We start from the raw sequence: 56,659 nt of genomic DNA on the forward strand, positions 1-56,659 counted from the left end.
CAAATACATACATCTTTTGATAGTCACCAAGGTAATAATCAGGATGCGAGACAGGAATATATTGATTTTAAAGCAAAGTATAATAAGAAGCAGTAATATTAAGAAGGGCATTTGCACGTAAAGATAATAGTGACATAAGTGTGATAAATCTTTCATAAATATTTCTATTTGTAGCGGAAAGAATTTGAGAATAAACAGGTAGCCTCAATTGCTGGAGTAGATGCAACAATTGGGGCGTTTATCTGTCTAAATTTAGTTTGAATGCATACCATTTTTTAGTTAGAGTCCTCGCTCCTCAAGTAGTTTCTTCATAACAACGGTGTGAAGTTTTTGTGTAATCGGCTTTTATTGCTAAGTTACAAATATTTCCTCTTATAAAGTATTGCTTATTATCGATACATCGTCCACATCCCGATATCTTTAAATCCTAGTCGTTTATAAATTCGTCCAGCAGCTGGATTGTTATAAAATAAACAAAGTGTTCGGCCTTCTTTCGTAAAGTCTTGGATCATTTTTTGTAATATGAGTGAAGCGTAACCATTTCCGCGATAATTCGGGTGTGTACATACACCAACTACCATAGCGGATAATGAATTTTCAGCGGAAGTAGAGGCGGATGCGATGATAGCACCGTCTTTTTCAATATAATATGTGCGTCCTGTATTTGTTTTGAGAGCTTGTCTTAATATTTTCTCTGATTCATTAACAACTGGAAATTCAGCAATGTTACCTCGCAATTGCATAATTCGCTCTACATCATCTAGTGAGGCAAGTTTAATTGTTTCATGGATTGGTGTGCTAGGTAAGTTGTTGTCATTTAGACATTCACAAAAATACATTTCATTTTTAGTACCTAGTTGTATATTTGAAGCAGTTTCAAATTGTTCTACGATAGTTGACTTACCAGAGAGTTTAAGTGGCTTATATGCGGAAAGAAGTGCCTCATAATCAGTGGTAATAAATTCTTCTTTACTATAGGGTATAAATGAATCGTGGAATCGGAGTAGAATTGATTTTAATGTTCCATTCTCTTTAAATACTCCCCATAATTCTTGAAAATCTGTTTCATAACCGAAAGCTTCAATATCTCCAATAATAAACAAGTTAAGGGCTGCTTCTTCTTTTAGATAAGCGAATACTTGTTCATGATCTTTCTTTGTTAATTTTCGCATCATAACGAATCGACCTCTTTTTTTATTTTTCTAAATATTACAACTTAAGTTTTTTGAAATCAATATAAAATTTTATGTTTAGTTCACAAACTTTCGGAAAAACTAGGAAAGATATGACAAAGGAGGTTATGAACGGTGGATCATCCAATTCAAGGGTTAATGAAAGCAGCAATGGAAAATTTAAAAGAAATGGTTGATGTAAATACGATTGTTGGAGAGCCTGTTCAAACGGCTGACGGTGGTGTGGTGTTAACGGTTTCTAAAGTAGCGTTCGGTTTTGGAGCAGGAGGTTCTGATTTCCAAACGAATGATGGACAAAGAGCGAACGGTAACCCTGCATTTGGTGGCGGTAGCGCGGGTGGTGTTTCGATTACACCAGTAGCATTTCTTGTGGTGAATAAAGATGGAGTAAATATTCTGCATCTACAAAATGCGACACATTTAGCAGAAAAAATGATTGAATTAGCTCCACAAACAATTGATAAAATTCAATCGATGTTCCAAAAAGAAGAAAAGAAAGAGGGAAATCATCATCCTCAAAACCCTGATGAAATCCTTTAAAAACGCCTGCTTATGAGCAGGCGTTTTTTCTTGTAATCACTATGTAATAAAACACATGAAATTGTAAATAGTTTTTGAAGTTTTTTCTATGTTTCTAAAATTTTTCATGTTAAAATATGCTATAGAATTGAAACATATAAAACGAAGGTGGCTAGGTGCTTTGTCTGGAGGATCTGACCAAGTAAAGAATATGATATATATTAATGGTAATCGTCGAGGTCATTGTTTTATTACATCAGGAATTACGTTTAAAGAGTTTGCGAGTAACATCCCTTCACCGCTTCATCAAGTGTTGCTTTTAAAGCACAACTTTGAATGGACGGATTTTCATTATCATACTTTATTTGAATATGTTGAGGAAGAAAATATACATAAGTTAATTCAAGCAGAGGTTGATGAATTTGATGAATTTTGTTGGGTAGATTTTGATGATGCAAGCGATTTAGATGAATTAGAGCCGAAAGAAATTGCAGAATTATTATATTTGGCTCACAAAAAAGAACCACTTGCAAGAACATTCTTTCCGCTGTTGAAAAATAGATTTGTTTATTTTTCACATGATGACGGATGGTACAACAAAGTGTATTATCGTAGAATTGCTGATTTTGTAGGAATGTTAAGTAAAGTCATTCCGTATAAACTCGGTGCTTTCGGTAAGAAACGTTTTTCTTTCTTCCAAAAATCAAAAATTTTCCCAGCGATTTCAAAAGAATTGATTATGGGACTTATTCCACTAATGGAAGATGGTCTTTACATAGATCTAGCAGGGAAGATTGAGTCAAGAAGAGGTCTTGAAATTCCGGTATATGTAGTTGGTTCGTATGAAAGTACGGATGAGGTGTTAGATAATATCGATGAATTGAAAGAGGAAGCAACAGAAACAGGTTGGCTCATTTTTGATAAGAAAGAACAAGAGTGGCAATGGGTTGTTGACTAAGAAAACTTGGCGTATGAAGTCAAGTTTTCTTGTCATTTGAAAGGAGTACAAATGAAGAAATATTATACAATTGTGGGTATTATAAGTATTATTCTCGTGGCAATATTACTTATAACTTGTCCGAAAGAATCAGATTTTAAAGTGTATGTACAGGATAAGTATGCGTTGAATTGTAATGAGAGTAGTTTTGAATGCACGCAAAATGTAGATGGTAAAAAAGAAAAACTACAATTTGAAAGTACAGATGCACGAAATGGTGTATTCTTTATGACTGTAAAGCAAACATTTAAAACAGAAGCTGGTGTTTCAAAAGAATATAGCGGAGTAGGAATGTTTGGTACATTTCTTTTTGTTTCAGAGAAGACTTTCTAGTAATAGAAGGTCTTTTTTTTATGCTTATGTTCATATAGATGAAGTAAGACAAGCATAGGAGGGGTATTGATGAAGAACACATGTATTGTTTGTGGCGGTGAGGAGTTTTTTTCCTCAACGTTATATGCACGTACGAAACAAGATTGGGCATATGCACCAAACATGTATCGATTTGAAAAAGTATTTATTGAGCATCGAGATGAAGAAAATTATCCAGTGTTTCAAGAAATTACAGCGAAACATTGTTGTGGATGCGGCCATATTATGTTGTATCATGAATGAACACACCAAGTATGACTTGGTGTGTTTTTTTAAAACGCTGACAAAGCAAGCGGATAAAATAAAGTAAATAAAACAGAAAAACTACCAAAACCAATGGCTGTATATCCAAGTGTTCTTGCTCCGAAATTGACAGCTAATAGGCCAACTAAAATTGCTAGGGAGCCGAGCGTAACTGGATAAAAAGCAATGGAGAATAACGAAAGAAATAAAGCGACATAGCCTACCATTGCACCGGTATTTGTACCTTCTATCTCATTTGCAATTTCTTTACGCTTATGTCTAATTGGAATGCCAGCTGGTGATATTTCAGCTGCATACTCTTCGTTTTTTTCACCACTTTTAAAATGATGATTTCTCTTTCTTCGCATGTACATCCCTCTCTTTCAATTGGGTGTACCTATAGTATCTTTCATAAAGAGAAGAACATGAGTATGAGTTAAACCCAAGTAAAGCAAAAAATGGAGAATAAAGATTCCTTCATTAGCATGTATATCTCCTTATGAAGATAAAACAGGAATTTTGGAAAATGACGTAGAATGAAATGAGTGATAAAGCGTGAAGGTAGGGGAATGTATGACGAAATTTAATTGGCATGAATCAGCAGAGAAGAAATGGGATAGTAGCGCAGAGTTTTGGAATCAAAATAGTCAAGAGATGTGGGACAGTGGTAGCAGAAGTACAATTATTCCGTTTTTTGAACAATACGTGAAGAAAGAAGCACAAGTGCTCGATGTTGGTTGTGGTGATGGGTACGGTACATATAAATTAAGTAGCGCAGGCTATAAAGCAGTGGGAGTAGATTTATCGGAAGTGATGATTCAAAAAGGTAAGGAGCGCGGAGAAGGACCGAATTTATCTTTTATAAAAGGAGATCTTTCTGCATTACCATTTGAAAATGAGCAATTTGAATCAATTATGGCAATTAATTCTTTAGAATGGACGGAAGAGCCATTACGAGCGTTAAATGAAATAAAGCGTGTGTTAAAGAAAGATGGATATGCATGTATTGCAATTTTAGGGCCGACAGCAAAGCCACGAGAGAACAGTTATCCTCGCTTGTATGGAAAAGACGTTGTTTGTAATACGATGATGCCTTGGGAATTTGAACAGTTAGCGAAAGAACAAGGTTTTAAAGTTATAGATGGCATCGGCGTATATAAGCGCGGAGTAAATGAGAAGATGTTAGGTCAACTACCTACAGAGTTACAACAATCGTTAACATTCTTATGGGTATTTATGTTAAAAAACGTATAAAGAAATGAAAGAATTTTTAGGAGGTAAATAAGTGCAGAAAATACAAAAAACTGATACAATATCATCAGAACCAATTAAAGGGGGACTAGGGTATATGACAACTACTACAACAGTGAAATCCGATATTGAAATCGCACAAGAAGCGAGTATGAAGAAGATTCAAGAAATTGCAGCTGATTTAAATATTTTAGAAGATGAATTAGAGCCATACGGGCATTATAAAGGTAAGTTATCTCTTGATATTTTTAAGCGCTTACAAGATGTGGAAGACGGTAAAGTTGTTTTAGTAACAGCGATTAACCCAACTCCAGCTGGAGAAGGTAAATCAACAGTAACAGTTGGTTTAGGTCAAGCTTTTAACAAAATTGGTAAGAAAACAGTAATTGCACTTCGCGAACCATCTCTTGGACCAACGATGGGATTAAAAGGCGGAGCAGCAGGTGGCGGTTTTTCACAAGTCGTACCAATGGAAGACATTAACCTTCACTTTACTGGAGATATCCATGCGATCACAACTGCCAATAACGCATTAGCAGCGTTTATTGATAATCATATCCAACAAGGAAACACACTTGGAATTGATACGCGTAAAATCGTTTGGAAACGCTGTGTTGACTTAAATGATCGTGCCCTTCGTAACGTAGTAATTGGTCTTGGTGGACCTGTACAAGGTGTACCACGTGAAGACGGTTTTGACATTACAGTAGCATCTGAAATTATGGCTGTGTTCTGCCTTGCAACAGATATTCAAGACTTAAAAGCGCGTCTATCTCGCATCGTAGTTGCTTATAACTTTGCAAATCAACCTGTAACGGTTAAAGACTTAGGTGTAGAAGGTGCTTTAACACTATTATTAAAAGACGCATTAAAGCCGAACTTAGTACAAACGTTAGAAAATACACCAGCTATTATTCATGGCGGACCATTTGCGAATATTGCTCACGGTTGTAACAGTGTTATCGCTACAACAATGGCAGCAAAATTAGGTGATTATGTTATTACAGAAGCTGGATTCGGTGCTGATTTAGGCGCTGAGAAGTTTTTAGATATTAAAGCTCGTGCAGCTGGCATTAAACCAGAAGCAGTTGTTATTGTTGCGACGATTCGTGCGCTTAAAATGCATGGCGGCGTTGCAAAAGATCAATTAAAAGAAGAAAATGTAGATGCATTAGCAAAAGGTATGGAAAACTTACAGAAGCATGTTGAAACAATTCAAAGCTTCGGTGTGCCTTTCGTAATTGCAATTAATAAATTCATTACAGATACAGATGCAGAAGTTACATACTTACAAGAGTGGTGTAATGAGCGTGGCTATGCAGTATCCTTAACAGAAGTTTGGGAGAAAGGTGGCCAAGGGGGAGTTGACCTTGCTGAAAAAGTACTAAAAGAAATCGAAAAAGGTGAAAACAACTACGCACCACTTTATGAATTAGAATTACCATTAGAAGAAAAAATTCGTACAATTGCTCAAAAAGTATATGGCGCAAAAGATATTGAATTTGCTCCGAAAGCACGTAAGCAATTAGCTCAATATGAAGGAGAAGGTTGGAGTAATCTACCAGTTTGTATGGCGAAAACACAATACTCTCTTTCTGATGATGCAACAAAATTAGGTCGTCCATCTGACTTTATCGTTACAATTCGTGAGCTAAAACCATCGATCGGTGCAGGCTTTATCGTTGCGTTAACAGGTACAATGTTAACAATGCCAGGTCTTCCAAAACAACCAGCAGCACTTCAAATGGATGTAAATGAAGATGGAAAAGCAGTAGGTTTATTCTAAAAGGTTGTAATTCATCTCGTTTATCTGTAAACTATATATACATCATGTGGCGCCTTTCCATCGAAAGGCGCCTGTTTTTTGGAGGAAATTATGTTTGATCCAACTGCTTTTGACAATTTAAAAGTAATCGTAGAAGGTGCTGTGTATGATTTTGATCTACATGGAGATATTCTTGTAACAGATCGAAAAGATATGATGGATCTTGCTTCATTAAGTCGTATATATCATATCTCATTTCAATTAACAGAACCGTTTGAACCATTAGTAGAAGCAACATTTTCATTATCTGTGGATGCAAAGAACTTGTCTGGTGAAATACTAGAAGTGCCTCAGTTTACACCAGGTTGTGAAATGAAGCTAGCATTTTCATTCCCGTTAGAACAACCAGAAGTAAAATGCGAAGAAATTGAAACATTAATGCGTTCTATATGGGGAAAAGAAAGAATGATTATGCAGAAAGTTTCATACGAATATAATAAGCAAGCGATTTCATATCATAATAAGGTAGAGGTTCTATTTCAAAAAGCGATTACAGAAGACCATGTTGATGATTTAATAGCTGTTATTTCACACATGATAGAAACGGTGCGAACAATACAGCATTTTCTTCAAAAATAGAGATAAAGGAGAAAAACAAATGATAAAAGATATGCAACCATTTTTACAACAAGCTTGGGAGAAGGCTTGTTTTAAAGAGTTAACTGAAATTCAAAAACAAGCGATTCCAACTATTTTAGAAGGACAAGACGTTATAGCTGAATCTCCAACTGGAACAGGAAAAACATTAGCGTACTTATTACCCCTTTTACATAAAATTAATCCTGAAGTAAAACAGCCACAAGTTGTTGTTTTAGCGCCAACACGTGAACTTGTAATGCAAATTCATGAAGAGGTTCAAAAGTTTACAGCAGGAACTGAAATTTCAGGTGCATCTTTAATTGGTGGTGCAGATATTAAGCGCCAAGTAGAAAAATTAAAGAAACACCCAAGAGTAATTGTCGGTTCACCAGGTCGTATTTTAGAATTAATTCGTATGAAAAAGCTAAAAATGCATGAAGTGAAAACAATTGTATTTGATGAGTTTGATCAAATTGTAAAACAAAAGATGATGGGCGCTGTGCAAGATGTAATTAAATCTACGATGCGTGATCGTCAATTAGTATTCTTCTCAGCGACAATGACAAAAGCAGCAGAAGATGCGGCGCGTGATTTAGCAGTTGAGCCACATTTAGTACGTGTAACACGTGCAGAGTCAAAAAGCTTAGTTGAGCATACGTATATCATTTGTGAGCGACGTGAGAAAAATGATTACGTAAGAAGAATTATGCATATGGGCGATGTAAAAGCAGTTGCTTTCTTAAACGACCCATTCCGTTTAGATGAAATTACTGAGAAATTGAAATTCCGTAAAATGAAAGCAGCAGCTCTTCATGCAGAAGCAAGTAAACAAGAGCGTGAAGCAACAATGCGTGCATTCCGCGGCGGGAAATTAGAAATTTTACTTGCTACTGATATTGCAGCACGCGGTATCGATATTGACGATTTAACACACGTAATTCATTTAGAGTTACCAGACACAGTAGACCAATATATTCACCGCTCAGGACGTACTGGACGTATGGGTAAAGAAGGAACTGTCGTGTCTCTTGTAACACCACAAGAAGAGCGTAAATTACTGCAATTTGCGAAAAAACTAGGCATCGTATTTACGAAGCAAGAAATGTTCAAAGGATCATTTGTAGAAACGAAACCGAAAGCACCAAAGAAAAAGAAACCAGCATTTACTGGGAAGAAAAAGCCTAGATAAATGATAGGGAAGGCGTAACTATTTGTAGTTACGTCTTTTTTGTTTGTAAACAAGCGATAATGGGAATTGTATTAGTGTTTTTAATGTGCCTATCATATATATGCTTCTACTGGGAGTATCGAAAAAAGGGTAGTTTATTTATTTGGTTTATACGAGGAAATAATATAAAAAAAGTCGAATATTAAACTGACACGAAATAATAAAAAGAAGGTACACATATGGATAGGAAATTAGGAATGTTTTTAAATACGAAACATATTGAAGTAAACGAAGGAATACAAAAAGCAAGGGAATGGGATTTAGAATATATTCAATTATATGCTATGAATAAAAACTTTAACTTAGCTAATATCTCAATGGTAGAATGGAATGCTTTAAAGAAAAGCTTATCTTTTAATGGAATAAAGATTCCATCATTAGCAATTAGTTTTGGAGAAAATGGAATTATGGGAATAGAAGCTGAGAGTGCAATAGATCAATTTAAATATATTACTGACAGAGGTTTGGGGCTTGGGGCAAAGATCATAACAGCTCATATTGGAAAAGTTCCAGATGATGAAAAAAGTGCCTACTATGATAAAATGCTACGTGTTTGTAATGAAATAGGGGACTTAGCGTTCAGATTTGGAGGATTCTTCGCCATTGAGACGGGATCTGAAAAAGCAATAGTATTAAAACGATTTTTAGAAACTGCAAACTCGAAAGGACTAGCTGTTAACTTTGACCCAGCAAATTTAATAAGTGATGTAAATGAAAATCCGGGAGAAGGTTTGTTACTACTAAAAGATTATATAGTACAAACTCATATTAAAGATTGTACAAAGGTGAAAAGCGATAGTTCAAGTAAGTATATTGAAGTCGCAGCAGGGAATGGTGAAGTAGATTTCGATATATTCTTCAAAGTATTAGATAAAATTGGATTCGATGGATATAACATGATTGAAAGAAATGATTATTTTGATGAACTGGATGGGATGAGTCAGTCGATAAATTTTGCAAAGAAGTACATACCAACTCAAAAGGAATAACGATAGTATATGTAGAAAGCTACATAGAATATAAAAACCATTAGGGGGAAATGTAATGATCCATAAAGTAGGACAAATTATGTTATATGTAAATAATCAAGATGAGGCAGTAAATTTTTGGACGGAGAAGGTAGGGTTTCATGTAGTAGCAGAGGAAGATAACAAGCAAGGAATGAGATGGATTGAAATTGCTCCGACTAACGGTGCAGAAACGAGCATTATATTACATAATAAAGAAGTTATTTCTAAAATGAGCCCAGAATTGAATCTTGGTACACCGTCCTTAATGTTCTTCTCAGAAAATCTTGATCAATTATATACAGATTTAACAAATAAAAATGTTACTGTTGGAGAAATGGTAACTATGCCTTCTGGTAAAGTGTTTAACTTTGCTGATAGCGAAGGGAATTATTTTGCGGTTATGGAGAAGAACCAATAATAATATTGCTATGTGAAAATCCCCCTCAAATATATTTGAGGGGGATTAAATTTTTGAAGTGGATTTTTCATTAGAGAGTTGTTTAATAAAAAATACTCCTTTTTCAATCGCTGTCTCAATATAGCCAACGATTTGGTCAAACGTAAATACCTGTAAGTCTTCATGCAAATGTTGCTTTGGATACAACATATCTTCAAAAAGATACTTTCGAAAAGCTAAAACGTTTTCTTTAGAAACCTCTTCAATATCCACAATGTGAGCCTCTTGATTGAGAAGAGAGAAAAGCTGTTGTTCTTGATCGTAATGATGAAGCAACTTTGCATTTAACAATTTAAAATCGTTATAGTACAGGGGTGCGATAGTTTCGTCATTCTCTATTCTATTTTTTAGCCAAGGTAGAAAAAATCCACTTAGCCAATTATCATCGGCAATGAGATGGGTATAATAGCCTAAAATAAATGGGGAATCTATATGTGATTCATATTTATGAAAAAATGAATCATAATCTATTCTTCTCGTATAGTTCTTCGTTGTACCGGCATAAAAATGTGAGGTTCCTTTTTCTTTTTTTGAATGAACAGCATCAGGGGCTACAGCTCCAAGTAAGAAAGAAGTCTTATCGTGAATAGATAGTTTCTCAGCAATACCGTTAGCGATAATAACATGCATAATTCGTGATCCCATGAATGCCACCTCTGTTTCCAGTATTCATTTCAGGAAGAGGACTGAACAGTTAGTATTACTTTCCCTGTACTTTTTCTACTTTCGACCCATTCATGTGCTTTCCCTGCATCTTGAAGTGGAAAAGATTTCGTAGCCTTAATTTGTAAACGTCCGTCACGCAAATAACGGAAAACTTCATTTGCAGTTTCTTGGAGCAGTTCAGGACGCTTTTTTCGTGTGGTTCCAAAGCTAAAACCGAGTATAGAGCGGCAACTTGCATGTAAATCTTTCGTTTGAAAGTTACCAATTTCACCGCTAGCATTACCGAAATGAACGAGGCGACCGTAATAAGCAAGGCAGTTTAAACTTCTTTCAGAAACCGTTCCAGAAATAGAGTCTAAAATTACATCAACCCCTTCACCATTTGTCAGTTCATTGACTTTCTCTACAAAATCTTCATCTTGATGACAAATAACATAATCAGCTCCAGCATCTAAAGCAATTTCTTTTTTTGCTTCACTTCCGACAGTGCCTATAACTGTTCCAGCCTCTAATAGTTTAGCAAGTTGAATAGCAGTAGTGCCAATTCCGCCAGCAGCCGCATGAATGAGTACAGATTCACCTTGTTGAAGCCTTGCAACATTTGCGAGTAAATTATAGCTTGTAAAAGATACGATTGGACAAGCGGCTGCAGTTTGAAAGTCAACTTCATGGGGTAATACGAAAGTAAGATTTTCATTTGCAACAACGTATTCTGCGTAAGATCCATTTTGAGGAAAAGCAATGACACGTTGTCCAGGGTGAATATTTTTCACATGAGAACCGACACGTTCTACAATACCAGTGGCATCTATACCTAGAATAAAAGGTAGTGCTTTATTTCCTTTTTTACCATAACGTGATTTAATATCAGCGAAATTTACACTAGTAGCAACTACGCGAATTAAAACTTGATCTTCTGAAATAGCCGGTATATCAAAATCTGTATATTTCATCACTTCAGGACCACCGAACGACGTTACAACGATAGCTTTCATTATATGTCCTCCTAAATTTGACTATATAAATTATTTTAAATCTTTATCAGAAATTGGAAAATTATATAATAGTTATGTGTGGTTATAAGTGAAGCTTATGAACGCAGTGGATCATTATATTAATTTATATAAAAAACTTTTTCGGAAAAATCGAACGAAATATGAATTACCTGCCAATATATAGTGTAAGACAAAGGAGGGCTGGAATATGAAGGGTGAAATAGATTACGCACATTTAATTCAATTAACTTTATCAGGCAATAAAGAAGCGTATAGCGAATTGTATGATGTAACGATTCAAGAAGTATATAAAACAGCACATTTTTTAATTGAAGATAAAACGGATGTAGATGATGTCGTTCAAGAAGTATACATACAGCTATATGAATCGCTTCGTAAATATGATAGCGAGAAGCCATTTCGCCCTTGGCTAATTGGGCTTGCGATTAAACAAATTCATTCTTATAGAAGAAAGAGGTGGATGCGACTACGAATTATAAAAAAAGCAGAAGAGCAAAGAAAGCCAGTGCAAATTGATTTTTCTAACGATGTTGTAAGTAAAATATCAAACCAAAAACTAATCGAACTCATTCATAAATTACCGTATAAATTGAAACAAGTTATTATCTTAAGATACTTACACGATTATTCACAAGAAGAAGTAGCACAAATATTACATATTCCAATCGGTACAGTGAAATCTAGAATTCATGCGGCATTAAAGAAACTACGTCAAAAAGAGCAAGTAGAAGAAATTTTTTTAGGAGAGGTAGGGAATGTGAAATGAGTTTAGATTGTAGAGTTAGGGAATCTATACAAGAAGAAGCAAAGGGTATTGTTGCCCCGCCGGATTTAAAAGAAAAAGTAATCGTGCAAATAAAAATGAAGCACGGCGGGAGTAAGAGGAAGAAACGCCTTATCGCAGGAGTACTTGCAGCAGCTCTTTTAATCCCGACGACAGGTTTTGCGTACCAATCTATTATGGCGGATGGTATATATGGATCTTTTGAGAATTTAAAAAAACATGCCGGAGCAATGACATTAGAAACGTATATGCGTTTTAATGCAAAATTATCAGAAGCGAAAGATGAAATGGGTGCGAAGGAATATGAAGAGTTTACAAAAGAACTGAAAAAATTAACTAATGCAAAGCTTGCGTACGGAGATTCGAACGGTAATATAGATTATGATCAATTATCATCAGCTAAAAAAGAGGAATTGAAAAAGGTAGTAATGGAGCTTCATCCGTATTTTGATAAATTAAATGGCCATAAATCTAGTAAAGAAGTACTAACTCCTGAAGAGTATGAACAATATATGGAGGCATTAATGTCACATCAAACTGTGTTAGTAAAAACGAAATCGAGTGGAGGGATAACAGTAGAAGAAGTACCTGAGGCGTACAAAGAAAGATTTATTAAAGCGGAGCAGTTTATGGAGTATGTAGATGAAAAGGTGAGATAAGTAAAAAAACTCAAAGCTTTAGCTTTGAGCTTTCTTTATTAAAAGAAAATAGAGCATTCAATTATATTTTTTCATCGTTGCATTGTCCTTTTGTATAAAACAATCTAAAAGGGAATAACCAGCTATTAAACTAATAATCGTAACAAAAGTTGTATTTATTAGAATAATATTAACTAAATAAGGTAGGTATTCGGCAAGTGGTGAAAAGAGTAGTGCTGGGGAAAAGGAAATGAATAGTGTAGGCACTGTAATAGCAATAAATTTATCCGGTTGAAAGCTCCAGTTTTGTTTACTCGTTTCGCGATTAATAGATTGAAGGAATCGTAATAAAATGCCAACTATAAGAGGAAAGAGTGTAAAGTAGAATAATCTTGGATAAACGTTAAAGTTCACTTGTGCATCTGTATCTAAATAAAATTGAATTTTTACTCCTACAAATAATAATAAGACGATAAATAATGTGAAGCAGAGGTATAGCATCAATTTTTGCATTATATTCCACCATCCTTTACTCAAAATATATTCAAAAAAAGAAGAGATATACAATAACTACTGTTGTATATCTCTTCTTTTACTGTTAGTTAATAGTGGAGTTTGCTTTTTCTTGCTTCGTGAAATAATCAATAATGCCCATTGCGCTAATTTCTATATCTAAATGTAAAATATTATAAACGGAATGATCTGATGGAACGTTTAACTTTGTAAGATGAGAAGAGATTTTATCCATTAACAAAGTTTGTAAAGCTTTAGTCGCTTCATCGAAATCATTATACTTTTCAAAGACTTCCTTACCAGTCTGAACGAAAATAGGTAGCCAATGTTCCAATTGATTGTATACTTCTGTAACATGAGAGGATGCGCCGTAATGACCGAAATAAATAGTATCTACATTCATGCTTTGAATGTGATTTTTAGAAGCAATCATCGCATCTGGTTGGAATTGTGAAGGGGACGTTGATGGTAGATATAACTCTACATCAACGTCTGCGAGTTCTCTATAATAAATTCCAATTGTATCGCCAGTAAAAATCCCGTTTGTTAATGAATCGTGAATGCTAATATGGTGCTTCGCATGTCCTGGTGTATCATAAAATGTAAGGGTGCGGTCTTTTGCAATTTTTAACGTATCACCATGTTGTACAATATGAACACGTTCTTCTTCAATTGGAAGAATTGGATCAAAGAGTTTATCGAAATCTTCTTTGTAGACAGCTTTTGCACCTAAAATAAGTTTTGTTGGATCAATCATATGACGAGCACCACGAGAATGTACATATAACGTAGCATTTGGGCACTTTTCCATCATTAAACCAGCTGCGCCAGCGTGATCTAAATGCACATGTGTAACGATAATGTTTTTAACATCGTTTAAATCAATATGTAATTGTTGTAAGCCGTCTAAAATATACGGAAGAGAAGGGGCTGCACAAGTTTCAATTAAAGTAATATCGTCACCTAATAAAACGTACGTACCTGTTCGTTCATTATGCTGTAAATCGAAATCATCAATAAGATATAGGTGAGAAGATAATTGCTCTACTTTTTTCATAGTTACCACTCCTTATATACTGCATGTTTTTATTATACGCTAAAATAGAAAAAAGGCAGAAAACGAAGCTCGTCTTCTGCCTTTTTGTAATATTATTATTTCGTTTGTTGTTTATTAATAGACATAATGAACAGTCCAACAATCCCGCCTACTAATGGAAGCATAATCTCTCCTGCTAAATTAAAGTAGGAGCTTAAGAATAAACCATTTACATCGATTACCCAGCCAGTAACATACAATAACATCATATATAGTACGAAATAAAACTCGCGATTTGAAATCGTTTCATGTTGTGCAGTTTTCATAATGAACACCATCCTTTTCTTTTATAATGGAATATAAACTGTCACATTTTGTTCACATTTCAATTGTAAAACTTTCCATCATAAAAGTCTAGTGGTTTGTGTCGAATTTTCGAACAGAAATAAAGCGCTATCATTACAACTTATAAGTACGTAATAAGAGCTGTATATTCACGAATGTAGTATAGTATAAACATAGAATGATAGTGAAGAGAGGGGCAAAGACAATGACAGTTTATGATTTTTCAGCTAAAACAATTACAGGTGAAGAAAAATCGTTAAAAGATTACGAAGGAAAAGCACTTCTTATTGTCAATGTAGCTAGCAAATGTGGTTTCACACCACAATATAAAGGATTACAAGAGGTATATGATAAATATAAAGACCAAGGACTCGAAATACTCGGATTTCCTTGTAACCAATTCGGGGGACAAGAACCAGGTACAGAAGCGGACATTACTAGTTTTTGTGAATTAAACTACGGTGTAAACTTCCCGATGTTTGCAAAGGTTGATGTGAAAGGTGATAAGGCTCACCCTCTATATACATACATGACAGAACAAGCACCAGGTTTACTTGGTATGAAAGCAGTGAAATGGAATTTTACGAAGTTTTTAATCGGAAAAGACGGGAAAGTAGTAGGGCGTTTTGCTCCGCAGACGAAGCCGGTAGATTTAGAGGTTGAGATTGAGAAGGTGCTTGGGGAATAAGTAGGAGTTTCACTTTATTAAAAAACGTCTCAAAGAACAATGTAGTTCTTTGAGACGTTTTCTTTAAACTCAAATTTTCAAGATTAAATAACTGTATCAAAGCCATCTGATTTAGGTGGAGAAGCTGCTTTTTTCATAAGTACTTCCCATAAGTGTACGGATTTCTTCCATTCTACCGTAGCCTGCCCCTGTTGATACATAGCGTTCTCATAACTGGCAGTAAGTTGTTGCATATCGGCCGAGTTGTAAAGTGTATCGATATGGAGAGCGTATTCTCGGAATGTTTGACTTTCACCCCGTGGTATGCCAATTCTCGCAAATTGTTTTAAAAGTGCACCGTAAGCTTTTTGATAAACAGCATCATCTTTTCGGTATTTATAGAAATGAATAATAAGAAATGTCATCCATTTCATTCTAGTGGTGAAGAGAATGTATCCTATAATACTAATTAGTATCGTAGAGAGGAATACGTACCACCAAGAAAAACTAGTTTTAGAATTTGTGACCTTTTTAGTAGAAGCTTCTTCTGCATTTTTAATTAAACTTTTAAGTTTTGCTTCATTATTTCGTTGTTGTATTTGCTCGTTATTAGAATTATTTGCTTCGCTATTTTGTGAAATAGGAGCAGGCGTATTATTTATAAAATTATAGGGATTGGTAAATCCTTTTGTTGGTTCGAATGGAATCCATCCGTATCCTGGGAAATATACTTCGACCCAAGAGTGTGCGTTATCGTTCGTGATTGTATAAACATCCGCACCTTCTGCAGAGGCAAGTGTATTGTCAAGAGTTCCTTCTGTATAGCCTTTTACCCAGCGAGCAGGAATCCCGGCAGAACGAAGTAGTACAATCATAGACGTCGAAAAATTATTACAGTAGCCGCTTTTTGTATCGAAAAGGAATTGATCTACATAATCTTGGCTTTTGGCAGGGAATGAGACATTCGTTGATTCGTATGTAAAAGAGTTGTCTGTGAAGTAATTTTCAATAGCTAATACTTTATCATATCGGTTGTCTTTATCATTTGTAAGATTGATAGCCAAGTCTTTTACGCGCTGTGGTAATGACTCGGGAAGTTGTGTGTACTTTGTCATAAAATAAGGGTTTGTTTCTTGACCTTCATTTGTTTTTACAGCTTTCAAGTTTTCTATGGAAAACTCAGGGATCTCATATGTTACTTTATACGAATGTAAAGTAGTAGAAGAGTCTTCATTCATTGTATAAATTTTTTCTGAAAACGGGTCAACACTGTATGATACATCAGAAGAAGCCTCAACTGATACTAATCCTGCTGGATAGGTAAGGTGAGGGTAACTTTTTTGCATGGTAATTGTTGCCTCAGTCGTTTCCGTTTTTGTATTTTGTTCGTACCAGCTTACGACGTCGTTTTTATTTTTAAAAGAAATCTTTTTCGGATTTTCAGAAATTTCCCAGCCTTTTCCTGTATAGAAATCTTTTGTTTCTACTCTCCAATAGTGTTTGTTTTGCGTTCGTGCTGTGAAAACAATTGTAGGATCCGCCTTAAAAGGACCACCTAATCGCGAGTCATCTAAACCATACCCAATTGTAGAAACTTTTTGTTCTTTACTTGCTTCAGATGTGTTGAATTTTAAAAAATCCATTGGGTTTGGCCATTGAGGGCCAAATTTTGGAGCAAAGTATGCGATGGTTGCTAATAACACAATAAATATTGTAAGTGGTCTAAGTAATTTTGAGATTTCCCTAGCATAATTTTGTAAGTGTTCACGCTCTTTTATTCGTTCTACTTGAAGAAGACTAAGCATAAAAAATCCGATGACAACAGTTCGAATAATAGCGTAGTTTGCATTGTATAAATGTAAGTTATGAAAAGTTGCGATATAAATAATAGTCAATACAAGAAATAGAAACCCACGTTTTTTATGAATAATCCAAAATGAAGTGAAAGAACTCAAAAACCAAAATGAGAGAAAAAATAAAACCGTCGGAAAAACTGGAGAAATATCTAGTAAATTCCCTTGGAAAAATAGGGAGGAATTTCGAGACATATCAGAAAAGAATGTTGTTAGCCAAGATGGATTTATAAAAGCATTTTTATAATATAGGGAATGAATGATAAATAGGACTGTGACAATTTTTATTGGAATCTGCCACCTCGTTTGAAAAAAAGAGAGAGCGAAGCAAATTCCTATAAATGTTACGAAAATATCTAATCTACCTACATTTGTAATACCTATAAGAGGTCTTAGCCATTCTAGTAAAAGAAGAAATACACATGCATGCATAAAGAATCTGTTCGTATCCCACTTGTATTTTGTTTGTAATATTATCATTTGCTCACCTCAAAAAACACGTTTGTATACCGGTTTTCATAAACCGTGTTTACAAATATTTGTCGTTTTTTTAGAGTTTCTATTATACTGATTTCTCGGTGTGAAAGTTGATTCGCTTTTTCTTTCACGACAAAAACCATACATTTTCTATTTTTTATAGCAGCACAATCAGCCGCCTTTTGAATATCGGGAGAAAGATTACTGGTCACGAGTATAACCGTGACGGGCTCATAAATTTTTCTTAGTTCCATGTCTACACTCTGGGAGAGCGGGAATACACTGTCTGCTTGCACTTTTGCTAAATGACAAAGGATTTGTTGTAACTGCGTATCTCCATTGTCTAAAGGGAAAATAGTTTGTTCTTTTCCGATAGACACGAATGATGCTGGTGAATTTTGTTTCAAGACAGCCCTTACGATAGAGGCAGTAAATGTGACGACTGATTCGAATAGAGGAGACTCGGTTCTGTCTATGAATATCATGACATTATGGCTGCGCTGTTGTTCAAACTCTTTTGTCATAATATTGTTTGTTCGTGCAGTTGCTTTCCAATCAATCCATGAAAAGCGATCACCAGGTTTATAGTCTCTGACACCGACAGAGATTGTAGAGTCTTTTGCTGAATTTATATTTGCTGAAAGCGCTCCTTGTTCGAAATGATTTTCCAATTGTCGATATGCTATATCTACATACTGGGGATAGACTAAAAATGTATCTGGAACTGAAAAAGTCACTTCTTTCTCTATCATGCCGAATAAATCGCCAGTTTTGACACGAACGCTTGAAAAAGTGTGCTCGCCTCTAGGGATTGTGTCAATAACATATTGAAACGAAATATTTCGTTTCAATCCTGGGAAGAGTACTACCTTATTCATCTTTGTTTGTTTACAACTTATAAATTGTGGTGGCAGTTCATCTTCTATAACTAAATAAAGTAAGGGAAAAGGAAATTTTCTTTTTATTGTAATCGTGCTTACAAATTGTTCTCCTACTACATATCCATTTTGGTTTGTTATTCGTTTTACTTCAGCGTCCCGTAAAGCGTAGAAGGGGAGTAGTAGCGAATAAAGAGCAATGGGAATTATGCTGTAAAACAAAAACCAACTGACAAACTCTCCTTGAAGCATAGCGTACACAAATGTTAAGACTAGACATAAAGGGAGTAGCAATAACTTCATAACGTGATATAGCGCTCGCAGCATTCGTTTCATCAAGGATTCATCGTCCTTTGAGTAGGCACGGTAGTTCGTGCAACGATTTTTCCGATAACTTGTTCTCCTGTTATTCCTTCAAATTTTGCTTCCATTTTTAGAATGAGTCTATGTGCTAAAACGTAAGGAGCTAAAAATTTAACATCGTCTGGAATAACATAATTCCTGCCATGGATAAATGCATAAGCTTGTGAAGCTTTCATTAAAGCAATCGAGCCACGTGGACTTGCACCTAACTGTATAGAACTGTACGTACGAGTCTGATTAACAAGCTTTACAATGTAATGCTTAATTGCTTTGTCCATACTTACTACCCGTACGCTTTGTTGTAAATAAATTAATTCTTCTATTGTAGTAATGGTCTGTAATTGAGAGAGTGGATTTGTTTTTTTCATCCGATTTAAAATTTCAAATTCTTCCTCTGGTGTAGGATATCCCATTTTTAGTTTCAATAAGAAACGATCGAGCTGAGCTTCTGGTAGAGAATATGTTCCTTCATATTCGACCGGATTTTGTGTAGCCATGACAAAGAACGGTTTTGGTAAAGGTCTTGTAATGCCATCTATTGTAATATTGCCTTCTTCCATACATTCAAGTAAAGCAGATTGTGTCTTTGGAGATGTACGATTAATTTCATCAGCAAGTACAAAATTCCCCATAATTGGTCCAGGCTTGAACTCAAATTGGAGCTCTTTCGGATTATAAATAGAAACTCCTGTTACATCTGACGGCAATAAATCAGGTGTAAATTGAATTCGCTTATAATCAGCATCAATGGATTTAGAAAGAGCACGTACTAGCATTGTTTTCCCAACACCAGGAACATCTTCTAATAGCACATGACCTTCAGCTAAGAGAGCTGCCAAAGCTAAGATTGTTTCTTTTCGTTTTCCGACCATTATTTTTTCAATATTATTGATTATTTTTTCTACAGTGGGATGTAATGAATCAAGCTGGGGCATCGTAATCCTCCTAATGTTATTATCGTTTTCTAATCTATTTAGCGGAAAATAGAATGTATCCATCTAATTGCGGCCAGTAAAGATTTTATCTTTAATTCTAAGAATATTCAGATTATTTATTCTGATTACATCTAGTATAATTGTTTCCGTAACTTAGGGCAATATGGTAAATAATGATTTCTCGTTTTATATGAAATATGTCTTACTATACAATAGTATAGTTGGAGGAAAATAAATTCCTTACAGGCAATAAAACCATGGGGATGATTTGTATCGTGGACGAAGTTGGTGAATTTAGAGATGAAGATTAAGAAAGTAATTGAGGAATCACTGAGTACTAATTTATACTCAATTTTCTTTTATGATGATAAAATTTATATTATATATTATATTTATATAAAATTTTAAGGGGGGATATTGTGGAGAATGCAAAATGGACTACAATTAAAGTTATTTTAATAAATATGTTATTTCAAACGTTTGGATTGGGAATTATTACTTTTATTGTGTATAAAATTATTAAAGAAATTTACGGCATAGACTTGTTGTCATTAATGCAAGGAATTCTTAAGCCAATCCGTTTAGAATTGATAGTTTTGAGTGTATCACTGATTATAATTAGAGAATTTTACAAACGGTATAGATTTCATCAATCATTAGATCATTTGTACAGTATTAGTAGAGATTTTGAAAATCCAAAAGCTGTTTTCGAATGGAGTATTGTATATATAAATGGTGAAATTGATTTGCTAAAATTAAAAGTGGATATATTAAAGTCTTTTTCACCGATTCCAATAATAGTTCTATTTATTGGAGGTGTATTTGAAAAAAGTAAAATTATTGATTTAAATACTTATGGTATTGCTTCTCTTATTTTAATACTACTTTATTTTGGTTGGCTAATGACTATTTTTAGTGAATTTTCAACTCTAAGAAGAAAGCTTGCGTATTATGAACAACATTTAATTATGGTTGAAAATAAAAACTTATTTGATAAAAAACTGAGAAATCCTAGAGATTTCAGTGGGAAGTATGCAATTTACGAAGACAATAAAATAAAGTAGGGAAATGAATATAACAATATATCTATTCAATTTTTCCGCAATATTTATGTATTAATGAAGTGAAATGTTCTAGGTTACTGCACATTTAATCTTGATTATAGTAGACTTCAACTTTATTACTTAACTCATAATCATTATAAATGACTAATTATTTCCATTTTAATAATTGAGGAATAGAATAATTTTCAAAGAGTGTTAGAAATTCTTTAATTCCTTCCAACAATGAGGTTTTTCTAGATCCATTCTTTCCAGTTATAATTAGATGTTTAGATGTATGAACATCAATAGGGATTGAAAAATTTTCATGGTGTCTTATTTTATTGATTTGAGTTTCTTGTATGAAATGCTTGTTCATGGTCATGCCTCCTATATTTAAAATCCCAAGGTATTAATACATACATTTTATAAAAATAGGGAAAAGCCAGACCATAATGACCAGCTTGACTTGCTTAATTGATTAAACACTTAGTAGCATCTAATATAGTTTTACCTGAAATAGTAGACAAGATCTGTTGAAATCGCATTGGATCTTAACTTTATCATATCTTTTTAAAAATTGATTTTTATTATGTTTTTTGGAAAGCCTTCTTCCAATCTTCTGCTGATGAGTCTCAATATTAAAAGAAGTAAAATACCAATTCTAGAATAAATATATTATTATCAAATGTTTAACCGAAATAAGTTTTGAAAAAATATCAAAAATTTTCTCGATGTGCTTAAAAAGAAAAACGCAGGAATTTCTCCTACGTTTTTTCTTTTGCAAAATAGTCGATACCTCAAAATACCATTCTCCTAATAATTACGATTAACCATAACCTTCACAACGGAACAAAAGGTTTTCTCACAAACTTATTTTCTACTGAATTTTTGACAATCTCTTGAACTGTGCGAAATGTCACATCTGTATTTTACAACCTCTCTTATAGTAAGGGTATGTAAGAGAGACGTATTAAAGGAGTGAACAGTATGAAGAAAAAACCTTCAGCACTAATGAGACGTTTAAAATATTTTTCACCAATAGATCGTTATAACGATAATCATACACAAGAAACATATGAAGATCGCGAATGGGAAAATGTGTACAGAAAGCGTTGGCAGCATGATAAAGTAATTCGTTCTACACACGGCGTGAACTGTACTGGTTCATGTAGCTGGAATATATATGTGAAAGATGGAATTGTGACGTGGGAAGGGCAAGAGCTTAACTATCCAACGACAGGTCCTGATATGCCAGATTTTGAACCGCGAGGATGCCCACGTGGAGCAAGTTTTTCTTGGTACATTTATAGTCCACTTCGTGTGAAATATCCGTATGTACGTGGTGTTCTTTGGAGTATGTGGCAAGAGGAACTACAAAATAACGAGTCACCACTAGATGCTTGGAAAAGTATTGTGGAAAACCCTGAAAAAGCACGTAAGTATAAGCAGGCGCGTGGTAAAGGTGGATTTATTCGTGCGAATTGGGATGAAGTATTACAACTCGTTTCAGCTTCTCTACTTTATACAGTAATTAAATACGGGCCAGATCGAAATGTTGGCTTTTCACCAATTCCAGCTATGTCGATGTTAAGTCATGCTGCAGGCAGCCGCTTTATGCAACTTATGGGTGGACCAATGCTTAGTTTCTATGATTGGTACGCAGATTTACCACCAGCTTCTCCGCAAATTTGGGGCGATCAAACAGATGTACCAGAAAGTAGTGACTGGTATAACTCTGGTTACATTATGACATGGGGTTCAAATGTACCGATGACGAGAACACCAGATGCTCACTTTTTAGCAGAGGTTCGATATAAAGGAACGAAAGTCGTTTCTGTCAGTCCTGACTTCGCTGAATCTACAAAGTTTGCGGATGATTGGATTAGTGTGAAACAAGGTACAGATGGTGCACTTGCGATGGCAATGGGGCATGTGATTTTACAAGAGTTTTACGTAGATAATCAAGTGGAATATTTCACAAAGTATGCGAAGCAATATACTGATTTTCCTTTCTTTGTCACATTGAAACAAAAAGGAGATCAATTCGTTGCTGATCGTTTCTTAAACGCTGCTGATATTGGACGCGAAACGAAGTTAGGAGAATGGAAACCTGTTCTTTGGAACGAGAACACGAATGATTTTGCAACACCTCATGGCACAATGGGCTCACGTTGGGATAACGAAAAGAAATGGAACTTGCGTTTAGAAGATGAAGAAACAGGTGAAAAGATTGATCCACGTCTTTCTTTACTTGGAATGGAAGAATTGATTGGAACTGTACAAATTCCGTACTTCTCTGATGATGGAAACAAAGTATTAGAACGTACAATTCCAGTGAAAAAGGTTATGACAGAAGAAGGCGAAGTGTTCGTTACAACTGTATACGACTTAACGTTAGCAAATTACGGTGTGAACCGAGGGCTTGGTGGACAAGAGCCGAAAGACTTCAATGATGACGTTCCGTTTACACCTGCATGGCAAGAGAAAATGACAGGAGTAAAACGTGAGCTTATTATTCAAATCGCTCGTGAGTTCGCACAAAATGCTGTTGATACGAACGGTCGCTCAATGATTATTGTCGGAGCTGGTATTAACCATTGGTTTAACTCTGATACGATTTATCGCGCCGTTTTAAATCTTGTACTTCTCGTTGGGGCACAAGGTGTAAACGGCGGTGGCTGGGCGCATTACGTTGGGCAAGAAAAATTACGACCAGCAGAAGGATGGCAAACAATCGCGATGGCAAAAGATTGGCAAGGGCCACCAAAATTACAAAACGGTACATCTTTCTTCTATTTCGTAACAGATCAATGGCGCTATGAAGATACACCAGTTGGACATTTAGCATCACCAGTGGAAGGAAACTCTCGTTATCAACATCACGGTGATTATAACGTTTTAGCGGCGCGACTTGGTTGGTTACCTTCTTATCCTACATTTGAGAAAAATGGAATTGAACTATATAAAGAAGCTGTTGCTGCTGGTGCAACAACGCAAGAAGAAATCGGAAAATACGTTGCACAAAAACTAAAAGAAAAAGAACTGAAATTTGCGATTGAAGATCCAGATAACAAAAATAACTTCCCGCGCAACTTATTCGTATGGCGTGCGAACTTAATTTCAAGTTCCGGTAAAGGGCACGAATATTTCTTAAAACATTTACTAGGTACAACAAACGGATTAATGAATGACGATAGTGATTCATTACGACCAGAAGAAATTAAGTGGCATGAAGAAGCACCAGAAGGGAAGCTTGATTTACTCATTAATTTAGATTTCCGTATGGCTGGAACAGCACTGTATTCTGATATCGTATTACCAGCTTCAACTTGGTACGAAAAACATGATTTAAGTAGTACAGATATGCATCCATTTGTGCATCCTTTTAATCCAGCAATCGGTTCACCGTGGGAAGCACGCTCTGACTGGGATATTTTCACTTCACTTTCTAAAGCTGTGTCAGATTTAGCGAAGAAAATTGATCTTGAACCAATGAAAGAAGTTGTTGCAACACCACTTCTTCATGATACACCGCAAGAATTAGCGCAACCACTTGGCAAGATTAAAGATTGGAGTAAAGGTGAATGTGAACCAATCCCGGGTAAAACGATGCCACAAATTCATGTTGTCGAAAGAAATTATAAAACGATTTATGACAAAATGACTGCGCTTGGACCGAATGTCGGAAAACAACCGATTGGTACGAAAGGGATCTCTTGGTCTGCGGAAAAAGAATATGAGCAATTAAAGAGCAAATTAGGAGTTGTTCGAACGGATTCTATCGCGAAAGGTTGCCCAGACATAAAAGAAGCAATCAATGCTGCTGAAGCGGTATTAACACTATCTTCTACAACAAACGGTCATATGGCAGTAAAAGCATGGGAAGCACTTGAAAAACAAACAGATCTAAAATTACGTGATTTAGCAGAAGAACGTGAAGAGGAATGCTTCACATTTGAACAAATTACAGCGCAGCCAAAAACAGTAATTACTTCTCCAGCCTTTACAGGTTCTGAAAAAGGTGGGCGCCGTTACTCACCATTTACAACAAATGTAGAACGTCTCATCCCTTGGAGAACAATCACTGGACGACAATCTTTCTATTTAGATCATGACATGATGAAAGAATTTGGTGAAACGATGGCAACATTTAAACCAATTCTGCAACATAAACCGTTCCGTAAATCACGGCCTGAAGTAGAAGGAAAAGAGATTACGTTAAATTATTTAACACCGCATAATAAGTGGTCCATTCATAGTATGTACTTCGATTCATTACCGATGTTAACGCTGTTTAGAGGTGGTCCAACCGTTTGGATGAATAAAGAGGATGCAGCTGAAGCAGGCGTTGCGGATAATGATTGGATTGAGTGCTTTAACCGTAACGGTGTTGTTGTAGCACGTGCTGTTGTAACGCATCGTATACCGAGAGGAATGGCGTTTATGCACCATGCGCAAGATCGTCATATTAACGTACCTGGTACGAAATTAACAAGTAACCGGGGGGGAACGCATAATAGTCCAACTCGAATTCACGTTAAACCAACACATATGATTGGTGGATACGGTCAATTAAGTTATGGATTTAACTATTATGGTCCGACTGGGAACCAGCGCGATTTAAATGTTGTAATTCGCAAACTGAAGGAGGTAGATTGGCTTGAAGATTAAAGCACAAGTCGGAATGGTAATGAACCTAGATAAATGCATCGGCTGCCATACTTGTAGCGTAACGTGCAAAAACACCTGGACAAATCGTCCAGGTGCTGAATATATGTATTTCAATAACGTAGAAACGAAACCTGGCATTGGTTATCCGAAGCAATGGGAAGATCAGGAGAAATATAAAGGCGGCTGGGAATTGAAAAATGGTGAAATTCAGCTGAAATCTGGTTCGAAAATGAAACGTCTTATGAACATTTTCCACAATCCAGATCAACCAACAATTGATGATTACTTTGAACCTTGGAATTATGATTATGAAACATTAACAAATAGCCCACAGCGTAAGCATCAACCAGTTGCTCGTCCGAAATCAGCAATTACAGGCGAATTTATCGACAAAATTGAATGGGGTCCAAACTGGGAGGACGATTTAGCAGGCGGACATATAACAGGATTGCAAGATCCAAACGTAAAGAAAATGGAAGAAGAAATTAAAACAGATTTTGAAAACGTCTTTATGATGTATTTACCACGCATATGTGAACATTGTATGAATCCATCTTGCGTATCATCTTGTCCATCTGGTGCGATGTATAAACGTGAAGAAGATGGAATTGTTCTTGTAGATCAAAATGCATGTCGCGCATGGAGATTCTGCGTATCATCTTGTCCATATAAAAAAGTGTATTTTAACTGGCAAACGAATAAAGCTGAAAAATGTACAATGTGCTTCCCACGTATTGAAGCTGGTATGCCAACAATTTGTTCAGAAACATGTGTAGGACGTATCAGGTATATTGGAGTAATGCTATATGACGCTGATAAAGTAAAAGAAGCAGCTTCTGTTGAAGACGAAAAAGATTTATATGAATCTCAGCTTACTGTTTTCCTAGATCCAAATGATCCAGAAATAGCAGCTGAAGCGAAAAAACAAGGCATTCCTGAAGAATGGATTAAAGCAGCACAACAGTCACCTATCTATAAAATGATTATCGATTGGAAAATTGCTCTGCCTCTTCACCCGGAGTATCGTACAATGCCGATGGTTTGGTATATCCCTCCGCTTAGCCCAATTATGAACATGGTGGAAGGGAAAGGTAGTAACTGGCAAGCAGAAGAGGTTTTCCCTGCAATTGATAATATGCGTATTCCAATTCAATATTTAGCGAATTTACTCACTGCAGGGGATGAATCACACATTCGTCTTACATTGAAAAAAATGGCTGTTATGCGAACATATATGAGAGCACTGCAAATTAATAAAGAGCCAAATGAAGCTGTATTAAAAGAACTTGGTTTAACGAAACAGGATGTAGAAGATATGTATCGTCTTCTTGCCATTGCGAAATATAAAGATCGCTTCGTTATCCCGACATCTCACCGTGAACAAGTGGCAGATTTATATAGCGAACAAGGAAGCTGTGGTTTATCATTCACAGGTGGTCCAGGCTCTTGTATGACAATTTCTTAAATAAAGGGGGCAGAAAATTATGAGACAAAGTTTACAAACAGCTTTTTCTTGTTCTTCTTTTCTTCTCTCCTATCCTGAACTAGGGTGGAGAGAAGCTGTAACTGAATTGCAAGAAGAGGTTGAAACAATAAAACAGGAAGACGTTAAAGCGTCACTTACAGCCTTTATAAAGCAAGTGCTAAATAAAACGAATGATCAACTCATTGATAGTTACGTATATACATTCGATTTTGGTAAGAAAACAAATATGTATCTTACTTATATGAACACTGGTGAACAAAGAGAAAGAGGTATTGAATTACTGGAGTTAAAACAGCATTATAAAAAATCTGGTTTTGAAGTAACAGATAAAGAATTACCTGATTATTTACCGCTATTGCTTGAGTTCTTTGCAAATGCAAATGAGATAGACAGTGAACCAATTATGAGTAAATACACGGAGAATATACAAGCGTTACACGTTCAATTAAAAGAAGCAGACAGTATGTATGAACCAATTCTTGCGGCTGTTCTACTCGCTATCGAAACATGGGGTGTACAGACAAATTAGAAAGGAGAGTTGTTAAAATGATGGATCAATTTCTATGGGTATTGTTTCCCTATATCATTTTTGCAATCTTTATCGGTGGACATATTTTTAGATACAACTATGATCAATTTGGATGGACATCAAAATCTAGTGAACTATTAGAAAAGAAGATGCTCCGGGTCGGGAGTCTATTATTCCACTTTGGGATCATGTTCGTAATTGGCGGTCATGTTATGGGAATTTTAATTCCAGAAGCTGTATACCGTTCAATAGGTATCTCTGAGCATATGTATCATGTAGTAGCAATTAGTTTCGGACTTCCGGCAGGTGTTGCTTCTATTATCGGTTTAATTATATTAACGTACCGCCGCGTAACTGTAAAACGTATCATTGCAACGAGTACAAAGGGAGATTATATTGCGCTTATTTTATTACTTATCGTAATGCTAGCAGGACTTTCTTCAACATTTTTAAATATCGATTCAAAAGGATTTGATTATCGTACAACGATTGGCCCTTGGTTCCGAAGTCTCTTTATTTTCCAACCGAAAGTTGAATATATGATGGAAGTACCAATATGGTTTAAAATTCACATTCTCGCAGGGATGGGGCTTTTCGCAGTGTGGCCATTTACAAGACTTGTACATGTATTTAGTGCCCCAATTAAATATGTAAGCCGTAGTTATGTGATTTACAGAAGACGCAAATGAGTTGAAAAAATAATACTGCTGTAAACGGATAGGAGCTAATGGTTAAAACGAAACGAGGTCTAATATGGAAGGCCTCGTTTTTGTTTACATAGGGAATAAACGTTAATAAGTAGTTTAAATTGAAAAAAGATTAGCATCTAAATAAGATGCTAATCAATGCTACAAACAGAAGCAGAGCAATCTTCACAAGCAATTTCACATTTTAAAAATTGTAAATCGTGGATTGTAATCTTTCCTTTATGAATTGAAATTGTACCTTGCTTTTTTAATTCATTTAACATTCGATTTACACTTTCACGTGAAGTTGCACAGAAATTAGCGAGTTCTTGATTCGTTAATGGTAAATCGATGAGAATACCATTTTCTTTTAATACACCGTAACTATTTGTCATTCGTATAAGAGTAGAGTACAGGGCACCTTTTTTGCCGTGTAATACTAAATCTCGGAACTTCGTTTGCATTCTTCTTAAATGTTCACTAATCCATTTCATAAATTCAAATACAAGAGCGGGTTTTTGGAGTAATGCTTTTTCTAACGCTTCACGTTTTATTACACCTACTTCAACATCTTCAAGACATTTTGAGTTTAATAAATATTTTGCATTATCCGTGAACAACGTTAATTCTCCAATAATGTCATATTCCGAACAAATTCGAAGTGTTAATTCTTGTCCGTCAGCACTAAGTTTACTAATTTGTACTTTTCCAGAGTGAATGATATAGAGTTCTGTTGCCTCCATACCTTCTTGAAAAATAAAACTACCTTTTTTTATCTGCATTTTATATTCAACAGATGCAAGTAATTCTTTTAAATCTTGAGATAATGTCATACTGTTTGCCACAGTGATCACCTTTCTTCTTATAAGCAATACATTTCCTATTTTGAGTGTAAGTATGATGAAAATGCAAGAGCTATTTAAAAATAAATTGAAATTTCAATGACCGTAAGGAGGAGTGGCTAAAGATGTGAACAAAATGCGAACGGATTTGTGAAAATTTTTTGAATGGGGAAAGTGATGTGAGAAAAGTCACATTGAATATGTAGCTTCTTTTTTATAATGAAGGCAAATAAAAAAATGAAAGCTTACTAAGGATTGCAGCAGAAAAGAAGGGATATAGATGCACGAGAACATGAAAGATTCTTTAAAGCGGCCACTTCAAGATTTACGCATTTCAGTTATTGATCGTTGTAATTTTAGGTGCACATACTGTATGCCTGCTGAAGTGTTCGGAACTGATTATGCTTTTTTACAGGAAGAGTGTTTATTAACATTTAATGAAATAGAAAGGTTAGCGAGATTATTTATAAGTATGGGAGTTAATAAAATTAGGCTTACTGGCGGTGAACCTTTATTGCGTAAAGACTTACCGAAATTAATTGCAAGACTTACAAATCTAGAAGGCTTAAAAGACATCGGACTCACAACAAACGGAATTCATTTAGCAAAACAAGCTAAGGCGCTAAAAGACGCGGGATTAAAACGTGTAAATATTAGTTTAGATGCGATAGAGGACCATGTCTTCAAAAAAATTAACGGAAGAAATGTAAGTACAAAACCTGTACTGAAAGGAATAGAAGCAGCAAATGCTGCTGGATTAGAAGTAAAGGTAAATATGGTCGTAAAAAAAGGGATGAATGATAGTCAAATTCTTCATATGGCTCGTTATTTTAAAGAAAAAGAAATTCAGCTCCGTTTCATTGAGTTTATGGATGTAGGTAGTACAAACGGATGGAATTTTGAAGAAGTCATTACGAAGGAACAATTAATAGAGAAAATTAATCGTGTATATCCAATTGAGCCCGCTCAGCCTCGTTATTTTGGAGAGGTTGCGAAATTGTATCGATATGTAGGGAGTAATGCAGAAGTTGGATTTATTACTTCTGTTTCTGAGTCATTTTGTTCTTCTTGTACGAGAGCTCGTATTTCGGCAGACGGCAAGTTTTTCACGTGCCTATTTGGAGCGAAAGGAACGGATTTGCGAACGCTTCTTCGAGAAAATATTTCTGATGCATCACTATTAAAAATTTTAAATGATACATGGCGATATAGAACAGATCGATATTCAGATGAAAGAACGGTTGAGAATACAAGTAAACGTCCAAAAGTTGAAATGTCTTACATTGGTGGATAGTGAAAGGAGGATTTCTTATGCAAGAGCGTTATTCAAGACAAGTGTTGTTTTCTGGAATTGGTGAAATGGGACAAAGAAAAATAAGAGAAAAGCATGTGCTCCTAATCGGTGCGGGTGCGCTAGGAGCTGCGAATGCAGAAGCACTTGCTAGGATGGGAATTGGGAAATTGACAATTGCTGATCGTGACTACGTCGAATGGAGCAATTTACAGCGGCAGCAGTTATATACAGAAGAAGATGCGCAGCAGTGTAAACCAAAAGCAATTGCAGCAGCAGAACATGTAAGAAAGATTAATTCTGAAGTGGAAATTGTACCAGTTGTAACAGATGTCACAATGCGAGAAATAGAAGAGTTAACAAAAGATGTGGATCTCATATTAGATGCGACTGACAATTTCGATACGCGTCTACTTATAAATGACATTTCACAAAAAGAAAATATACCTTGGATATATGGCGGATGCATTGGGAGTTACGGTGTAACGTATACAATTCTTCCTGGGAAAACACCATGTTTTCGCTGTCTAATGGATCATCCTATGGGCGGTGCAACATGCGATACAGCCGGAATCATTCAGCCAGCTGTACAAATGGTTGTTGCTCACCAAGTTACAGAGGCGCTGAAAATATTGGTGGATGATTATGAATCATTAAGAGGGACGATGTTGTCATTTGATATTTGGAACAATCAATATCTCTCATTAAAAGTAAATAGACAGAAGAAAAGTACATGTCCTTCTTGTGGGAAATCACGAACGTATCCAAGCTTAATATTTGAAGCGCAAATGAAAACGGAAGTGTTATGCGGACGGAATACAGTTCAAATCCGTTCAGGAATAAAGAGAAATCTTAATTTAACCGAAATTCAAAAACGATTACAAAAAAGTGTACATGTCAAAAAAACGCCTTACTTACTATCATTTCTAGTTGATGAATATCGTTTTGTTTTATTTATAGACGGTAGGGCATTTATTCATGGGACAAATGATGTGAAAATAGCAAAACGATTATACGCTAAGTATATAGGATGAACAGAAAAATCGTTTTTTCCTTATTAAAACGAGGTGAAAAAAGAATGTTAGATAAACGTATACCAATTCCAGTAGCAGAAGCAGTTGCTCGTGTAATGAAATATGCCTACCAAGGTGAAATGGAAAAGGTTTCTCTTATAGAAAGCTACGGTAGAACACTTGGAGAAGATGTTATTGCAGATCATGATGTTCCGCATTTTGATCGCTCTCCGTACGACGGGTTTGCGATTCGAGCGGAAGATACAAAAGAAGCGAGTAGTAGTAACCCCATTCAGTTTGAAGTAATTGGCGAAATTGGAGCAGGCTTTGTTTTTACAGAAGAAGTGAAAGAATTTCAAGCTGTCCGTATTATGACAGGTGCCGCAATTCCGAGAGGGTGTAATGCGGTTGTTATGTTAGAACTAACGGAAGGATTTGAAAAAAACGAAAAGACTTATATGACATTAAAACGCTGTTTCGCAGCCGGTGATAACATTTCTTTTAAAGGTGAAGATGTAAAACAAAATACTATCCTTGTGAAAGAAGAGACTGTTATTAACCCGGGAGTTGCAGCGCTTCTTGCTACGTTTGGTTATAGTTTCGTACATGTTATAAAACAACCAGTGATTGGAATTGTAACGACGGGTAGCGAACTGCTTGAAGTACATGAAAAATTAAAGCCAGGGAAGATTCGAAATAGTAACTCCTATATGATAGCTGCTCAAATTGAACGAGCAGGGGGGATTGTACAGTATTATGGGCAATTCGCTGACGATTTTGAGACGTGTTATAACACTGTAAAAAAGGCGATAAAAGAAGTAGATATATTAATTACAACTGGTGGTGTTTCAGTAGGAGACTATGACTATTTACCTGCCATCTATGAGAGATTACGAGCTAATGTACTTTTTGACAAAATAGCGATGCGACCAGGAAGTGTGACAACTGTAGCTGAGGTAGAGGGAAAACTATTATTTGGTCTATCTGGTAATCCTTCTGCTTGTTATGTCGGGTGTGAATTATATGTTCGACCAGTCATTGGAACATACTTGCATAGGAAAGATCCACACGTATATCGTACAGAGGCAATTTTACAGAAAGACTTCCCGAAAGCAAATCCGTTTACTCGATTTGTAAGAGGGCGAGTAGAAATTATAGATGGTCAATTACAAGTTACACCAGTTGGCTTAGATAAATCTAGCGCAATTTCTTCACTTGCAGAAGCGAATGCATTTATCGTTTTACCAGGGGGAACGAGAGGATTTGAAGCTGGAATTACTGTTTCGGTACTGTTATTAGAATCAAACAACGGAAGTGAGTGGCCGTGGGAAGAACCGCTTCAATCATACAAGTAATAGAAAAAGGGATTGCTAACTTATATAAGGATCAGAGGTGCAAGATGACATATACGTATTATGAAGTAATTGATACACCTATTTCAATTGAGGAAGTTACAAACAAAGTAATTCGTCGTGAGTGTGGCGCAGTTACTACTTTTATTGGTACTGTTAGAGAATTTACAAAAGGGCGTCGTACACTTTGTTTAGAGTATGTAGCTTATAAGACAATGGCGGAGAAACAGCTTGAGAGAATTAGCATTGAAGTAGGAGAGAAGTGGCCGGGGACATATGTCGCTATTACACATCGCATTGGTACATTACAAATTTCTGATCTTGCTGTCGTTGTCGCTGTGTCTACACCACATCGGAAAGCGGCCTATGAGGCGAATGAATATATTATGGAGCATATAAAACAAATTGTTCCTATTTGGAAAAAAGAGTTTTGGGAAGATGGAGAGTCGTGGATAGGTGATCAGTTAGAGAAAACAGCATATGGTAATGGCGAGCCTGGAAAGGAGATGAGAATATGATTGAAGTACTATTATTTGCACATTTGCAAGAAGGAGCAAGTAAGCCGGCTTTGCATATAGACTATGAAAATATTACAGTTGCGGAATTAAAGGAAGTCCTCACTAAGAAATACAACATAGCAATTTCAAACGAGATTATGGTCGCGATAAATGAAGAATACGCAAATGAGGATGACATCATCCAAATTGGTGATGTCGTAGCAATGATTCCGCCAGTAAGTGGTGGTTGATTCTTTTCAGCCTAATGATGTTAGGACGTGATTGGGCTGGAGAGAATGAATTTAACTATGCATACATAGGAGGGAACAGGATGAAAAGTCCTAATTTTCAATTAAGTTTACAAACTTCTAATCTAATTATCGGTTTTATGGTATGGGTCATTTTATCATCATTAATGCCTTATATTAAAGCGGATATTCCATTAACTGCGGGACAAATTTCTATGGTCACAGCAGTACCTGTTATTTTAGGCTCTATTCTTCGCATTCCAATTGGTTATTGGACAAATCGTTTCGGAGCAAGAAAATTATTCTATATTAGTTTTATTCTATTATTATTTCCTGTTTTTTATATTAGTGTTGCCAATTCTATGATGGATTTAATTATTGGTGGATTATTTGTAGGAATCGGTGGTGCTGTATTCTCTGTAGGAGTAACTTCTTTACCAAAATACTTTCCGAAAGAGAGTCACGGTTTTGTAAATGGTATTTACGGTGTCGGTAACGCCGGAACAGCAATTACTTCGTTTTTAGCACCTGTCATTGCAACTTCAGTTGGCTGGAGAACGACAGTACAATGTTATTTAGTTTTACTTGCAGCGTTTGCACTTATGAACTTTTTATTAGGTGATCGTAAAGAGAAAAAAGTGAATACACCACTAATGGAACAAATAAAAGGTGTATATAAAAATGAGAAACTTTGGTTTTTATGTATCTTTTACTTTTTAACATTCGGATCATTTGTCGCATTTACAGTATACTTACCAAACTTTCTAGTATCTCACTTCGGATTAGAGAAAGTAGATGCAGGTATGCGGACAGCCGGATTCATCGTACTCGCAACAATTATGCGTCCGATTGGTGGTTGGCTCGGTGATAAGTTTAATCCATTTAAAATATTAATCTTCGTATTTATCGGTTTAACACTTTCAGGTATTATTTTATCGTTTATGCCAAGTATGAACGTGTATACATTTGGTTGCTTACTAGTCGCATTTTGTGCAGGGATTGGTAATGGTACAATCTTCAAACTCGTTCCAATGTATTTCTCAGAACAAGCTGGTATTGTAAATGGTCTCGTATCAGCTTTAGGTGGACTAGGAGGATTCTTCCCACCGCTAATTTTAACATTACTATTCCAATTAACAGGTCATTATGCAATTGGATTTATGGCGCTATCAGAAGTCGCACTTGCTTGTTTAATTATTACAGTATGGATGTATAGCCAGGAGAAACTCTTAGTGATGTTAAAGAATCATTAATAAGGAAAAAGAACCGTCCCAAAGTATATTGGGATGGTTCTTTTAGTAATAGGCTTCAACATGTTTTTATTGCTATCTCAACAAACGCTCGTTTTCTAAAAGAATGTGCTTTTAAAATGAAAAACAGAAGGCTTATGGAATTTTATTTTAAAATATAGAAGTCAAAAGTTATTCAATTAAAGGGTAGATTAGTGAAGGAAATTTTAAATATATTCTAAAGATCGAACTCATTTTTAGAATGCAAATATTTAATTGAATCGGGGTGTTTAGATGAAAAAGTTATATAAGTCCACTCAAGATAAACAAGTATCAGGTGTGTTAGGTGGCTTAAGCGACAAGTATGGGATTGATGTAAGTATTCTTCGCATAGTAACTGCAGTATCAGATTTTTTTAGGGACAAATTTTTTGGTAAGGTTAATGGATATTGTGAAAAAGTATACTTAAAATAAAGAAGATAGTTTAGGTCAATAAGATAAAATTATGAATTTGTATAAATAATCTATAATTTTCTTTATGAGTTATATTTGATATGTTAAAGAAAAGAGAGGAGAGGGGAAATGAAATAAGAATTTTTGATGCACATTTTCATATTATTGGTTTAAGTTTTCTGGTTATTGAGAATTGAGGGGGTTTCCGACTAATTAAATGTGATTCATATTTAGTAAAGCGTTTAATCCAACTAAAATATATTTAGAATGAGGTTTTAAATGTTTGTATTTATTATATTAGACGTAATATTACCGATATTAATATTGATGCTAATTGGTGCAATCTTACAAAGAAAGTTCCAATTTAACTTAAAGCAGCTATCTACACTTATTACTTATTGCTTAATGCCAGCGGCTGTATTTGTGAATATATATGATATTCGTATAGAAACAGGTTTTTTGCTCCAGATAATATACTATTTAATGCTTTATAGTCTGAGTCTGATCATAGTAAGTCATTTCATTTCAAAAATATTGAAGTTAGAAAAAGGAGAAAGTGCAGCTCTAAAAAATAGCATTTCGTTAATGAATTCCGGTAATTATGGGTTACCAGTAAGTCAATTGATTTTCAGTCACAATCCAGTGGGGGTTTCCATTCAAATTTTTATTGTGATTTTCCAGAATCTTTTAACTTATTCATATGGGATATATAACTTACTATCAGCAACAAAAACAATCGGAGGTATTATTCGATCATTTCTAAGACTGCCTGTATTTCATGCGCTCGTATTAGGGGTTCTCTTTCAATCTTTTAAAATTCAAATACCTAATTCTATCTTGCTACCTCTTAATCAGCTTGCGAATGGTTTTGTTGCAATAGCACTCATATTGCTAGGGGCACAATTATCTAACATTAAACTTAGTTTTTTCCATCGAGTCATAACATGGGCTTTAATTGGAAGGTTACTGATGGGACCATTATTAGCACTTGCCGTAATATACATACTAAACATCGATGGTATTGTTGCACAATCATTATTTATTGCAAGTTCTTTTCCTACTTCAAGAAATACATCAACCATTGCTATGGAATATCAAATAGAGCCTGAATTACATGCACAAATCGTTTTATTTTCAACACTTTTCAGCATTATTACAGTAACTGTCGTTATTTATTTGTCATATATTTTGTTTTGAATATACGTGTTAAAACGAATAGATTTGAGGCGGTAAATGATGGATGGAAATCCAATCGATATGAGAAGAAAACAGTCTATGATATATTGGGGGTCGTTTACAATTGTACCGTGTCTGATAATCAAGTGGCTTAATTCAAAAAAAGGAAACTCGTTACGGGTTATTTCGTATGAAAATCTTTAAAGCATCTGCATATAGACTTGCGAAAAAAGACACAATTTCGCTTATAATTGACGTTACATGAGCTTAGTTTGATAGCGATGGGGTGGGAGTGTCAATTAAGAATTTTTTCTTTATTGATTTTATGCGGTTTTTCCGCAAAATTGTAACTAAGGGGGGATTCCAAGTTGAGTAAACAGAATATCAGCACAACAGTTTTAGGAGATATAATTGTTACCCATCTAGTTGGAAATATAAAAACAGATGATGTGTATGAATGGTTTAATGGTTTTGAGCAGGTTTGTCAGCAATTCATTTCTGAAGGGCGGAAATACAAATTGTTGGTGGATAGAAAAGGATACACGCCAAATCATTTTTCTGTTCAAAAAGTATGGAAAGAGAAGTTCTTCAATGAAATCATTTTGAATAACAGTAAGGCAATTGCATTTCTCCTTGAAGAGGGAGAGATAATGGATTATTTACAACAATCTAATACGAAAGAATCTGTGAGATTTTTTGATGATTATGAACAAGCGCTAATTTGGTTGATTGAATATCCAATATAAAACCTGTATTGAAGCAGTTGCTCTCAAGCAACTGCTTTTTTTGTCCGTAATTGTTGCCGTTATTTTTCTTCACAGATTCTTGTCCAATTGTTTGTCTAATCCTAAAAAACGAAACTAAAGCAAAAAGAACAAACGCCTCTAAAAAACGTTTGTTCACAGTTAATTCCTATTTTAGCTAAGTGATAGATTCCATTTTATGAGTACGAGAAATTCTTTTTATAAGTTTAGGAAGGACAGAAGTTAATTCCTGTTTCATACGCTTCGTAAACGATGGGTCCTTACCTGAAGTCGAAATAGTGACAACATATTCATCATTTCGAATGACACCAGGTGTGTGAAACGATGATGCTGTACCATCACTTACAACGTTAACCCACTGGAAATCATGAGCGGCCTGTTTGACCATCATATTTACAGCATGTTGATTTGTAGCTGCATAAATTAGATGAGCATCTTTAATATCATCATTACTAAAAGTTTTTTGCTTCCAAGTAATATAAGAAAGTTCCTTCATTTCCTCGCAAATTTCTGGGCTGACAACAGTGACGAAAGCGCCTGTATCTTTTAATCCAGACGCTTTTCGATATGCAATTTTACCTCCACCAATGATAATGACAACTTTATTTTGTAGATTAAACATAAGAGGGTACATGTTATACATATATGCATTCCTCCATTCGTTCTAATAATGTTAGTTTCATATATGTATTAAACTGAAGACAGTTACAGGGCGTAACATGATTATATTTTTTTGTATGCAATTTAATTTTTTGAAGTAATAATCCGGTAAAGAGAAGGTACGGCATGACATATACATGGGACGCAGTCGATGTTATAGCCTTGAGCTCAGCAGCAAAAGAGGGAGTTCCTTTTGTTAAAAAGGAACAGGATACTGGCATACCAAGTTTTCGTTCGACAGCTGCTCCGATTTGTTGTAATTCATGTATCGGTTGTGGATCACTACTGCCTCGCCCTACGAGTAAAATACTACTATTTTGCATTGGCATAGCTTCACGTATTCTTTTCACTACAAGTTCCACCATATGTGGATGTGTACTAAAAGGAGGTACAACTGAAAATGTTATTTGTGGATATTTCTTTTGTAGTTGTTCTATTTCAAAAGGAATATCACGTTTATAGTGAGCTGCTGCAAATAATAAAACAGGTACAATCATTATTTCAGTTACTCCCTCTATTATCGTTTCTGTAACTGCATCCGAAATAGTAGGTGTCGTTAGTTCTAGAAAAGCTATTTTTTGAATTCTTTCGTTTCGCTCTTTCATAACAGATTGAATAAATTGAATGAATTGTTCATTACCTTCTTGTAGCCGGCTCCCATGTCCAACATATACAATTCCTTTCATTGTCTCACCATATCTTTCTTCATAAGAGTTTCTTGTAATTGATGATCTACGTTATGAAACCCAACTTTATTTGCATAGTGTAAAGTTGGAACGTCGGTATACGAGAATGGGAGAGTAAGAATATTGATAAAGCCAAGGCGTTTTATTTCTGCTAGAAACGTATCAATAGAAGCACGACCTTCAAATACAATGCTATCCCATGAGAATTCAGAAAGAATACGTGAATGAATTTCATCGAAGCGATGATCAATTGTGTACTCATGAGTCATCATATAGGAACCAGCACCAATTTTTTCTTGAATAACAGCAATTCGGTTAATGTTTCGTCCTAAATAAATCGTTGAATTCGAAGAAAATTGCGCAGGTTTACTGAACAATCCATATTGCATGAGCTTTTCTTGAATAGAAAGGTTCATATACTGAAGTTCTGCCTGTAAGGAACGAATATCTTTATGATATTTACTGCATGATTGCATTAAGATGTCTACACTGTCAGCGGAACAAAATACAAGACGATCAACGTTAAAAATCTTATTGATTTGTTCAGAGGTTACTGTGTATTCTTTCTTTTTGAAAGTTGGAATTTGATATATTTCTGCACCGGACTCTTGTAACTTTTGCTTTATTGCGCTTTTTTTATTTGTTGCAGCTGCAAATAAAACTTTCTTGCCGTGCAATGGTTTACGTTCTTTCCAAGAGATTTGATTCCGCAAAGTAACAACATCACCAACAATTGTCATAGAAGGATTAGAAATATTTTCGTTTTTGACAATAGAAACAATGGTAGACAGTGTCCCTGTGACAACGCGCTGTTTACCAGTTGTACCCCATTCAATGACTGCTACTGGCGTATCTTCTTTTTTTCCTGCTTGTAGTAAGTTTTCACAAATTGTAGGTAAGTTTTTTATACCCATGTAGTAGGCAATCGTGTCGCTATTGTGAGATGAATTATATTTTCCATGATCGGTTAAGGGACCTTTTGCATGTCCGGTTAATAAAGTGACACTATTACTGTAGTCACGGTGGGTGAGGGGAATACCTGCATAGCTACTAGCGGCGATGCTAGATGTAATGCCTGGTACAATTTCATATGGAATATTTGCTGCTGCTAAAGTTTCTGCTTCTTCACCAACACGGCCAAAAATAGATGGATCTCCGCCTTTTAATCGGACAACAATTTTGCCCTCTTTCGCAAATTGAAGAAGGTGTGCGTTAATTATTTCTTGTCGCATAATATGATTCTTTGGCATTTTTCCGCAATACATAAGTTCACATGTTTGTTTTGTATAGCTAAGAAAGAAAGGGTTTAGTAAACGGTCATATAAAACAATATCTGCACGTTTTAAACACTCTATCGCTTTTTTTGTAATAAGCCCTTCATCACCTGGTCCTGCACCAACTAAATATACATATCCGTTCATAATTGCACCTCATCAATTTTTATTTAAAAGGAAGCCAGAGGAGGATTCCTTTCGAAAATTACATGTATAAATAAATGTCACCGTCAATAACTTCTACTTCGTATGTTTGAATACAGCCGTCATCAGGTTTTTGAACTTCACCTGTTAGTAGTGAGATTTTCCAATCATGCAGTGGACAAAAGACGAATTCTCCAGACACAATCCCTTCTGCTAACGGTCCGTTTTTATGAGGACAACGATTTTCTACAGCTCGAATATCGCCATTTGAAAGGCGGAATAGGGCGATAGACATACCTTTCATTTGCACTTCTTTACCGATTTGAATAGCAAGATCTTCCGCACGCATAACTTTTATTTTTTCTTTCGTGTGTATCATTTAGATCACAGCTCCTTATTTCACAGTTTCTACTTCATACATCGCTTTTAATGATTTCGTTTCTAGTGCTTGTCCCCATGCTTCCGTATATGTTCTACGAGCTGTTTGGAAACGTTCATTTAACGTAGTAACCATACTTGCATCTTGTAGTATTTCTTTTATGTGATCGAAGCCTAAACGTTCTGTCCAGTAGGCGGTACGCTCTCCGTAAATACCAGTTTCACGATAATATTGCATGTAAGCTGCAGCGATGCGAAGGACATCATCTTCAGTAGGGACAATCATTACAAAATCAGCTTCACGTACTTCTGTACCACCATTTCCGCCAATATAAAGTTGGTATCCATTTTCGACACAAACAACGCCAAAATCTTTCGTCAGTACTTCCGCACAGTTACGCGGACAGCCCGTTACACCCATCTTCATTTTATGAGGTGTATCTACCATTTCTAATGATTGTTCAAGGAGCATACCAAGTCCTAATGAATCTTTCGTACCGAAACGGCAGAAGCGAGAACCAACACATGATTTTACATTACGAAGCGATTTTGAATATGCATATCCCGAAGTCATATGTAAGTCAGCCCATATGTTAGGTAAATCTTGTTTCTTAACACCATATAAGCCGATTCGGCTTGCACCTGTAATTTTCACAAGAGGAACATCGTACTTTTTCGCAACTTCAGCAATTTTCATTAAATCATCAGCTGTTGTAACGCCTCCGTACATACGTGGAATAACAGAGAATGTACCATCGTGCTGGATGTTACCATTCATTCTTTCATTAACGAAACGGGACGATTTATCATCTTCATATTCTTCTGGAATCGCCATACGTAAATAGTAGTTTAAAGCAGGGCGGCATTTCGAACAGCCGTCTTCATGTGCAAAACCAAGAACATTTCGTACTTCTTTTGGAGATTTTAAGCCTTTCTCGTGAATGGCTGCTACGACTTCATCACGGGATAAAGGTGTACATCCACACATACCGGCAGATTGCGCTGAGGCATCAAAAGCATCTCCAAGTGTATGAGATAAAACTTGTTCCACAAGTGGACGACATTTACCACAAGAACCTGCGGCTTTCGTACAGCCTTTAACTTCTTCAAAAGTCGTTAACTCTTGTTCTAAAATGGCGTGAACGATTGAACCTTTCGTAACACCATTACATCCACAAATCGTGTCATCCGCACTCATTGTAGCAACGTCAAATTCACTTTCTTCACCAGCTTTGTGAAGAAGGGAAGCTGGTGTATATTCTTGTATATCTTCTTCCTTCTTTAACATGCTAAAGAGACGTGTACCGTCAGCTGTGTCACCATATAAAACGATACCGACGACTTTATTATCACGAATTAATACTTTTTTATAGGAACGTTTACATTCATCAAAGATTGATATTGCTTTCGTTTGATCATCTTCATAAATTTGACCAGCAGAGAATAAATCACAACCTGCAACTTTTAATTGCGTACCGACGATACTGCCCGAATATCCATCAGTTTGTAAATTTGTTATATGTTTTGCTAGTATCGCACCTTGTTCATAAAGAGGAGCAACAAGTCCATATGCGATACCGTCATGCTCTGCACATTCTCCAACTGCATAAATGGACTCATCATTTGTTAGCATATAGTCATTGACTACAATACCGCGATTTACAATTAAACCAGCATCTTTTGCTATTTGCGTATTTGGGCGTATTCCGACAGCCATTACGATTAAATCACAATCTACAACTTCACCATCTTCAAATTGAATGCCCTCAACATGGTCTGTACCAAGAATTTTTACAGTTTTCTTTTCCATTAGAAATTTCATGCCTTGCGCTTCTAAATCTTCGCGTAATAGAGAAGCTGCTTTCGTATCTAGTTGTTGCTCCATTAAGTTTGGCATTAAATGAACAACATGTACGTCCATCCCTAAGTCAATAAGACCTCTTGCGGCTTCTAAACCAAGTAACCCACCACCAATGACAACAGCCTTTTTCTTTTCATTAGCGGTATCAATCATAAATTGTGTATCTTCAATTGTTCGAAATCCTGTTACACCAGGGAGAGTGGAACCTTCTACAGGCAAAATAAAAGCACTAGAACCTGTTGCGATAATGAGTTTGTCATATGTAAGAGTACGATTCTTTTCTGTAATAATAATTTTTTCTTCTCGGTTAATACTTTGAACTTTTTCATTTGTATACAAAGTTATTTCGTTTTCTTCATACCAACTGTATTCATTCATAATGATATCTTGCATATTTGTTTTGCCTTGTAAAACATGAGAGAGCATAATACGGTTGTAGTTTGGATGAGGTTCATCTCCAAAAATAGTAATCTCATATGAATCACTATCATGTTTTAATATTTCTTCCATACAGCGTATGCCAGCCATACCATTTCCGATCATAACTAAACGTTTTTTCATTTTCGTTTCCCCTTTTTCTGTGAAATGTTGAACAAAGGATTATGTTTTTATTATAGAAAATCAAAAAAGGAAGAGATGTGATGTTTATCACATTTTTATAATGATTCACAAATTGTTAAAATTCGGATTTATTCGAGAGGGATGTGTATAGTCTTTACCAAATGAAAGAGCAGGACATAAGTATGTATACTCATGTCCTGCTCTTTATTTATGCTCTCGTAATGGCACGTGGAAATAAAATATTATTTTCTAAATGAATGTGCTCAAATAAATCAGACTCTAGCGCTTCAAGACGTTGGTAAACAAGTCGATAAGTACCGCAAGCTCCTTCTGGAGGAGTAAAGTCATTTGTAACTTTACGAAGTTCTTTAATAATGTTGCCTGCGTGGTTATGTTCATTTTCCAACTCATCTACTATTTTACGTAATTTCACATAGTTTTTGTCAATTGGATTTTGTTCAAATTCTAAAATTAATGGGAAATCTTCTGTTTCTTCTTTAATTAAATGCTGTTCTAATTCCATCTTTAATTCGTGAAATAGCTTATGAATTTGAGCTAAGTGAGGCTGACTTGCTCCGTGGACGCGTAATACTTTCGTCACATACGGACTTAACTGTGGTAATTCTTCATTTAAATAGCGATGATGCTTATTTATAACATAATCAATCAATTCACGATAAGAAGCATTTTTCCAATCAATTTCAGATTCATTTAATCGTTTCGTATTATGATAAAGCGTATTTAATTCTGTAAGTACTTCTGTTGCTGATAAATTTCTTTCATGAATTGCATCAATAAGTGGTTTATTACCACCACAACAAAAGTCTATTCTATATGATTTAAAAAGATTACTAGCTTTTGGAAATTGTGTAACAATCTCACCGACAATAGAAGTTTCAGTAAATGTATGTTCCATATGAATGCCTCCATAAAGTTTGAATGTAATATCTAAATTAAGAATAGCAATAAATGAAAAACAATGTGGTGATTGAAATCACTTATAATGTGTCAATTTTAAGGATAATCAAATGAGTTTTATAAAAGGAAGAGGGAGAGGGAATTCGTCATAATAGTTTCTGATAATAAAAAAGAAGCTTACTAGAAGCTTCTTTTTTACTACTATTTTTCACATGCAACTCCATCGCCATCACGATTAAGATGTGAGTCATAACCTGATTGTCCTTTATATAGAAGAGCTTTCCCGGCAGCTCTAACTGCGGCACAATTTTTGTAATATGCACTACTAGTATTTCCTGAAGCAGGTTGTGTTTGAGCTTGCTGTGCTTTTTGCTCTTCTTGTTGCTTACGAGCTTGTTCATCAGCCTGACGTTTTTGCTCTTCTTGTTGCTTACGAGATTGCTCATCAGCTAAGCGTTTTTGCTCTTCTTGTTGCTTACGAGATTGCTCATCAGCTAGGCGTTTTTGCTCTTCTTGTTGTTTACGAGCTTGTTCACCAGCCTGACGTTTTTGTTCCTCTTGTTGTTTACGAGCTTGTTCATCAGCCTGGCGTTTTTCATCCTCTTGCTTACGAGCTTGTTCATCGGCTAGACGCTTCTCATCTTCTTGCTTTTGAGTTTTTTCGTCCGCCTCTTTTTTCTTTTCGCTATCTTTCTGTTCTTCATTGTTAGAAGCAACTTTTGTACTAGTTGCTGTCGTTTTTTCAGAAGAAGAATCTGAAATACCTGATAGCGCAACAAAAATGACAAATAATACGGCTGTAATAATAAATTGTTTTTTCGCTACACCTGTTTTCTTAATAACAGATAAGATTGCTAGAACAAGGAAGAATATAAATAGAATGAAACTTAAAGTAGAAAAAAACTCGACGACGGGGTGTTCCGATTTTGTTGTACTGGCCGTTATTAATATAATAGAAATCATAAAAAGAATAACGGTAGGACGTCCATATTGTTTTGCTTTTCCATTTTTCTTAAAGAATGAAATAATACATAAGATTAAAAGAATAAAAGCAATAAAAAATAAAGCTGCACCAATATTACTTAAAATCGTCATTTTCATACCTCAATTTGTAAGATTCTTCTTATTGATTATATAGGAACTTATTGGATATTACACGTTTTATATAAATTTAGAAAGTTAATATTTTTACTAGACTTATAAACATTTATTTTATATATAAGGAAAAATAGATGTATTTCCTATTACGTTTTGAAAGAGATTTCATAAATTATAGTATATCGATTGAAAGGAGGAGATTTGAATGGAATTTCAATTGTTGGTAACTTGTATATTACAAGAAGGTAATGCTTACTTTTTAGTAACGAAGGTAGACGATGTTATTACGTTAAAAGTACCGATTACTGCGGGAGTAGCAGGTTTATTTTTAGCTTTAGGTGTACCAAGATGTTCTTAATTTAAATCTCTATAGTAGAAGGGGAAGGGACATGCCTTCCTTTTCTACTATTACATAATATAATTATGTAAACTTAAATATCATATTTGTGATAGCACGTTTGAAAGGGACATGCATATACTATAATGTTTCATTGGATGTTAGCGGTGAAAGGTAGTTTTAATAAGTGCATCCAGTGATGTTTTTAAGTTATGAAAATAAAAGAGGTGCTATTATATATGAAAAGAAAAACATTTGATATTCCAGTTACATTGCGAAGAGAGTGGTTTTTACTAGAGTTAGCTTATTTAACGAAAAAATATGGAATTGAAATTGCAACTAGCAAAATGGATGCTGCACCGTTTTTAAGAGATCAAGTTACAGAATCAAAGATAGGGAAAGGGTTACAATACGATAAATATGATGATGAATATATAATTGAAAATTAAAGGGTAACAACAAAATTAAATTAATTTATAACAAAGTATAAAATAAAGCAGATTCTAAATATAGAATCTGCTTTATTATGAAGTACTTGTAGTCAACTAACCTCTTTCTAGTGTTTTTCCTACATATTTCTCTTGCGTTATTCCAAAAGATTCACGAAGAATGCGAGCATAATCTTTAGATTCTATTGGTCGTTTATTTTTAGTGCCTTTAAAGGTTTCTGTATAATTTTTATTTGTTAATGATATGTGACCATAAGTAGTTAATTTACAAGTGATAGCCCCTTTATTAAAAGGAGATTCTTTATGCTCTACAATCACTTTTTGAATGTTATTCACTTTTTTCTCATCTATTGGATCTACAGTGAAAGCATAGCCTATTTTCCATTCGTTTGAAGGTTCAGATTGTAAGAAACTTGTAGATTCCCCGTTAGCCCCTTTTCTCATTTCTAAAATATGCGTACCTTTTCGAGTATTTCGCTTACGAATTCGATATTCTCCTGTTTGAGAGGAGATGACTTCTCCGTTAAAAGGGACTGGATGTAAAGGGAGATGAGATGCAAAACCTGCATCCACAACATAATCTTTATCCTCATGACTTAATATGATAATGACATGACCATCATCGGGTTTCCATTTATTATCGTACAGATCATAAACAGTACCGGCTACTTTGTATACTTGAAACCCACAATCAATTAAAAAATAATACAATAAGGAGTTTAATTCATAACAAAGTCCACCTCGTTTTTGAATAAGTAACTTTTCTATTAAGTTATCTTTTGAGATATTTTTAATAGTACCAGCCATAATATCAAGATTTTCATAGGGGAGAATCATTCCCATTTTTAAGAGAATTTCATCTAAATCATCAAATGTTATTTCTTTTGCAGAAATTTTTAAGCGTTTAAAAAACTCCTTTTGTAAATTGGTCATCATAAAGTATTCTCCTTTCTTTTTACAGAATTTTCTTCTGCTCACCGATAGGTTAGTACTTCTAAAAAGTTAATTCAAGTGCGCGGAAATTATCATAATATATGTTTCTGGAAATGTGATTGTTTTTTCTGAAATTTCAGTTTGATTTTTAATTGTAGGAAAGTCTTATAATATAAGCTCCTTTAAAATTAGTTTGTATTTAATGAAAAGAAAGTACAGATCTTTATTATATTTTTAAATAACTAACTAGTAATAAAATGTTTTTTTACTAAAATTTTTTCAAGATTTGTATGCTTTATATAAACAATATTGATTTAAAAAATATCTGGATGTAGCTAAGTAAACAATTATTGAGAAACTTTTTTGTCGTATTCTATCAAAAGGAAGAGGTAGAAACAAAGAGAATAACGAGAGTTAAGAAAGAGGGTATACAACTAGTAACCTTCTAAAAATAGGGCTAACATCTTTTTAAAATAAAAGATTAGCTATTATTAAGGAAGGGAAAATATAAAATATTATAAAGAACACCTTCTTTCAAAAAAATAGGGGGAGTAATATGCGACTGATGAGAAGATGTGTGGCCTTACTAATTGTATTTTTTATCATGGCTCCAACGATTAGCACAAATGTACAGGCAGAAGTTGTAAAAGAGCTTGGAAAGGGGTTTCCTGATACAGAAGTATTCACACCTGGAGAATGGTTTTTAGGCCAAAAACCTGCTAATTATGATGAGAATAAACCGCCAATTCTCTTTGTACAAGGAAGAAATGGTAATGCTGATAGTTGGTATGGAAAGACAGTATATCATGATATAAATGATATGTATGATTATGCTTTAAAAGCAGGCTATCAAACAGTGTTTATACAATTGTATGATGCTGCGGGGAAAGGTTCGGCTAGTCAGTGGGATAATGGAAAATTGTTAGCACAAAAACTTGAAGAGATATATAATCATTTCGGTAAAAAAGTTAATATTGTAGCGCATAGTAAAGGTGGTATTGATACACAAGCCGCATTAGTTGAATATGATGCGAATCGATTTGTTGGAAATGTTATTACACTTGCTACACCGCATCACGGCTCAAATTTAGCAGATTTGTCATATAGTTGGTGGGCAGGGTGGCTTGCTTCTATATTAGGTCAAAAAGATGATGGTACGTATTCGTTACAAATAGGTGAAATGGCAAAGTTTCGTTCAATAATAGATAACAACCCAGCAGCTAGATTAAACCGTTACTATACGGCTACTGGAACTAGCTGGGGACCAACATTTTCTGCATTATCTATGGGCGGGTTATATTTATCATCGTACGGTTCAAATGACGGACTAGTAAATGAATGGAGTGCGAAGCTATCGTACGGTACACATTTATTTACAGATTCCAGATTTGATCATGACAATATAAGAAAAGGATCAGCTGTTTTTGCACGAATTGAACCATATTTACGTACGACAAATGTGGGATTACCAGCTTTAGTAGCACCCAGCAATAGTTCAAATGAAAATCTAGAACAATTAAATACAACTTCAAATCAAAATATTTTAGGAGGCGAATTACCACAAAATCAGTGGATAGAGCAAAGTATTTCTGTTGATAAAAAGGCTGAAGGAATAGTTTCTGTACTAACTGCTTCTTCTGATGTAGAAGTACAAATGGTATCTCCAAAAGGAAAAATCTATGCAAATAAAGATAGCGCTATAACTACTGGTGAAGGCGAATCTTTCTTTAATGGGGCGACAATTAGAACATTTAAGTTTGATAAATTGGAAGTAGGCGAATGGAAAATCAAAATGATGGCGAAGCAGTCGAAAGATGCATATTTAGTTGTAAGCGATTACAAGGATGACGCACCATTTGTTCTTCGAATGCCTACAAAAGTTAAAGTAAATAAACTTGAGTATAAACTCAAAAAATCACCTGTAGCACCTGAAATGAAAGGGGATCTTTCCATAACAGTAAGAGTCGTTAATAAAGAAGGTAAGTTAGTCTCTGAATTTAATGAATTACAAAATGTTCATACGAATACATTTTCAGGTGCTTTGAAAGATATAAAACAACCGGGAGTATATAACGTTACGATGGATATAAAAGGGATGAATAAAGAAGGAAAACCATATAATCGTACGATTGTTAAGTCGGTTTATGTAGAGAAATAAGGAAGAATAAATAAGCATAATAAAAAAGTGCAGAAATCTTGTGTTAGAAAGAATTCTGCACTTTTTTTGCGTGATGAAAGATAATAAAAGTCGAAGAAAACTGTTATTCAATAAAAAAAGATGCTGAAATAGCATCTGAATGTAAAGAAATAATATTAACTTAGTTTTGTAACTGTTAATTCAACTGAATTTATACCATTGTCACAAGTTACAATACTTTGACGATTAAAACCACTATTATTTCTAAGTTGAAGAGTTGAATTAGCAGGCACTGTAACAATCGTTTCGCCAACGAGTTGAAGACATTCGTTATTTGATGAAGTATTCATTTGAATAGCGAAGTCACCTTGACTATTAGCAAGTGGATTGTTATTTAAAAATATGGTTATGACTGGGATATGTGGAAATACAGGATTTAAAGTAGTATTAATACTGGAAATGAACGAAACTCTATAATCACCAGCTTGTCTAAAGTGTATAGTAGTGGGATTTAGTAAGGAAACGCCTCCTGCTAAAGGTCCAACGTGATTAAATGGAAAAGGATCGCCAAAAGGAACAGTTATAAATTCAGTTTGCCAAAAAGTTCCGTATGCAGGACAGCTTCGTTTATGTGAATGGTCACATGAACATTTTTTATTTGAATTGGAAGAAGATTTGCATGAGCATTTTTTATACGAGTTTGAAGAATGATAGTATGAACCCAATATATTACCTCCTATTCTTAATAAATTTAAACAACATAGTAGTTTATGAAGATGAATCACAATTGGCGTGTATGCTTGTACTATAAAAGGAGATAGATGTGGAATATAAAGTGGTCAAATGATGAAATGTAGTATTTGGGTATTACCTGTAACACCTTTTGAAGATGATAAGGTTCATAATTTGATAGAAAAATAAATGGAATTTCTAAATAGATTGAAGTAACGAGGAAACGTTTATCCCGCTATTTTCCGAGCAGTAAGACTCCCATCTCAAAATTCAGCGAAAGCAAAGAAGTTAGGTGGGGGATGAACAAAACCCCCACTCATTAAAATTTCAATTTACTATATTTATTTAGTCTGACAAAACAGCAATATTATCTTTAGCTGTATGGATGTTATCATTTGGTGAAGTTATGACATTTAACTGTATGTATATTAGGTTATTCAGTTTATTTTTTTATTTGCGTAGCTGAGCAGGAAGAAGTCAGAAAATATAGAATAATGTACATATGAAGCATCGTTTGTTTGTGGTGTGAATAGTAATTAAAGATACGCTAAAATATTTAAAATTGTAACGAAAGAGAGATTAAATAATAGAGGGAGCAACTTACATGGAAAATATATTAAAGGTATCTTCAAAATCAAGCCCAAATTCAGTCGCGGGTGCAATAGCGGGTGTACTAAGAACAAGTGGTAATGTGGAAATTCAAGCGATTGGGGCTGGAGCTATAAATCAAGCGATTAAAGCAATTGCGATTGCAAGAGGGTTCGTCGCTCCAAGTGGTATTGACTTAGCCTTCGTACCAGCATTTCAAGAGATTTCTATCAATAATGAAGAAAGAACAGCGATTAAATTAATTGTAGGCCCTAGAAAGAAAAGGTCTTAGTAGAAGAGAGTGTTACTATAAGGGGAAAAGACCAATAGACTTCCCATGTTAGATACGTTATTTTATGTAACCGATCCTTGGGTGTGGACACGGCATTATACCGGACTCATGTCTGTTAATTTCTCCTTAAATTTAGCGTGTGTTCTAGATACTTAAAAATGCCAAATCCTTTGTGATATAAGGGATTTGGCATTTTTGATGTTTTTAAAAATAAACAACCCTAAAACTGCTCATTTAGAAGATTTAGTTTTAGTAGCGGCCATTGAACGTTTTTATGATAGTTTACCTGATAAATAGAAGAGTTTACCAATGAAAAGTAACTGGGGGATTCAAAAAATGAATCAAACTATTTTAGAGAAAGTCCTAAAATTTCGGGATGATAGGAACTGGAAGCAGTTCCACAATCCTAAAGATTTAGCTATTTCTCTTTCTTTAGAGGCGAGTGAGTTGTTGGAGAATTTTCAGTGGAAAAGCAGTGAGGAAGCTGTAGAAACAAAAAAAGAAGACATGAAAGATGAGTTGGCAGATCAATTGGATATTGACTTAGAAGAGATTATTATAAACAAAATAGAAAAAATAATAAAAAATATCCAGTAGAGAAATCTCGAGACTCTAAAAAGAAATATAATGAAATTTAAAAAAGGTGGAATTAAATATGTTATATCTTTTTACTGCAAGTAAAGATAGTGCTATAAAAAATTTGGAAGCTACTATTGAAAAAACATATCCTATTTCTACATGTTTAGCAGATTTAGATGCCGATACAGTAACTAAACTTAAAGATAATGAATTACATGAGAATGTATGTATGTGGGGAGCAACTCCTGGTTCTTCAAATGTTGATAGATGGGAAAAGTTAAAAGAGGGTGACGGGATTTTAGCATATTCTAAAGGGGAATTTAAGTTTTTCGGGACAATTTTTGCTAAGACTCATAACCCAGATGTGGCTAGAAAAATTTAGAAAACAAACGATAATGATGAAACTTGGGAATACATCTATTTTATTAAGGACCTAAAACCTGTAAACATTAAAGCAATCAAATTCGCAGCTTTCTTTGGCTACAAATTGAACCATACACCACAAGGATTTACTAATATTGATTCGGATTTTAGTAAAGTAAAGATTGCAGAAGAAGAGAAATCGGAAAATCGAAAAAAACTAAAATGGAATCTGGTAGGGAAGTATGGCCTCGTGATCCGAAAAAAGCTAAACAAGCTATTAAACAGGCAGAATTTAAATGTGAAATAGATGACACACATGAAACATTTGTATCGGAAGCCAGCCGAAAAAATTATATGGAGGCCCATCATCTAATACCGTTAAGAATGCAACATGATTTTGAAAATAGTTTAGATGTTGTTGGAAATATAGCTAGTATATGTCCGAACTGTCATAGGTTGATTCATTATGGAAGAGACAAAGATAAGAAAAAAGTTTTAGAACTTCTCTTTGAATAAAGAAAAGATTCTTTGAAGAAGTTCGGTATTGAGGTATTTCTCAAGGAGCTATTTGGATACTATGGAATTCTAAAATAAGAATATTCATAGCTATAGGGAAGGTAGAATGTTTCATACTTAAACATAGGTATTATTGTGATGGAAATTTAAATTTCGTCTTTTGAAAGTATCAATAATTTGTATTATTTTTATAGGGTTATATATTTTTCTTTTGCTCTGCTGTATAGCAGAGCTCTTTTTTTGTCGTACAAAAGCCACCTATATATGTGAAGTGCACCCCAATTGTTAGGCTGTGTCTAACAATTGGGGTGCACTTCAGTCCTGTCGGGCGGCTTCTTTTAATTTATATTCACCAATTCATCAAACTTAAACTTAGTATTCAAACCAAAAGCATCTGTACAATATATAGTTTTCGTCATCGGTTCAATATGTAATACATTTATGTACATGTCTTGCACCATTCCATCACGATAGTATGAGATATGTATTTCTTCTTCCTCGTGAAAAGATTGCATTAACGCTCTTTCTATTCGTTCCATAGTATCTTGTGTTAAAAAAGGTTTAGGTACTTTATATTGTTCCTCAAACATTCTATGTATTTCCTCGTATTGCTCCGGTATTGAAGCAAACGGATTCCATTTCACCATACCTCTTCCACGTACTACAGGAAAGCCGTTATATTCCATGATGTAATACCTCACTTTTGTTTTTTTAACTCCACTACAAACAAACGTGTGTTCTTTTTTGGTTTGAAATGGGACCATTTTGTTAACATGAATATTCAAAAATAATTTTTTCAAGTTAGAATATTCAAAAACTTATTTATGCAAACAAGCATGTCATGATAACATTTAACAAAAGGGGGTAGAAGTAGATGAGTGTTGACATTATTTCTAAAGAAGAAATCACAAAATTATTAAACGACTGGTATCAAGCTATGATTTCACAACGTGTATTACAGTCTCAGAAAATAAAAGAAGATATTGCAAATAAAATCAATAATATTAAGGAAGACCAAACAATATTAGTCTACTACGCTTTATTGAATGCACGGTATAAACTGCTAATTCGGGATATGGATAGTACAAAAGATATTCTGGACAAAATCGAGCCTTTACCAGAGTCTACAGAAACATTTTTAGAGTACTATCATCATTTATTTAAAGCAATTTACGCTATTAATAAAGCAAACCATAGTGAAGCAAGAATGCAATTTGAAAAAGCTGAAACGTTTTTAGAGTACATGCATGATGAAATTGAAAAAGCTGAATTTAATTATTGGCTTGCAGTCCATTACTATCACGTATTAAAACCGATCCTAGCAGTTCAATTTGCTACAAAGGCGAATGAAGTATTTTCAATTAGTCCAGGGTATGAATTAAAAACTGCAGCATGCTTAAATACTTTAGGAATGGCACACATTCGACTAAATGAATTCGAAAGTGCAGAGGAATATTTACTTTCAGCACTAGGTACCTTCCAAAAATCTAATGATGAACTTCTTATTAAACGAGTTAAGCATAATTTAGGACTTTTATACGCAAGTCAAAACATGCCAGAGTTAGCAATTAAACACTTAGAGGATTCATTAGAAAATAACGCTAAAACTATGTTTCTTTTAGCAAGAGAACATTTTAAGTTAGGTTATAGTCATATCGCTAATGAATATATTGAGAATGGCTATAAGATTAGCGACTTATGTTATCGTCATCATTTCCGAATTTTAAAAGCAGTACATAACTATGTACCGCAAGAAGAATTAGAAAATGTGGTTATAGAAGGTATTTCGTATTTTGAAAAAGAAGAATTATATGATTGGGTAAAAGAATATGCTTCTCTTTTAGGTGAAATATTCTATGGTTCAGAAAATCATAGAAAAGCAAGCAAGTATTTGCACATCGCTTTAGATGCAGACAAAAAGAGCATAGAAAGAAGGGCGCTAAAATGAAAAAAGCAATCTTATTAATGATGATGTTATCCGCTGTTTTTACTTTTGGTCTTACTAATGCAAAAGACATACCACAAAACGAAGCAATTGAAGTGTTTATGGATCATGGAGAACATATTTAAAACCTAAGGAAGAGGGCGCTTATAGTGTCCTCTTTTTAATATCTATTATTTATATGATGAGGTTGCAGGTACGTCTTTTGGTTATTGTTTGATAAACGTAAGATGTTTCTAAAAATGTGTATACAAAGGTGTATTTTTGTACTGTATATGTTCACGTACTATATAAAAAAGTATGAAAATCTATAAAAATAATTATTTCAATAAAATTTGTTTTAGATATTAAAAAGTACCAAAACCCTTGTGGTATAAGGGGTTTGGCACTTTTGTGTTTTTTATATTTTATCAAATAAACAACCCTAAAACTGCTCATTCTTCTCCCAAGATTCAACGATATAATGTGCAATCGTCGGATTGAAGCCTTTACCAACTAAAAACATAATCGCAGCAACTTCTGTTAATGCGTGTTCGTGTGATGTATGTTTTGCTTCATTTAAACCGTAATCTACCCATGGTTTTACGAAATCTAGTACAGGTTTCTTGAAAGGTAAAAATTGTGTACCGACAACTTGTTGAATTTGTTGTTGTGTTGGTTCAGTAATTGGTCCAGGTGGTAAGATTTGTGGTTGTGTAATGTCTAGTGTTGGTCCGGGCGGTAAAATTTGTGGTTGAGTTGGATCTATTGTTGGTGGTTTAGGTGGTGAGACACGTGCGTCGTAGTTTGGTTGATACATTTGTTGTTGATATTGCGGTTGTTGTGGCTGAGTTGTGTATGGGTTTTGTGGTGCTACATATGGATTTTGTGGATATTGTTGTTCTTGGTTTTGTGGTGCTACATATGGATTTTGTGGATATTGTTGTTCTTGGTTTTGTGGTATTACATATGGATTTTGAGGATATCGCTGTTCTTGATTTTGTGGTGCTGCATATGGATTTTGAGGATATTCATAATTTGGACGTGTGTCATATGGATTTTGTTGAAATTCAGTTTCTTGGTTTTGCGTTGTTGCATATGGGTTTTCGTCATATTGTGGTTCTTGCTGTTGTAACTCTTGTTCTTCGTATTGTTCTTCGTATTGTTCTGTGTATCTCTGTTCTTGTTGTTGAGGATACAATGGTTGCCTTGGATAAGGCGGCTGATTATTATAGAACATGTTTATTCCTCCTTCATGATGATGCCTACCACCTAGTGTATGGGCGGACAAGAAAATATGTGATGAAAAAATGCGGGCGTGTTACAATAAGTAACTGGGTGAAGATAAAATGACAAAACAAGAAAAAATTCAAAAAACAATTACTTTTGTAAAACATATTTTAGAAAAAGATGCGAGTGGGCATGATTGGTATCATATTGAACGTGTACATAAAATGGCGATTTCTTTATCTGAGCAAGAAGGTGGAAATCGTTTTATAATTGAAATGGCAGCATTACTTCACGATGTGGCAGATGAAAAGCTAAATGAAAGTGAAGAAGCAGGAATGAAAAAAGTTTCTGATTGGTTAGAAGAGCTACGTGTTGAAGAAGAGGAAAGTAAACATATTCTTCATATCATCGCCAATATGTCTTATAAAGGTGGCCATGGCGGCACAGTAGAGTCACTTGAAGGGAAAATTGTTCAAGATGCGGATCGTTTAGATGCTCTTGGTGCAATAGGAATTGCTCGTACATTTGCATATGGCGGGGTGAAAGGGAGATTAATGTATGACCCAACTATTCCACCGCGTGAAGAAATGACGAAAGAAGAGTATAGAAAAAATAATGATCCATCTTTAAATCATTTTTATGAAAAACTTTTGAAATTAAAAGATTTAATGAATACGAATGCAGCAAAACAAGAGGCTGAAATTCGTCATCTTTATATGGAACAGTTTATTGAACAATTTATGAAAGAGTGGAATGCACAAATATGAAAATGTTAACTGTGGAGAACTTATCAAAATCATATGGAGAAAAGCCGTTATTTGATGGATTATCATGTAGTATTACAGAAGGACAACGTGTCGGAATTATTGGTGTAAACGGAACAGGTAAATCGACATTATTAAAAATTATTGCGGGATTAGAAACTCCTGATACAGGTGATATGAAGCATTCACGAGGGTATACAATTAGTTATTTATCACAGCAACCAGAGTTTGATGAAAAACTGACAGTATTAGAGCAAGTGTTCCATGGTGATACACCTTTAATTCGTCTTCTTCGTGATTATGAAAAAGCACTATTAAATATTGAAAAAGATCCAAGTAATGAAAAAGTGCAGGAACAATTATTTGCAGTGCAGCAACGTATGGATGCAATGAGTGCATGGGAAGCAAATGCAAATGCGAAATCTCTTTTAACGAAATTAGGAATTACGGACTTCACTGCAATTGTTGGGAATTTATCTGGTGGACAGAAAAAACGTATCGCAATGGCACAATGTTTTATTGAAACACCGGATTTATTAATTTTAGACGAGCCTACGAACCATCTTGACCACGAGACAGTTGAATGGTTAGAAGAATATTTAGCGAGATATACAGGTTCTGTATTACTTGTAACCCATGATCGTTATTTCTTAGATCGTGTGACGAATCGTATTTTTGAATTAGATAATGGTAAACTATATAGCTACGAAGGAAACTATAGTACATTTTTAGAAGCGAAAGCACTTCGTGAAGAGCAAGAATTGGCACAAGAATCGAAACGCCAAAATTTATATCGTCGTGAACTTGCTTGGATTCGTCGTGGTGCAAAAGCTCGTTCTACGAAACAAAAGGCGCGTATTCAGCGTTTTGATGAGCTAAAGGCACAAGAAGGACCAGCTGCAAAACAGTCAGTTGATATTGCACTAAGCGGAAGTCGTCTAGGAAAGAAAGTACTTGAGTTAAAAGATGTAACGAAAAAATTTGGCGATAAGACGGTATTACATAATTTTAATCATATTGTGAAACCGGGTGATCGTATCGGAATTATTGGGGCGAATGGAAGTGGGAAATCTTCCCTATTAAATATGCTTGCAGGTAAGTTATCTCCTGATA

Annotated in this window: 62 protein-coding genes (2 of these 62 running past the window's edge); 39 read left to right on the forward strand and 23 right to left on the reverse strand. The window is 34.9% G+C overall.

All coding sequences use genetic code 11. From position 1 onward, the window contains the following. Positions 1 to 96, forward strand: partial view of a DUF3952 domain-containing protein gene (locus ACS2QP_RS04895; protein WP_326234887.1) — the end only. Its footprint begins 702 nt before the window's first position; 96 of the gene's 798 nt are visible here — the last part of the coding sequence; its start codon lies off the left edge, out of view; the stop codon is at positions 94 to 96. 293 nt (positions 97 to 389) lie between these two features. Here ACS2QP_RS04895 and ACS2QP_RS04900 read toward each other — a convergent pair whose 3' ends face one another. Further along, positions 390 to 1,175 (reverse strand): GNAT family N-acetyltransferase, encoded by a 786-nt coding sequence (locus tag ACS2QP_RS04900; RefSeq protein ID WP_438882170.1) that lies wholly within the window; start codon positions 1,173 to 1,175, stop codon positions 390 to 392. A 132-nt stretch (positions 1,176 to 1,307) separates the two neighbouring features. Here ACS2QP_RS04900 and ytfJ point away from each other — a divergent pair, with 132 nt between their 5' ends. From ytfJ to ACS2QP_RS04920, 4 genes are all read left to right on the forward strand, one after another. Next, complete coding sequence (ytfJ, locus tag ACS2QP_RS04905) at positions 1,308 to 1,733, forward strand: GerW family sporulation protein (RefSeq protein WP_000349991.1); 426 nt, start codon at positions 1,308 to 1,310, stop codon at positions 1,731 to 1,733. A gap of 160 nt (positions 1,734 to 1,893) precedes the next feature. After that, complete coding sequence (locus ACS2QP_RS04910; protein WP_438882231.1) at positions 1,894 to 2,670, forward strand: oxalate:formate antiporter; 777 nt, start codon at positions 1,894 to 1,896, stop codon at positions 2,668 to 2,670. Positions 2,671 to 2,721: 51 nt separating this feature from the next. Further along, a complete protein-coding gene (locus tag ACS2QP_RS04915) occupies positions 2,722 to 3,042 on the forward strand; it encodes a hypothetical protein (RefSeq protein ID WP_000761174.1) in 321 nt (106 codons plus the stop codon). 69 nt (positions 3,043 to 3,111) lie between these two features. Beyond that, positions 3,112 to 3,324: a hypothetical protein gene (locus ACS2QP_RS04920; RefSeq protein ID WP_000798747.1), complete on the forward strand. Its 213-nt coding sequence runs from the start codon at positions 3,112 to 3,114 to the stop codon at positions 3,322 to 3,324. Positions 3,325 to 3,353: 29 nt separating this feature from the next. On the opposite strand, the gene ACS2QP_RS04925 is transcribed toward ACS2QP_RS04920, so the two are convergent. After that, positions 3,354 to 3,692, reverse strand: a complete 339-nt coding sequence (locus ACS2QP_RS04925) for a hypothetical protein (RefSeq protein ID WP_001253200.1) — start codon at positions 3,690 to 3,692, stop codon at positions 3,354 to 3,356. A 205-nt stretch (positions 3,693 to 3,897) separates the two neighbouring features. On the opposite strand from ACS2QP_RS04925, the gene ACS2QP_RS04930 reads away from it, so the two are divergent. The 6 genes from ACS2QP_RS04930 to ACS2QP_RS04955 all read left to right on the forward strand — a co-directional run bounded on the left by ACS2QP_RS04930 (position 3,898) and on the right by ACS2QP_RS04955 (position 9,635). Next, on the forward strand, positions 3,898 to 4,578 hold the full coding sequence (locus tag ACS2QP_RS04930; RefSeq protein ID WP_000160049.1) for a class I SAM-dependent methyltransferase: 681 nt from the start codon (positions 3,898 to 3,900) through the stop codon (positions 4,576 to 4,578). A 94-nt stretch (positions 4,579 to 4,672) separates the two neighbouring features. After that, a complete protein-coding gene (locus ACS2QP_RS04935; RefSeq protein WP_255795588.1) occupies positions 4,673 to 6,361 on the forward strand; it encodes a formate--tetrahydrofolate ligase in 1,689 nt (562 codons plus the stop codon). A gap of 90 nt (positions 6,362 to 6,451) precedes the next feature. Beyond that, positions 6,452 to 6,979: a hypothetical protein gene (locus ACS2QP_RS04940; protein WP_000460219.1), complete on the forward strand. Its 528-nt coding sequence runs from the start codon at positions 6,452 to 6,454 to the stop codon at positions 6,977 to 6,979. Positions 6,980 to 6,998: 19 nt separating this feature from the next. Further along, positions 6,999 to 8,168: a DEAD/DEAH box helicase gene (locus ACS2QP_RS04945; RefSeq protein WP_438882171.1), complete on the forward strand. Its 1,170-nt coding sequence runs from the start codon at positions 6,999 to 7,001 to the stop codon at positions 8,166 to 8,168. Positions 8,169 to 8,386: 218 nt separating this feature from the next. Continuing rightward, positions 8,387 to 9,196 carry a sugar phosphate isomerase/epimerase family protein gene (locus ACS2QP_RS04950; protein WP_075676917.1) on the forward strand — a complete coding sequence of 270 codons (810 nt, stop codon included), beginning with the start codon at positions 8,387 to 8,389 and terminating at the stop codon, positions 9,194 to 9,196. 55 nt (positions 9,197 to 9,251) lie between these two features. Continuing rightward, positions 9,252 to 9,635, forward strand: a complete 384-nt coding sequence (locus ACS2QP_RS04955; RefSeq protein WP_000581478.1) for a VOC family protein — start codon at positions 9,252 to 9,254, stop codon at positions 9,633 to 9,635. 45 nt (positions 9,636 to 9,680) lie between these two features. On the opposite strand, the gene ACS2QP_RS04960 is transcribed toward ACS2QP_RS04955, so the two are convergent. Continuing rightward, entirely contained in the window at positions 9,681 to 10,319 is a 639-nt protein-coding gene (locus tag ACS2QP_RS04960) for a zinc dependent phospholipase C family protein (RefSeq protein WP_033695483.1), read from the reverse strand. Positions 10,320 to 10,348: 29 nt separating this feature from the next. After that, a complete protein-coding gene (locus ACS2QP_RS04965) occupies positions 10,349 to 11,335 on the reverse strand; it encodes a quinone oxidoreductase family protein (protein ID WP_000644620.1) in 987 nt (328 codons plus the stop codon). Between the two features lie 208 nt (positions 11,336 to 11,543). Here ACS2QP_RS04965 and ACS2QP_RS04970 point away from each other — a divergent pair, with 208 nt between their 5' ends. Both ACS2QP_RS04970 and ACS2QP_RS04975 read left to right on the forward strand, forming a co-directional pair. After that, complete coding sequence (locus ACS2QP_RS04970; RefSeq protein WP_000675556.1) at positions 11,544 to 12,122, forward strand: sigma-70 family RNA polymerase sigma factor; 579 nt, start codon at positions 11,544 to 11,546, stop codon at positions 12,120 to 12,122. Further along, on the forward strand, positions 12,119 to 12,799 hold the full coding sequence (locus ACS2QP_RS04975) for a DUF3600 domain-containing protein (protein WP_349561333.1): 681 nt from the start codon (positions 12,119 to 12,121) through the stop codon (positions 12,797 to 12,799). The genes ACS2QP_RS04970 and ACS2QP_RS04975 overlap by 4 nt, the downstream gene beginning before the upstream one ends. A 57-nt stretch (positions 12,800 to 12,856) precedes the next feature. Here ACS2QP_RS04975 and ACS2QP_RS04980 read toward each other — a convergent pair whose 3' ends face one another. The 3 genes from ACS2QP_RS04980 to ACS2QP_RS04990 all read right to left on the reverse strand — a co-directional run bounded on the left by ACS2QP_RS04980 (position 12,857) and on the right by ACS2QP_RS04990 (position 14,653). Next, positions 12,857 to 13,291 carry a hypothetical protein gene (locus ACS2QP_RS04980; protein ID WP_001170914.1) on the reverse strand — a complete coding sequence of 145 codons (435 nt, stop codon included), beginning with the start codon at positions 13,289 to 13,291 and terminating at the stop codon, positions 12,857 to 12,859. An 85-nt stretch (positions 13,292 to 13,376) separates the two neighbouring features. Then, positions 13,377 to 14,348, reverse strand: coding sequence for an MBL fold metallo-hydrolase (locus tag ACS2QP_RS04985; RefSeq protein WP_197202219.1), 972 nt, complete (start codon positions 14,346 to 14,348; stop codon positions 13,377 to 13,379). A gap of 95 nt (positions 14,349 to 14,443) precedes the next feature. Beyond that, positions 14,444 to 14,653, reverse strand: a complete 210-nt coding sequence (locus ACS2QP_RS04990; RefSeq protein ID WP_000844984.1) for a DUF3925 domain-containing protein — start codon at positions 14,651 to 14,653, stop codon at positions 14,444 to 14,446. A 224-nt stretch (positions 14,654 to 14,877) separates the two neighbouring features. Between ACS2QP_RS04990 and bsaA the strand changes: the two genes are divergently transcribed. Continuing rightward, the gene (gene bsaA, locus ACS2QP_RS04995) at positions 14,878 to 15,360 is read left to right on the forward strand and encodes a glutathione peroxidase (protein ID WP_000219434.1); all 483 of its coding nucleotides are present in this window, start codon (positions 14,878 to 14,880) and stop codon (positions 15,358 to 15,360) included. An 83-nt stretch (positions 15,361 to 15,443) separates the two neighbouring features. Here bsaA and ACS2QP_RS05000 read toward each other — a convergent pair whose 3' ends face one another. Genes ACS2QP_RS05000 through ACS2QP_RS05010 form a run of 3 tightly spaced genes read right to left on the reverse strand, consistent with a single transcriptional unit; the run spans position 15,444 to position 19,845 of the window. Then, on the reverse strand, positions 15,444 to 17,672 hold the full coding sequence (locus ACS2QP_RS05000) for a transglutaminase TgpA family protein (RefSeq protein ID WP_438882172.1): 2,229 nt from the start codon (positions 17,670 to 17,672) through the stop codon (positions 15,444 to 15,446). Continuing rightward, the gene (locus ACS2QP_RS05005) at positions 17,669 to 18,883 is read right to left on the reverse strand and encodes a DUF58 domain-containing protein (RefSeq protein ID WP_438882173.1); all 1,215 of its coding nucleotides are present in this window, start codon (positions 18,881 to 18,883) and stop codon (positions 17,669 to 17,671) included. Before ACS2QP_RS05005 ends, ACS2QP_RS05000 begins: the two co-directional genes overlap by 4 nt. Next, the gene (locus ACS2QP_RS05010) at positions 18,883 to 19,845 is read right to left on the reverse strand and encodes an AAA family ATPase (protein WP_438882174.1); all 963 of its coding nucleotides are present in this window, start codon (positions 19,843 to 19,845) and stop codon (positions 18,883 to 18,885) included. Before ACS2QP_RS05010 ends, ACS2QP_RS05005 begins: the two co-directional genes overlap by 1 nt. Before the next feature lie 419 nt (positions 19,846 to 20,264). Between ACS2QP_RS05010 and ACS2QP_RS05015 the strand changes: the two genes are divergently transcribed. Continuing rightward, complete coding sequence (locus tag ACS2QP_RS05015; RefSeq protein WP_000426466.1) at positions 20,265 to 20,909, forward strand: hypothetical protein; 645 nt, start codon at positions 20,265 to 20,267, stop codon at positions 20,907 to 20,909. A gap of 148 nt (positions 20,910 to 21,057) precedes the next feature. Here the strand turns inward: ACS2QP_RS05015 and ACS2QP_RS05020 are convergent, their stop codons facing one another. Further along, positions 21,058 to 21,264 (reverse strand): hypothetical protein, encoded by a 207-nt coding sequence (locus ACS2QP_RS05020; RefSeq protein WP_438882175.1) that lies wholly within the window; start codon positions 21,262 to 21,264, stop codon positions 21,058 to 21,060. Positions 21,265 to 21,875: 611 nt separating this feature from the next. On the opposite strand from ACS2QP_RS05020, the gene ACS2QP_RS05025 reads away from it, so the two are divergent. From ACS2QP_RS05025 to narI, 4 genes are read left to right on the forward strand one after another with little or no spacing between them, the layout of a single operon-like run. Beyond that, on the forward strand, positions 21,876 to 25,559 hold the full coding sequence (locus ACS2QP_RS05025) for a nitrate reductase subunit alpha (RefSeq protein ID WP_332283414.1): 3,684 nt from the start codon (positions 21,876 to 21,878) through the stop codon (positions 25,557 to 25,559). Then, entirely contained in the window at positions 25,549 to 27,024 is a 1,476-nt protein-coding gene (gene narH / locus ACS2QP_RS05030; RefSeq protein WP_000692664.1) for a nitrate reductase subunit beta, read from the forward strand. The genes ACS2QP_RS05025 and narH overlap by 11 nt, the downstream gene beginning before the upstream one ends. A 19-nt stretch (positions 27,025 to 27,043) precedes the next feature. Then, positions 27,044 to 27,574: a nitrate reductase molybdenum cofactor assembly chaperone gene (gene narJ / locus ACS2QP_RS05035; protein WP_001249925.1), complete on the forward strand. Its 531-nt coding sequence runs from the start codon at positions 27,044 to 27,046 to the stop codon at positions 27,572 to 27,574. Between the two features lie 17 nt (positions 27,575 to 27,591). Further along, complete coding sequence (gene narI, locus ACS2QP_RS05040) at positions 27,592 to 28,263, forward strand: respiratory nitrate reductase subunit gamma (protein WP_438882176.1); 672 nt, start codon at positions 27,592 to 27,594, stop codon at positions 28,261 to 28,263. Positions 28,264 to 28,412: 149 nt separating this feature from the next. Here the strand turns inward: narI and ACS2QP_RS05045 are convergent, their stop codons facing one another. Then, the gene (locus ACS2QP_RS05045) at positions 28,413 to 29,105 is read right to left on the reverse strand and encodes a Crp/Fnr family transcriptional regulator (RefSeq protein ID WP_000013866.1); all 693 of its coding nucleotides are present in this window, start codon (positions 29,103 to 29,105) and stop codon (positions 28,413 to 28,415) included. 277 nt (positions 29,106 to 29,382) lie between these two features. Between ACS2QP_RS05045 and moaA the strand changes: the two genes are divergently transcribed. The 9 genes from moaA (at position 29,383) to ACS2QP_RS05090 (ending at position 37,107) form a co-directional block, all read left to right on the forward strand. After that, complete coding sequence (gene moaA, locus ACS2QP_RS05050) at positions 29,383 to 30,396, forward strand: GTP 3',8-cyclase MoaA (RefSeq protein ID WP_332283412.1); 1,014 nt, start codon at positions 29,383 to 29,385, stop codon at positions 30,394 to 30,396. A 17-nt stretch (positions 30,397 to 30,413) separates the two neighbouring features. Continuing rightward, positions 30,414 to 31,427 (forward strand): molybdopterin-synthase adenylyltransferase MoeB, encoded by a 1,014-nt coding sequence (locus ACS2QP_RS05055; RefSeq protein ID WP_332283411.1) that lies wholly within the window; start codon positions 30,414 to 30,416, stop codon positions 31,425 to 31,427. A gap of 44 nt (positions 31,428 to 31,471) precedes the next feature. Beyond that, positions 31,472 to 32,761: a molybdopterin molybdotransferase MoeA gene (locus ACS2QP_RS05060; RefSeq protein WP_438882177.1), complete on the forward strand. Its 1,290-nt coding sequence runs from the start codon at positions 31,472 to 31,474 to the stop codon at positions 32,759 to 32,761. 44 nt (positions 32,762 to 32,805) lie between these two features. After that, positions 32,806 to 33,276: a molybdenum cofactor biosynthesis protein MoaE gene (locus tag ACS2QP_RS05065; RefSeq protein WP_438882178.1), complete on the forward strand. Its 471-nt coding sequence runs from the start codon at positions 32,806 to 32,808 to the stop codon at positions 33,274 to 33,276. After that, the gene (gene moaD / locus ACS2QP_RS05070) at positions 33,273 to 33,506 is read left to right on the forward strand and encodes a molybdopterin converting factor subunit 1 (RefSeq protein ID WP_000573692.1); all 234 of its coding nucleotides are present in this window, start codon (positions 33,273 to 33,275) and stop codon (positions 33,504 to 33,506) included. The genes ACS2QP_RS05065 and moaD overlap by 4 nt, the downstream gene beginning before the upstream one ends. 80 nt (positions 33,507 to 33,586) lie before the next feature. Further along, a complete protein-coding gene (gene narK, locus ACS2QP_RS05075) occupies positions 33,587 to 34,756 on the forward strand; it encodes a nitrate transporter NarK (RefSeq protein ID WP_044307180.1) in 1,170 nt (389 codons plus the stop codon). A 270-nt stretch (positions 34,757 to 35,026) separates the two neighbouring features. Next, positions 35,027 to 35,206: a PspC domain-containing protein gene (locus ACS2QP_RS05080; protein WP_438882179.1), complete on the forward strand. Its 180-nt coding sequence runs from the start codon at positions 35,027 to 35,029 to the stop codon at positions 35,204 to 35,206. Between the two features lie 258 nt (positions 35,207 to 35,464). Beyond that, positions 35,465 to 36,382 carry an AEC family transporter gene (locus tag ACS2QP_RS05085; RefSeq protein ID WP_332283404.1) on the forward strand — a complete coding sequence of 306 codons (918 nt, stop codon included), beginning with the start codon at positions 35,465 to 35,467 and terminating at the stop codon, positions 36,380 to 36,382. A 347-nt stretch (positions 36,383 to 36,729) separates the two neighbouring features. Further along, a complete protein-coding gene (locus ACS2QP_RS05090; protein WP_332283402.1) occupies positions 36,730 to 37,107 on the forward strand; it encodes an STAS/SEC14 domain-containing protein in 378 nt (125 codons plus the stop codon). 175 nt (positions 37,108 to 37,282) lie between these two features. On the opposite strand, the gene ACS2QP_RS05095 is transcribed toward ACS2QP_RS05090, so the two are convergent. From ACS2QP_RS05095 to ACS2QP_RS05125, 7 genes are all read right to left on the reverse strand, one after another. Continuing rightward, on the reverse strand, positions 37,283 to 37,768 hold the full coding sequence (locus ACS2QP_RS05095) for a precorrin-2 dehydrogenase (protein ID WP_000282586.1): 486 nt from the start codon (positions 37,766 to 37,768) through the stop codon (positions 37,283 to 37,285). Then, complete coding sequence (locus tag ACS2QP_RS05100; protein ID WP_438882180.1) at positions 37,761 to 38,471, reverse strand: sirohydrochlorin chelatase; 711 nt, start codon at positions 38,469 to 38,471, stop codon at positions 37,761 to 37,763. Before ACS2QP_RS05100 ends, ACS2QP_RS05095 begins: the two co-directional genes overlap by 8 nt. Beyond that, entirely contained in the window at positions 38,468 to 39,892 is a 1,425-nt protein-coding gene (locus ACS2QP_RS05105; RefSeq protein ID WP_001014945.1) for a uroporphyrin-III C-methyltransferase, read from the reverse strand. The genes ACS2QP_RS05100 and ACS2QP_RS05105 overlap by 4 nt, the downstream gene beginning before the upstream one ends. Before the next feature lie 58 nt (positions 39,893 to 39,950). Further along, a complete protein-coding gene (gene nirD / locus ACS2QP_RS05110) occupies positions 39,951 to 40,268 on the reverse strand; it encodes a nitrite reductase small subunit NirD (RefSeq protein ID WP_000581982.1) in 318 nt (105 codons plus the stop codon). 15 nt (positions 40,269 to 40,283) lie between these two features. Beyond that, the gene (nirB, locus tag ACS2QP_RS05115) at positions 40,284 to 42,689 is read right to left on the reverse strand and encodes an NADPH-nitrite reductase large subunit (protein WP_017673376.1); all 2,406 of its coding nucleotides are present in this window, start codon (positions 42,687 to 42,689) and stop codon (positions 40,284 to 40,286) included. A 208-nt stretch (positions 42,690 to 42,897) separates the two neighbouring features. After that, positions 42,898 to 43,605 (reverse strand): iron-sulfur cluster repair di-iron protein, encoded by a 708-nt coding sequence (ric, locus tag ACS2QP_RS05120; RefSeq protein ID WP_098771804.1) that lies wholly within the window; start codon positions 43,603 to 43,605, stop codon positions 42,898 to 42,900. 203 nt (positions 43,606 to 43,808) lie between these two features. Continuing rightward, entirely contained in the window at positions 43,809 to 44,702 is an 894-nt protein-coding gene (locus ACS2QP_RS05125; protein ID WP_259591209.1) for an excalibur calcium-binding domain-containing protein, read from the reverse strand. Positions 44,703 to 44,910: 208 nt separating this feature from the next. On the opposite strand from ACS2QP_RS05125, the gene exsG reads away from it, so the two are divergent. Both exsG and ACS2QP_RS05135 read left to right on the forward strand, forming a co-directional pair. Beyond that, positions 44,911 to 45,063 carry an exosporium protein ExsG gene (exsG, locus tag ACS2QP_RS05130; protein WP_000395679.1) on the forward strand — a complete coding sequence of 51 codons (153 nt, stop codon included), beginning with the start codon at positions 44,911 to 44,913 and terminating at the stop codon, positions 45,061 to 45,063. 218 nt (positions 45,064 to 45,281) lie between these two features. Then, positions 45,282 to 45,491: a hypothetical protein gene (locus tag ACS2QP_RS05135; protein WP_000824197.1), complete on the forward strand. Its 210-nt coding sequence runs from the start codon at positions 45,282 to 45,284 to the stop codon at positions 45,489 to 45,491. Positions 45,492 to 45,587: 96 nt separating this feature from the next. On the opposite strand, the gene ACS2QP_RS05140 is transcribed toward ACS2QP_RS05135, so the two are convergent. Further along, positions 45,588 to 46,427 (reverse strand): arylamine N-acetyltransferase family protein, encoded by an 840-nt coding sequence (locus ACS2QP_RS05140; protein WP_438882181.1) that lies wholly within the window; start codon positions 46,425 to 46,427, stop codon positions 45,588 to 45,590. A gap of 553 nt (positions 46,428 to 46,980) precedes the next feature. On the opposite strand from ACS2QP_RS05140, the gene ACS2QP_RS05145 reads away from it, so the two are divergent. After that, the gene (locus tag ACS2QP_RS05145) at positions 46,981 to 48,582 is read left to right on the forward strand and encodes an esterase/lipase family protein (RefSeq protein ID WP_438882182.1); all 1,602 of its coding nucleotides are present in this window, start codon (positions 46,981 to 46,983) and stop codon (positions 48,580 to 48,582) included. Positions 48,583 to 48,737: 155 nt separating this feature from the next. Here the strand turns inward: ACS2QP_RS05145 and ACS2QP_RS05150 are convergent, their stop codons facing one another. Next, complete coding sequence (locus ACS2QP_RS05150; RefSeq protein ID WP_119683258.1) at positions 48,738 to 49,286, reverse strand: preprotein translocase; 549 nt, start codon at positions 49,284 to 49,286, stop codon at positions 48,738 to 48,740. Positions 49,287 to 49,897: 611 nt separating this feature from the next. Here ACS2QP_RS05150 and ACS2QP_RS05155 point away from each other — a divergent pair. The 4 genes from ACS2QP_RS05155 to ACS2QP_RS05170 all read left to right on the forward strand — a co-directional run bounded on the left by ACS2QP_RS05155 (position 49,898) and on the right by ACS2QP_RS05170 (position 51,631). After that, the gene (locus ACS2QP_RS05155; protein WP_000427801.1) at positions 49,898 to 50,173 is read left to right on the forward strand and encodes a stage V sporulation protein S; all 276 of its coding nucleotides are present in this window, start codon (positions 49,898 to 49,900) and stop codon (positions 50,171 to 50,173) included. A gap of 309 nt (positions 50,174 to 50,482) precedes the next feature. Further along, complete coding sequence (locus ACS2QP_RS05160; RefSeq protein ID WP_002025705.1) at positions 50,483 to 50,770, forward strand: hypothetical protein; 288 nt, start codon at positions 50,483 to 50,485, stop codon at positions 50,768 to 50,770. Between the two features lie 58 nt (positions 50,771 to 50,828). Further along, entirely contained in the window at positions 50,829 to 51,134 is a 306-nt protein-coding gene (locus ACS2QP_RS05165; protein ID WP_000966109.1) for a hypothetical protein, read from the forward strand. A gap of 203 nt (positions 51,135 to 51,337) precedes the next feature. After that, a complete protein-coding gene (locus ACS2QP_RS05170) occupies positions 51,338 to 51,631 on the forward strand; it encodes an HNH endonuclease (protein WP_326264295.1) in 294 nt (97 codons plus the stop codon). A gap of 338 nt (positions 51,632 to 51,969) precedes the next feature. On the opposite strand, the gene ACS2QP_RS05175 is transcribed toward ACS2QP_RS05170, so the two are convergent. Next, the gene (locus ACS2QP_RS05175) at positions 51,970 to 52,317 is read right to left on the reverse strand and encodes a YolD-like family protein (protein ID WP_000456182.1); all 348 of its coding nucleotides are present in this window, start codon (positions 52,315 to 52,317) and stop codon (positions 51,970 to 51,972) included. A 188-nt stretch (positions 52,318 to 52,505) separates the two neighbouring features. Between ACS2QP_RS05175 and ACS2QP_RS05180 the strand changes: the two genes are divergently transcribed. Together ACS2QP_RS05180 and ACS2QP_RS05185 are read left to right on the forward strand one after the other, a co-directional pair. Continuing rightward, positions 52,506 to 53,579 (forward strand): tetratricopeptide repeat protein, encoded by a 1,074-nt coding sequence (locus ACS2QP_RS05180; protein ID WP_000109855.1) that lies wholly within the window; start codon positions 52,506 to 52,508, stop codon positions 53,577 to 53,579. Beyond that, on the forward strand, positions 53,576 to 53,701 hold the full coding sequence (locus ACS2QP_RS05185) for an aspartate phosphatase (protein WP_000709201.1): 126 nt from the start codon (positions 53,576 to 53,578) through the stop codon (positions 53,699 to 53,701). Before ACS2QP_RS05180 ends, ACS2QP_RS05185 begins: the two co-directional genes overlap by 4 nt. A 296-nt stretch (positions 53,702 to 53,997) precedes the next feature. Here ACS2QP_RS05185 and ACS2QP_RS05190 read toward each other — a convergent pair whose 3' ends face one another. Then, entirely contained in the window at positions 53,998 to 54,792 is a 795-nt protein-coding gene (locus ACS2QP_RS05190) for a hypothetical protein (RefSeq protein ID WP_438882183.1), read from the reverse strand. A 109-nt stretch (positions 54,793 to 54,901) separates the two neighbouring features. Here ACS2QP_RS05190 and ACS2QP_RS05195 point away from each other — a divergent pair, with 109 nt between their 5' ends. Together ACS2QP_RS05195 and ACS2QP_RS05200 are read left to right on the forward strand one after the other, a co-directional pair. Next, positions 54,902 to 55,549: an HD domain-containing protein gene (locus ACS2QP_RS05195; RefSeq protein WP_326263440.1), complete on the forward strand. Its 648-nt coding sequence runs from the start codon at positions 54,902 to 54,904 to the stop codon at positions 55,547 to 55,549. Beyond that, a protein-coding gene (locus ACS2QP_RS05200) for an ABC-F family ATP-binding cassette domain-containing protein (RefSeq protein ID WP_326263441.1) crosses the window boundary here: on the forward strand, positions 55,546 to 56,659 show its 5' portion. 782 nt of this gene lie beyond the right edge of the window; the window shows 1,114 of its 1,896 coding nt (coding positions 1–1,114); it begins with the start codon at positions 55,546 to 55,548; the stop codon falls past the right edge of the window. Before ACS2QP_RS05195 ends, ACS2QP_RS05200 begins: the two co-directional genes overlap by 4 nt.

The sequence above is a fragment of the Bacillus cereus group sp. Bce019 genome (assembly GCF_051781745.1).
Taxonomy (GTDB): domain Bacteria; phylum Bacillota; class Bacilli; order Bacillales; family Bacillaceae_G; genus Bacillus_A; species Bacillus_A cereus.

Excerpts from the sequence above, each read along its gene's own strand:
- ACS2QP_RS04900 (WP_438882170.1), bottom strand. The coding sequence starts at position 1,175 with ATGATGCGAAAATTAACAAAGAAAGATCATGAACAAGTATTCGCTTAT.
- ACS2QP_RS04915 (WP_000761174.1), top strand. The coding sequence starts at position 2,722 with ATGAAGAAATATTATACAATTGTGGGTATTATAAGTATTATTCTCGTG.
- ACS2QP_RS04920 (WP_000798747.1), top strand. The coding sequence starts at position 3,112 with ATGAAGAACACATGTATTGTTTGTGGCGGTGAGGAGTTTTTTTCCTCA.
- ACS2QP_RS04925 (WP_001253200.1), bottom strand. The coding sequence starts at position 3,692 with ATGCGAAGAAAGAGAAATCATCATTTTAAAAGTGGTGAAAAAAACGAA.
- ACS2QP_RS04930 (WP_000160049.1), top strand. The coding sequence starts at position 3,898 with ATGACGAAATTTAATTGGCATGAATCAGCAGAGAAGAAATGGGATAGT.
- ACS2QP_RS04935 (WP_255795588.1), top strand. The coding sequence starts at position 4,673 with ATGACAACTACTACAACAGTGAAATCCGATATTGAAATCGCACAAGAA.
- ACS2QP_RS04940 (WP_000460219.1), top strand. The coding sequence starts at position 6,452 with ATGTTTGATCCAACTGCTTTTGACAATTTAAAAGTAATCGTAGAAGGT.
- ACS2QP_RS04945 (WP_438882171.1), top strand. The coding sequence starts at position 6,999 with ATGATAAAAGATATGCAACCATTTTTACAACAAGCTTGGGAGAAGGCT.
- ACS2QP_RS04950 (WP_075676917.1), top strand. The coding sequence starts at position 8,387 with ATGGATAGGAAATTAGGAATGTTTTTAAATACGAAACATATTGAAGTA.
- ACS2QP_RS04955 (WP_000581478.1), top strand. The coding sequence starts at position 9,252 with ATGATCCATAAAGTAGGACAAATTATGTTATATGTAAATAATCAAGAT.
- ACS2QP_RS04960 (WP_033695483.1), bottom strand. The coding sequence starts at position 10,319 with ATGGGATCACGAATTATGCATGTTATTATCGCTAACGGTATTGCTGAG.
- ACS2QP_RS04965 (WP_000644620.1), bottom strand. The coding sequence starts at position 11,335 with ATGAAAGCTATCGTTGTAACGTCGTTCGGTGGTCCTGAAGTGATGAAA.
- ACS2QP_RS04970 (WP_000675556.1), top strand. The coding sequence starts at position 11,544 with ATGAAGGGTGAAATAGATTACGCACATTTAATTCAATTAACTTTATCA.
- ACS2QP_RS04975 (WP_349561333.1), top strand. The coding sequence starts at position 12,119 with ATGAGTTTAGATTGTAGAGTTAGGGAATCTATACAAGAAGAAGCAAAG.
- ACS2QP_RS04980 (WP_001170914.1), bottom strand. The coding sequence starts at position 13,291 with ATGCAAAAATTGATGCTATACCTCTGCTTCACATTATTTATCGTCTTA.
- ACS2QP_RS04985 (WP_197202219.1), bottom strand. The coding sequence starts at position 14,348 with ATGAAAAAAGTAGAGCAATTATCTTCTCACCTATATCTTATTGATGAT.
- ACS2QP_RS04990 (WP_000844984.1), bottom strand. The coding sequence starts at position 14,653 with ATGAAAACTGCACAACATGAAACGATTTCAAATCGCGAGTTTTATTTC.
- bsaA (WP_000219434.1), top strand. The coding sequence starts at position 14,878 with ATGACAGTTTATGATTTTTCAGCTAAAACAATTACAGGTGAAGAAAAA.
- ACS2QP_RS05000 (WP_438882172.1), bottom strand. The coding sequence starts at position 17,672 with ATGATAATATTACAAACAAAATACAAGTGGGATACGAACAGATTCTTT.
- ACS2QP_RS05005 (WP_438882173.1), bottom strand. The coding sequence starts at position 18,883 with ATGAAACGAATGCTGCGAGCGCTATATCACGTTATGAAGTTATTGCTA.
- ACS2QP_RS05010 (WP_438882174.1), bottom strand. The coding sequence starts at position 19,845 with ATGCCCCAGCTTGATTCATTACATCCCACTGTAGAAAAAATAATCAAT.
- ACS2QP_RS05020 (WP_438882175.1), bottom strand. The coding sequence starts at position 21,264 with ATGAACAAGCATTTCATACAAGAAACTCAAATCAATAAAATAAGACAC.
- ACS2QP_RS05025 (WP_332283414.1), top strand. The coding sequence starts at position 21,876 with ATGAAGAAAAAACCTTCAGCACTAATGAGACGTTTAAAATATTTTTCA.
- narJ (WP_001249925.1), top strand. The coding sequence starts at position 27,044 with ATGAGACAAAGTTTACAAACAGCTTTTTCTTGTTCTTCTTTTCTTCTC.
- narI (WP_438882176.1), top strand. The coding sequence starts at position 27,592 with ATGATGGATCAATTTCTATGGGTATTGTTTCCCTATATCATTTTTGCA.
- moaA (WP_332283412.1), top strand. The coding sequence starts at position 29,383 with ATGCACGAGAACATGAAAGATTCTTTAAAGCGGCCACTTCAAGATTTA.
- ACS2QP_RS05055 (WP_332283411.1), top strand. The coding sequence starts at position 30,414 with ATGCAAGAGCGTTATTCAAGACAAGTGTTGTTTTCTGGAATTGGTGAA.
- ACS2QP_RS05060 (WP_438882177.1), top strand. The coding sequence starts at position 31,472 with ATGTTAGATAAACGTATACCAATTCCAGTAGCAGAAGCAGTTGCTCGT.
- ACS2QP_RS05065 (WP_438882178.1), top strand. The coding sequence starts at position 32,806 with ATGACATATACGTATTATGAAGTAATTGATACACCTATTTCAATTGAG.
- moaD (WP_000573692.1), top strand. The coding sequence starts at position 33,273 with ATGATTGAAGTACTATTATTTGCACATTTGCAAGAAGGAGCAAGTAAG.
- narK (WP_044307180.1), top strand. The coding sequence starts at position 33,587 with ATGAAAAGTCCTAATTTTCAATTAAGTTTACAAACTTCTAATCTAATT.
- ACS2QP_RS05080 (WP_438882179.1), top strand. The coding sequence starts at position 35,027 with ATGAAAAAGTTATATAAGTCCACTCAAGATAAACAAGTATCAGGTGTG.
- ACS2QP_RS05085 (WP_332283404.1), top strand. The coding sequence starts at position 35,465 with ATGTTTGTATTTATTATATTAGACGTAATATTACCGATATTAATATTG.
- ACS2QP_RS05095 (WP_000282586.1), bottom strand. The coding sequence starts at position 37,768 with ATGTATAACATGTACCCTCTTATGTTTAATCTACAAAATAAAGTTGTC.
- ACS2QP_RS05100 (WP_438882180.1), bottom strand. The coding sequence starts at position 38,471 with ATGAAAGGAATTGTATATGTTGGACATGGGAGCCGGCTACAAGAAGGT.
- ACS2QP_RS05105 (WP_001014945.1), bottom strand. The coding sequence starts at position 39,892 with ATGAACGGATATGTATATTTAGTTGGTGCAGGACCAGGTGATGAAGGG.
- nirD (WP_000581982.1), bottom strand. The coding sequence starts at position 40,268 with ATGATACACACGAAAGAAAAAATAAAAGTTATGCGTGCGGAAGATCTT.
- nirB (WP_017673376.1), bottom strand. The coding sequence starts at position 42,689 with ATGAAAAAACGTTTAGTTATGATCGGAAATGGTATGGCTGGCATACGC.
- ric (WP_098771804.1), bottom strand. The coding sequence starts at position 43,605 with ATGGAACATACATTTACTGAAACTTCTATTGTCGGTGAGATTGTTACA.
- ACS2QP_RS05125 (WP_259591209.1), bottom strand. The coding sequence starts at position 44,702 with ATGACGATTTTAAGTAATATTGGTGCAGCTTTATTTTTTATTGCTTTT.
- exsG (WP_000395679.1), top strand. The coding sequence starts at position 44,911 with ATGGAATTTCAATTGTTGGTAACTTGTATATTACAAGAAGGTAATGCT.
- ACS2QP_RS05135 (WP_000824197.1), top strand. The coding sequence starts at position 45,282 with ATGAAAAGAAAAACATTTGATATTCCAGTTACATTGCGAAGAGAGTGG.
- ACS2QP_RS05140 (WP_438882181.1), bottom strand. The coding sequence starts at position 46,427 with ATGATGACCAATTTACAAAAGGAGTTTTTTAAACGCTTAAAAATTTCT.
- ACS2QP_RS05145 (WP_438882182.1), top strand. The coding sequence starts at position 46,981 with ATGCGACTGATGAGAAGATGTGTGGCCTTACTAATTGTATTTTTTATC.
- ACS2QP_RS05155 (WP_000427801.1), top strand. The coding sequence starts at position 49,898 with ATGGAAAATATATTAAAGGTATCTTCAAAATCAAGCCCAAATTCAGTC.
- ACS2QP_RS05160 (WP_002025705.1), top strand. The coding sequence starts at position 50,483 with ATGAAAAGTAACTGGGGGATTCAAAAAATGAATCAAACTATTTTAGAG.
- ACS2QP_RS05165 (WP_000966109.1), top strand. The coding sequence starts at position 50,829 with ATGTTATATCTTTTTACTGCAAGTAAAGATAGTGCTATAAAAAATTTG.
- ACS2QP_RS05170 (WP_326264295.1), top strand. The coding sequence starts at position 51,338 with ATGGAATCTGGTAGGGAAGTATGGCCTCGTGATCCGAAAAAAGCTAAA.
- ACS2QP_RS05175 (WP_000456182.1), bottom strand. The coding sequence starts at position 52,317 with ATGGAATATAACGGCTTTCCTGTAGTACGTGGAAGAGGTATGGTGAAA.
- ACS2QP_RS05180 (WP_000109855.1), top strand. The coding sequence starts at position 52,506 with ATGAGTGTTGACATTATTTCTAAAGAAGAAATCACAAAATTATTAAAC.
- ACS2QP_RS05185 (WP_000709201.1), top strand. The coding sequence starts at position 53,576 with ATGAAAAAAGCAATCTTATTAATGATGATGTTATCCGCTGTTTTTACT.
- ACS2QP_RS05190 (WP_438882183.1), bottom strand. The coding sequence starts at position 54,792 with ATGTTCTATAATAATCAGCCGCCTTATCCAAGGCAACCATTGTATCCT.
- ACS2QP_RS05195 (WP_326263440.1), top strand. The coding sequence starts at position 54,902 with ATGACAAAACAAGAAAAAATTCAAAAAACAATTACTTTTGTAAAACAT.